The organism is Enterobacter cloacae complex sp. 397G4 (genome assembly GCF_050031515.1).
Taxonomy (GTDB): domain Bacteria; phylum Pseudomonadota; class Gammaproteobacteria; order Enterobacterales; family Enterobacteriaceae; genus Enterobacter; species Enterobacter hormaechei_C.
This window is the reverse complement of sequence record NZ_JBLGWE010000001.1, coordinates 974620-1031252: the sequence shown is the minus strand read 5'-3', so window position 1 is coordinate 1031252 and position 56633 is coordinate 974620. Positions and strand designations below refer to the sequence as shown.

Annotated in this window: 54 protein-coding genes, 5 tRNA genes and 3 rRNA genes (2 of these 62 only partly in view); 9 read left to right on the top strand and 53 right to left on the bottom strand. The window is 53.9% G+C overall.

Annotated features, from left to right (window positions below):
• The 20 genes from ACQG1Y_RS04910 to proB form a co-directional block, all read right to left on the bottom strand.
• On the bottom strand, positions 1-1807 hold the 5' portion of the coding sequence (locus tag ACQG1Y_RS04910) for a tail protein (tape measure) (protein ID WP_411326508.1). The gene continues 1127 nt to the left of window position 1, outside the view; only the first 1807 of its 2934 coding nucleotides appear in the window; the start codon lies at positions 1805-1807; its stop codon lies beyond the left edge, outside the window.
• 9 nt (positions 1808-1816) lie between these two features.
• Positions 1817-2137, bottom strand: coding sequence for a hypothetical protein (locus ACQG1Y_RS04905; protein ID WP_182410677.1), 321 nt, complete (start codon positions 2135-2137; stop codon positions 1817-1819).
• Positions 2137-2307, bottom strand: coding sequence for a hypothetical protein (locus ACQG1Y_RS04900; RefSeq protein ID WP_001651020.1), 171 nt, complete (start codon positions 2305-2307; stop codon positions 2137-2139). Before ACQG1Y_RS04900 ends, ACQG1Y_RS04905 begins: the two co-directional genes overlap by 1 nt.
• Before the next feature lie 153 nt (positions 2308-2460).
• Complete coding sequence (locus ACQG1Y_RS04895) at positions 2461-2934, bottom strand: hypothetical protein (RefSeq protein WP_058678254.1); 474 nt, start codon at positions 2932-2934, stop codon at positions 2461-2463.
• Between the two features lie 99 nt (positions 2935-3033).
• Complete coding sequence (locus ACQG1Y_RS04890) at positions 3034-3309, bottom strand: ANR family transcriptional regulator (protein WP_182410678.1); 276 nt, start codon at positions 3307-3309, stop codon at positions 3034-3036.
• An 11-nt stretch (positions 3310-3320) separates the two neighbouring features.
• The gene (locus ACQG1Y_RS04885; protein ID WP_182410679.1) at positions 3321-3755 is read right to left on the bottom strand and encodes a single-stranded DNA-binding protein; all 435 of its coding nucleotides are present in this window, start codon (positions 3753-3755) and stop codon (positions 3321-3323) included.
• A gap of 373 nt (positions 3756-4128) precedes the next feature.
• The gene (locus tag ACQG1Y_RS04880) at positions 4129-6885 is read right to left on the bottom strand and encodes a DUF927 domain-containing protein (RefSeq protein WP_426736685.1); all 2757 of its coding nucleotides are present in this window, start codon (positions 6883-6885) and stop codon (positions 4129-4131) included.
• Positions 6878-7225, bottom strand: coding sequence for a hypothetical protein (locus ACQG1Y_RS04875; RefSeq protein ID WP_182410681.1), 348 nt, complete (start codon positions 7223-7225; stop codon positions 6878-6880). The genes ACQG1Y_RS04880 and ACQG1Y_RS04875 overlap by 8 nt, the downstream gene beginning before the upstream one ends.
• A 9-nt stretch (positions 7226-7234) precedes the next feature.
• Complete coding sequence (locus ACQG1Y_RS04870; RefSeq protein WP_182410682.1) at positions 7235-7861, bottom strand: hypothetical protein; 627 nt, start codon at positions 7859-7861, stop codon at positions 7235-7237.
• Positions 7858-8079 carry a hypothetical protein gene (locus ACQG1Y_RS04865; RefSeq protein WP_024142246.1) on the bottom strand — a complete coding sequence of 74 codons (222 nt, stop codon included), beginning with the start codon at positions 8077-8079 and terminating at the stop codon, positions 7858-7860. The genes ACQG1Y_RS04870 and ACQG1Y_RS04865 overlap by 4 nt, the downstream gene beginning before the upstream one ends.
• Positions 8076-8339, bottom strand: coding sequence for a nicotinic acetylcholine receptor subunit beta (locus tag ACQG1Y_RS04860; protein ID WP_182410683.1), 264 nt, complete (start codon positions 8337-8339; stop codon positions 8076-8078). The genes ACQG1Y_RS04865 and ACQG1Y_RS04860 overlap by 4 nt, the downstream gene beginning before the upstream one ends.
• Positions 8336-9055 (bottom strand): host cell division inhibitor Icd-like protein, encoded by a 720-nt coding sequence (locus ACQG1Y_RS04855; RefSeq protein WP_411326507.1) that lies wholly within the window; start codon positions 9053-9055, stop codon positions 8336-8338. The genes ACQG1Y_RS04860 and ACQG1Y_RS04855 overlap by 4 nt, the downstream gene beginning before the upstream one ends.
• Positions 9048-9857 (bottom strand): antA/AntB antirepressor family protein, encoded by an 810-nt coding sequence (locus ACQG1Y_RS04850; RefSeq protein WP_426736684.1) that lies wholly within the window; start codon positions 9855-9857, stop codon positions 9048-9050. The genes ACQG1Y_RS04855 and ACQG1Y_RS04850 overlap by 8 nt, the downstream gene beginning before the upstream one ends.
• Before the next feature lie 12 nt (positions 9858-9869).
• Positions 9870-10316, bottom strand: coding sequence for a hypothetical protein (locus ACQG1Y_RS04845; RefSeq protein ID WP_426736683.1), 447 nt, complete (start codon positions 10314-10316; stop codon positions 9870-9872).
• Positions 10316-10618, bottom strand: coding sequence for a helix-turn-helix transcriptional regulator (locus ACQG1Y_RS04840; RefSeq protein WP_411326504.1), 303 nt, complete (start codon positions 10616-10618; stop codon positions 10316-10318). Before ACQG1Y_RS04840 ends, ACQG1Y_RS04845 begins: the two co-directional genes overlap by 1 nt.
• A 180-nt stretch (positions 10619-10798) precedes the next feature.
• The gene (locus tag ACQG1Y_RS04835; RefSeq protein ID WP_411326503.1) at positions 10799-11881 is read right to left on the bottom strand and encodes a hypothetical protein; all 1083 of its coding nucleotides are present in this window, start codon (positions 11879-11881) and stop codon (positions 10799-10801) included.
• A 16-nt stretch (positions 11882-11897) separates the two neighbouring features.
• Positions 11898-13112: a tyrosine-type recombinase/integrase gene (locus ACQG1Y_RS04830; protein WP_426736682.1), complete on the bottom strand. Its 1215-nt coding sequence runs from the start codon at positions 13110-13112 to the stop codon at positions 11898-11900.
• A 165-nt stretch (positions 13113-13277) separates the two neighbouring features.
• Positions 13278-13353: transfer RNA gene (locus ACQG1Y_RS04825), tRNA-Thr, on the bottom strand.
• A gap of 111 nt (positions 13354-13464) precedes the next feature.
• A complete protein-coding gene (gene proA / locus ACQG1Y_RS04820; protein WP_015571368.1) occupies positions 13465-14718 on the bottom strand; it encodes a glutamate-5-semialdehyde dehydrogenase in 1254 nt (417 codons plus the stop codon).
• 11 nt (positions 14719-14729) lie between these two features.
• The gene (proB, locus tag ACQG1Y_RS04815) at positions 14730-15833 is read right to left on the bottom strand and encodes a glutamate 5-kinase (protein ID WP_015571369.1); all 1104 of its coding nucleotides are present in this window, start codon (positions 15831-15833) and stop codon (positions 14730-14732) included.
• Between the two features lie 305 nt (positions 15834-16138).
• On the opposite strand from proB, the gene phoE reads away from it, so the two are divergent.
• Positions 16139-17191 (top strand): phosphoporin PhoE, encoded by a 1053-nt coding sequence (gene phoE / locus ACQG1Y_RS04810; RefSeq protein WP_048973781.1) that lies wholly within the window; start codon positions 16139-16141, stop codon positions 17189-17191.
• Between the two features lie 132 nt (positions 17192-17323).
• Here the strand turns inward: phoE and crl are convergent, their stop codons facing one another.
• The 3 genes from crl to gpt all read right to left on the bottom strand — a co-directional run bounded on the left by crl (position 17324) and on the right by gpt (position 19589).
• On the bottom strand, positions 17324-17725 hold the full coding sequence (gene crl, locus ACQG1Y_RS04805) for a sigma factor-binding protein Crl (protein ID WP_006809999.1): 402 nt from the start codon (positions 17723-17725) through the stop codon (positions 17324-17326).
• Between the two features lie 56 nt (positions 17726-17781).
• Complete coding sequence (gene frsA / locus ACQG1Y_RS04800; RefSeq protein ID WP_032671400.1) at positions 17782-19026, bottom strand: esterase FrsA; 1245 nt, start codon at positions 19024-19026, stop codon at positions 17782-17784.
• Positions 19027-19130: 104 nt separating this feature from the next.
• Positions 19131-19589: a xanthine phosphoribosyltransferase gene (gene gpt, locus ACQG1Y_RS04795; RefSeq protein ID WP_003863205.1), complete on the bottom strand. Its 459-nt coding sequence runs from the start codon at positions 19587-19589 to the stop codon at positions 19131-19133.
• Positions 19590-19847: 258 nt separating this feature from the next.
• Between gpt and pepD the strand changes: the two genes are divergently transcribed.
• The gene (gene pepD, locus ACQG1Y_RS04790) at positions 19848-21305 is read left to right on the top strand and encodes a cytosol nonspecific dipeptidase (RefSeq protein WP_368740805.1); all 1458 of its coding nucleotides are present in this window, start codon (positions 19848-19850) and stop codon (positions 21303-21305) included.
• Positions 21306-21360: 55 nt separating this feature from the next.
• Here pepD and dinB read toward each other — a convergent pair whose 3' ends face one another.
• The 8 genes from dinB to ACQG1Y_RS04750 all read right to left on the bottom strand — a co-directional run bounded on the left by dinB (position 21361) and on the right by ACQG1Y_RS04750 (position 28566).
• Positions 21361-22419: a DNA polymerase IV gene (gene dinB, locus ACQG1Y_RS04785; protein ID WP_045340407.1), complete on the bottom strand. Its 1059-nt coding sequence runs from the start codon at positions 22417-22419 to the stop codon at positions 21361-21363.
• 107 nt (positions 22420-22526) lie between these two features.
• Positions 22527-22727 (bottom strand): (Na+)-NQR maturation NqrM, encoded by a 201-nt coding sequence (nqrM, locus tag ACQG1Y_RS04780; RefSeq protein WP_003863212.1) that lies wholly within the window; start codon positions 22725-22727, stop codon positions 22527-22529.
• A gap of 2 nt (positions 22728-22729) precedes the next feature.
• A complete protein-coding gene (nqrF, locus tag ACQG1Y_RS04775; protein WP_368740806.1) occupies positions 22730-23953 on the bottom strand; it encodes an NADH:ubiquinone reductase (Na(+)-transporting) subunit F in 1224 nt (407 codons plus the stop codon).
• A 10-nt stretch (positions 23954-23963) separates the two neighbouring features.
• Entirely contained in the window at positions 23964-24560 is a 597-nt protein-coding gene (nqrE, locus tag ACQG1Y_RS04770) for an NADH:ubiquinone reductase (Na(+)-transporting) subunit E (protein WP_003863217.1), read from the bottom strand.
• A gap of 6 nt (positions 24561-24566) precedes the next feature.
• Positions 24567-25205, bottom strand: a complete 639-nt coding sequence (locus ACQG1Y_RS04765; RefSeq protein ID WP_003863219.1) for an NADH:ubiquinone reductase (Na(+)-transporting) subunit D — start codon at positions 25203-25205, stop codon at positions 24567-24569.
• The gene (locus ACQG1Y_RS04760) at positions 25198-25992 is read right to left on the bottom strand and encodes a Na(+)-translocating NADH-quinone reductase subunit C (RefSeq protein WP_023295964.1); all 795 of its coding nucleotides are present in this window, start codon (positions 25990-25992) and stop codon (positions 25198-25200) included. Before ACQG1Y_RS04760 ends, ACQG1Y_RS04765 begins: the two co-directional genes overlap by 8 nt.
• Positions 25985-27220 (bottom strand): NADH:ubiquinone reductase (Na(+)-transporting) subunit B, encoded by a 1236-nt coding sequence (locus ACQG1Y_RS04755; protein WP_015571375.1) that lies wholly within the window; start codon positions 27218-27220, stop codon positions 25985-25987. The genes ACQG1Y_RS04760 and ACQG1Y_RS04755 overlap by 8 nt, the downstream gene beginning before the upstream one ends.
• A 2-nt stretch (positions 27221-27222) precedes the next feature.
• Positions 27223-28566, bottom strand: a complete 1344-nt coding sequence (locus ACQG1Y_RS04750; protein WP_368740807.1) for a Na(+)-translocating NADH-quinone reductase subunit A — start codon at positions 28564-28566, stop codon at positions 27223-27225.
• A 300-nt stretch (positions 28567-28866) separates the two neighbouring features.
• Here ACQG1Y_RS04750 and dpaA point away from each other — a divergent pair, with 300 nt between their 5' ends.
• Positions 28867-29607: a peptidoglycan meso-diaminopimelic acid protein amidase gene (gene dpaA, locus ACQG1Y_RS04745; RefSeq protein ID WP_006810008.1), complete on the top strand. Its 741-nt coding sequence runs from the start codon at positions 28867-28869 to the stop codon at positions 29605-29607.
• Here the strand turns inward: dpaA and ACQG1Y_RS04740 are convergent.
• Together ACQG1Y_RS04740 and lpcA are read right to left on the bottom strand one after the other, a co-directional pair.
• Entirely contained in the window at positions 29578-30345 is a 768-nt protein-coding gene (locus ACQG1Y_RS04740) for a class II glutamine amidotransferase (protein ID WP_017383120.1), read from the bottom strand. The genes dpaA and ACQG1Y_RS04740 overlap by 30 nt on opposite strands.
• A 48-nt stretch (positions 30346-30393) precedes the next feature.
• On the bottom strand, positions 30394-30972 hold the full coding sequence (lpcA, locus tag ACQG1Y_RS04735) for a D-sedoheptulose 7-phosphate isomerase (RefSeq protein WP_003863232.1): 579 nt from the start codon (positions 30970-30972) through the stop codon (positions 30394-30396).
• 239 nt (positions 30973-31211) lie between these two features.
• Here lpcA and fadE point away from each other — a divergent pair, with 239 nt between their 5' ends.
• Both fadE and ACQG1Y_RS04725 read left to right on the top strand, forming a co-directional pair.
• The gene (fadE, locus tag ACQG1Y_RS04730; RefSeq protein ID WP_368740808.1) at positions 31212-33656 is read left to right on the top strand and encodes an acyl-CoA dehydrogenase FadE; all 2445 of its coding nucleotides are present in this window, start codon (positions 31212-31214) and stop codon (positions 33654-33656) included.
• Between the two features lie 106 nt (positions 33657-33762).
• Complete coding sequence (locus tag ACQG1Y_RS04725; RefSeq protein WP_017383119.1) at positions 33763-34533, top strand: amidohydrolase; 771 nt, start codon at positions 33763-33765, stop codon at positions 34531-34533.
• Positions 34534-34618: 85 nt separating this feature from the next.
• Here the strand turns inward: ACQG1Y_RS04725 and ACQG1Y_RS04720 are convergent, their stop codons facing one another.
• The 9 genes from ACQG1Y_RS04720 to dnaQ form a co-directional block, all read right to left on the bottom strand.
• On the bottom strand, positions 34619-36220 hold the full coding sequence (locus ACQG1Y_RS04720) for a gamma-glutamyltransferase family protein (RefSeq protein ID WP_033487738.1): 1602 nt from the start codon (positions 36218-36220) through the stop codon (positions 34619-34621).
• Between the two features lie 9 nt (positions 36221-36229).
• Positions 36230-37105 carry an ABC transporter permease gene (locus ACQG1Y_RS04715; RefSeq protein WP_426736681.1) on the bottom strand — a complete coding sequence of 292 codons (876 nt, stop codon included), beginning with the start codon at positions 37103-37105 and terminating at the stop codon, positions 36230-36232.
• A gap of 2 nt (positions 37106-37107) precedes the next feature.
• Positions 37108-38049, bottom strand: coding sequence for an ABC transporter permease (locus ACQG1Y_RS04710; RefSeq protein WP_015571382.1), 942 nt, complete (start codon positions 38047-38049; stop codon positions 37108-37110).
• Positions 38050-38067: 18 nt separating this feature from the next.
• Positions 38068-39582, bottom strand: coding sequence for an ABC transporter substrate-binding protein (locus tag ACQG1Y_RS04705; RefSeq protein WP_368740809.1), 1515 nt, complete (start codon positions 39580-39582; stop codon positions 38068-38070).
• Between the two features lie 2 nt (positions 39583-39584).
• Complete coding sequence (locus tag ACQG1Y_RS04700; RefSeq protein ID WP_015571384.1) at positions 39585-40667, bottom strand: ABC transporter ATP-binding protein; 1083 nt, start codon at positions 40665-40667, stop codon at positions 39585-39587.
• Positions 40664-41677, bottom strand: a complete 1014-nt coding sequence (locus ACQG1Y_RS04695; RefSeq protein WP_015571385.1) for an ABC transporter ATP-binding protein — start codon at positions 41675-41677, stop codon at positions 40664-40666. Before ACQG1Y_RS04695 ends, ACQG1Y_RS04700 begins: the two co-directional genes overlap by 4 nt.
• Entirely contained in the window at positions 41674-42393 is a 720-nt protein-coding gene (locus ACQG1Y_RS04690) for a FadR/GntR family transcriptional regulator (RefSeq protein ID WP_301731306.1), read from the bottom strand. Before ACQG1Y_RS04690 ends, ACQG1Y_RS04695 begins: the two co-directional genes overlap by 4 nt.
• A gap of 387 nt (positions 42394-42780) precedes the next feature.
• Positions 42781-42857, bottom strand: a tRNA-Asp gene (locus ACQG1Y_RS04685).
• A 132-nt stretch (positions 42858-42989) separates the two neighbouring features.
• Complete coding sequence (gene dnaQ, locus ACQG1Y_RS04680) at positions 42990-43721, bottom strand: DNA polymerase III subunit epsilon (protein WP_003863237.1); 732 nt, start codon at positions 43719-43721, stop codon at positions 42990-42992.
• Between dnaQ and rnhA the strand changes: the two genes are divergently transcribed.
• On the top strand, positions 43675-44253 hold the full coding sequence (rnhA, locus tag ACQG1Y_RS04675) for a ribonuclease HI (protein WP_160840538.1): 579 nt from the start codon (positions 43675-43677) through the stop codon (positions 44251-44253). The two genes, dnaQ and rnhA, sit on opposite strands and share 47 nt — an antisense overlap.
• On the opposite strand, the gene ACQG1Y_RS04670 is transcribed toward rnhA, so the two are convergent.
• A complete protein-coding gene (locus ACQG1Y_RS04670; protein ID WP_017383714.1) occupies positions 44254-44970 on the bottom strand; it encodes a class I SAM-dependent methyltransferase in 717 nt (238 codons plus the stop codon). It abuts the gene before it with no gap.
• A 32-nt stretch (positions 44971-45002) separates the two neighbouring features.
• Here ACQG1Y_RS04670 and gloB point away from each other — a divergent pair, with 32 nt between their 5' ends.
• Both gloB and mltD read left to right on the top strand, forming a co-directional pair.
• Positions 45003-45761: a hydroxyacylglutathione hydrolase gene (gloB, locus tag ACQG1Y_RS04665; RefSeq protein ID WP_032671408.1), complete on the top strand. Its 759-nt coding sequence runs from the start codon at positions 45003-45005 to the stop codon at positions 45759-45761.
• A 68-nt stretch (positions 45762-45829) separates the two neighbouring features.
• Positions 45830-47194 (top strand): murein transglycosylase D, encoded by a 1365-nt coding sequence (gene mltD, locus ACQG1Y_RS04660; protein WP_032671409.1) that lies wholly within the window; start codon positions 45830-45832, stop codon positions 47192-47194.
• Positions 47195-47246: 52 nt separating this feature from the next.
• Here mltD and ACQG1Y_RS04655 read toward each other — a convergent pair whose 3' ends face one another.
• From ACQG1Y_RS04655 to ACQG1Y_RS04645, 3 genes are all read right to left on the bottom strand, one after another.
• Positions 47247-48020, bottom strand: a complete 774-nt coding sequence (locus tag ACQG1Y_RS04655) for a class I SAM-dependent methyltransferase (RefSeq protein ID WP_015571390.1) — start codon at positions 48018-48020, stop codon at positions 47247-47249.
• 77 nt (positions 48021-48097) lie between these two features.
• Entirely contained in the window at positions 48098-48898 is an 801-nt protein-coding gene (locus ACQG1Y_RS04650) for an endonuclease/exonuclease/phosphatase family protein (protein WP_026080641.1), read from the bottom strand.
• A 137-nt stretch (positions 48899-49035) separates the two neighbouring features.
• On the bottom strand, positions 49036-50211 hold the full coding sequence (locus ACQG1Y_RS04645) for an MFS transporter (protein ID WP_047735164.1): 1176 nt from the start codon (positions 50209-50211) through the stop codon (positions 49036-49038).
• A gap of 103 nt (positions 50212-50314) precedes the next feature.
• On the opposite strand from ACQG1Y_RS04645, the gene yafC reads away from it, so the two are divergent.
• Positions 50315-51220 carry a DNA-binding transcriptional regulator YafC gene (gene yafC / locus ACQG1Y_RS04640; RefSeq protein ID WP_015571393.1) on the top strand — a complete coding sequence of 302 codons (906 nt, stop codon included), beginning with the start codon at positions 50315-50317 and terminating at the stop codon, positions 51218-51220.
• 30 nt (positions 51221-51250) lie between these two features.
• On the opposite strand, the gene dkgB is transcribed toward yafC, so the two are convergent.
• The 7 genes from dkgB to ACQG1Y_RS04605 form a co-directional block, all read right to left on the bottom strand.
• Entirely contained in the window at positions 51251-52054 is an 804-nt protein-coding gene (gene dkgB / locus ACQG1Y_RS04635; RefSeq protein ID WP_063413137.1) for a 2,5-didehydrogluconate reductase DkgB, read from the bottom strand.
• Between the two features lie 160 nt (positions 52055-52214).
• Positions 52215-52291, bottom strand: a tRNA-Asp gene (locus ACQG1Y_RS04630).
• A 55-nt stretch (positions 52292-52346) separates the two neighbouring features.
• Positions 52347-52462, bottom strand: a 5S ribosomal RNA gene (gene rrf / locus ACQG1Y_RS04625).
• A gap of 192 nt (positions 52463-52654) precedes the next feature.
• Positions 52655-55559: ribosomal RNA gene (locus tag ACQG1Y_RS04620) — 23S ribosomal RNA — on the bottom strand.
• A 170-nt stretch (positions 55560-55729) separates the two neighbouring features.
• Positions 55730-55805 (bottom strand) — tRNA-Ala (locus ACQG1Y_RS04615).
• Positions 55806-55910: 105 nt separating this feature from the next.
• Positions 55911-55987: transfer RNA gene (locus ACQG1Y_RS04610), tRNA-Ile, on the bottom strand.
• Positions 55988-56057: 70 nt separating this feature from the next.
• Positions 56058-56633 (bottom strand): 16S ribosomal RNA (locus tag ACQG1Y_RS04605) (it continues 966 nt past the right edge of the window).
• The 16S, 23S and 5S rRNA genes sit together here with 3 tRNA genes alongside, the layout of an rRNA operon.

The window sequence follows — 56633 nt, the reverse complement described above, 5'->3', positions numbered from 1 at the left end:
CGGCATCCTTTTCTACCTGGGCAATTTGCTGAGGGGTGGGGTTAGCTAACTTCTGGCGAGCGGCAAGAATTGCCTGTTCTCTGGACAGAGCGCTGGTTGAATCTGCCGATATATCTGCTTTCTGTCGATATTCATTGAGCACTCTTGCATTGCGCTCCGCCTGAGACTCTGCCTTTTTAGCAGCAGATAGAGACGCACTCTGCTCTTTTCGTTCATTTTTTGCCGACTCGGCATTAGCTTTCTGCTGCTGATAGGTTTGCAGCCTCACATTGTAATAATCACGGAATGCTTGGGTGCCGCCTTTAAGCCCCTGTGTTTCGGCGTCACGCCAAGCCTGAGCTTTGAGCTTTTCGTCACCGGTCTGCTTGGTAATGAACAGCTCCTGCCTTGCCAGCTGTAGCGCTCTATCCTGGCTGGATGTCAGAGAGTCTGTCATATCTTTTAGCAACTTCAGCCTATGAGTGGCATCAGCGCTACTGGTAACTATTTTAAGAAGCTTATCCGCATATTCCTGCGCCGTATCAGCCCCTTTAGAAGCACCGCTACCAAACACCTGTAATGTTCTGATTAATGAGTTTAGTTTTTCATCTGATGGATTCTTGCTGATGTCTGATAACTGCTTTGCGAACTCGTATGCCTGCTGATCACTGATATCGAATTTACTGGAAAGGGCCCCTACTGTCGCAATCATAGAATTCATCGCAGTTTGCCCCGTCTGGCCGCTAGCGGCGGCCTGCTTCAGAGCATCGCTGAAATTATTTGTTGTGATGTTGAGAGTTGAGAGGTAGCCATCAAATAGCTTAACGCTGGCATATCCATTACCAAGTGACGAGACTAAAGAATCGCCAAATGTAATAAAGTCGCTTGATGCGCTCTGTACCTCTTTCGATACTTTAGATAAGGCTGACTGAAGCTCTAGCTCGGCTTGTTTCCTCATTAATGTGGCTATAGAGGCGTTAATCTTAGCCAGCTCTGCATACTTATCTGAATATGCAGCTACGCCATTTTGAGAAACTGTTATCACCTTATCCATTGTTTCGACGGCTTCGGATAAAGCATCAGTGGCGCTCTTGCCACCTTTAAGGGATGAAATTAGTACGCCACCAATCACTGAGCTCAATGCTATTACAGCACCTATTACCGCGCCGCCCGGACCAAATGCGCCAGCCAGTTGAGAACCCTGCTGGCTAAACGCTAACAATGCCGACTGTCCGCCCTGCACCTGTACGATGAAGTCATTTACCTGATAACCCGCCTGCTGCATGGTGGATTTCCAGTTTTTAGTTCCCTTTGCTCCCGCTTCCGTGCCGTTTTTCATGTCGTACAGCCGCCCAGTCAGATCGGCTATGGTCTTTTTCTCTTCCTCAGTGGCATTACTCCCGGCCCGTAGTTGTGCAGCCAGAATGGCGGCGCTTCTGGCGCTGCCCTCTTGCTGTTCTTCAAGGATTGCGAGCTGGTTGCCCAGCGATTCGATAATTGACTCTGCCCGGCTAAATTCTGAGCTGGCGCTGCTGACTCCGGATCTGGATTCGAGAATAGCCCGAGTTAGAGAGTTAATATTGGTGTTAAGCTTCCCTACCGCGCCCTCTACTGCGGCGACATTTCGGGACATAGCACCCGCAGCGCCACTGGTATCGTCAATAGCGGAGCTTGTCTGCTTGAGTGTTCCACCAAGGTTGTCAGCAGCTTTGTCCGCTCCGTCGAAGTTTGACTGTAATTGTGAAAGGAATTTATCGACCTGCTTGTTGGCTTTTAGCAGCTGGTCTGTTTCTGCTTTGATGATATAGACAACTGATCCGACTTCCATTGCCCCTCCTTAGTGAACTACACGTTTGTTGCTATTCATCAGGCCATTCCTGAGCATACTTTCTATAACCAATGCGCCATGCGCCGTAATCCGGTATTCGCGCCCGTTAATATCAATTAGCAGCACCAGTAATTTATATGCCGAAGCTTCCTTATCAGCGTCTTCACGAACGGCAGAGATAACATTGTCCACCAGCCCTGATGACAACTTGTGGGGAATTACCCTCCCTGAGACGCCGTTATATTCAACGGTATTTCCGCCGGTTACTCGCTCCAGTTCACGAACATAGGTTTCTGCGATGGTATCTGCCAGCCTGGTTAACTGCTCCATTACGCCTCCTTCGGCATATTCAGGGCGCGATCCATTAGCTGACGCGCGATGACGTGAATTGTTGGGGCGAGACCCAGCGGGGATTTTTTTCGCTCCTGCTCCTGCAGGGCTCGAAGCTGTTCAATCTGGTCACGACTGAGCAATACTGGTTTTACTGATGGTGTAGCCATTTAGCACCTCCTGATATTTATACAGTAATTATACTTGCATAATCAGCAACGGCTAATAACTTCATTGCGAATATTGAAATGATTATTTAATGCTCACGATCGATTTTATTGATGCGTAGACAATAAAAAACCCCGACTGAGCGGGGTTCTTCGTTAATGACAATTTTTTGCCCTCAAATCATATTGATCTCTTTGTAGCTTCATAAGATCAATATTTGCCGGATCTTTATAACGGCTTAGCAGCGGATATTTTGATTGTTTTAGAGTGACAATTTCCTTATCACTGACAGTATAAATAAATCGCGCACCTATACGGCTTACGTCTGTATGTCCAGATACAACGCCACAGATGGCAGCACGGTTATCATGGCGATAAATCTTAACGTCGGAAAATGTAAGGCCCTTGCTGACATTGAAATCATTATCGCAGACAGCTACCGCCGCACTGTTCGAGGTCACTCCGCCGGAGGCCATAACTTTCCAGTTATCACATTCACCCGGCTTATAGTTGCTCGCCAGCTCTTTACTTACAGCTTCTTGCGCACTCTCTATTAATTGTTCGTCAGTCTTCTCACCGCATCCGGTAAGCGTCAGAGCGATGGCGCATATAGCCCAGACACCCTTCATGTCTTTATCCCCTAAAAGTAAATGTGAATAAAGCCTACCAGCGTTTTGCTAAACGGGAAACAGCCCGTACTTACTGGCTTCCCGTTCCATTACCATTGCCTAAACAGCCTTGCCCTTCAGCCTGAATGCTTCGCCGTTCGGTCTGGCAATTCCCATGCGGTGTTGTGTCTCAGTGACTGCTTTATGCAGATCGCCATAATCATCGGTTTTCACTGGCGGGCGCTTCACGTTCGTCAGACACATATCACGCCGCTGCTTTACCCATTCCCGATCATCGTCTTCAGCACAAAGCATCATGACTTCCTGCCAGCGTGTCGCTGCCCTGCGATACAGCCCCTTTGCTTCCAGAGTCTCGGCTTTGCTGTCGTTTACCATGTATATCTCCCTCAGAATGGCGCTTCATTGTCGAATGGTGGGCGCTGGTCGTATTCATCACGGGATGGCTGCTGCGCACGTCTCAGCGCGTCCGTTGCCTGTCCCTGCTGTCCTGCCTTCCCGCCGGGGCGTACCGTTCTGGCGCTGATCACACTGTCGGCTACTACCTGATACCCCTGCTGTGTACCGCCGTCCTGCCCTGTCCACTGGTTGAGTTGCATATTGCCTGCCACGCTCACAAGGTCGCCTTTCTGGTGCTTTGCCAGCGCATCGGCCTGTTTCCCAAAAGCAATAACGCCCAGCCAGAAGGTTGACTCTCCCGCCTCTGCCGCATTACAGGGGAGCGACACCGCCAGCCGCGCCATAGTCATGTTGTTACCGTTCGTTGTGGTGCGGGTCTGGGGATCTGCCACCAGCCGCCCGTATGCTGAAATTTGTGCTGCCATTTTTACCTCACTGGATTATTAGTTTTACTAATGACGATTTCTTAATGTGGGACACCTGCCAATTTTTTTCATAGTAAGCAGAAATAGTGTTGTCTCTGTTGTCTTTGTTGTCTCACGGCTCTACAGGCCGCGCCACTTCTGGGTTTTGCCGAGACAACATTGATGGTTTTGTGTTGTCTCACGCAGGGGCAATGTTGTCTCACTGCCAGCCAGGCAAAAAATCACACTTTCGCAATGTTGTCTCAAAACAGCTAAATGTTGTCTCGCTGTTGTCTCAGAAAATGAAATAAAAACCTTATAAATCAATATTAATTACAAATTGAGACAACAAAGACAACTGAGACAACACCAAAACTACGTATGTGAAAAGAGATCACTCCTCTGGCTGGCTGCTTTCCTCTGCCATGAAGTTGAGCACATAGACGCGGATTTGCCTTCCATCCTCTCGCACACGCCCCTGATAACCTCTCCCGCTGGTCGGCGGAGTGAGCATCCCGACGCGTTTAAGTACCTCGGCAAACTGTTTGGCATTGAATCCCCGTGCGATCTCCTGCTCGAAGGTCGCCGGGAAGGTGTAGAAAATTATCGGGTCGCTGTCGTGGTTCCCCTTTTTTCTGTACCCGGCTAAATCACGAATGGGTAAATCGCGGGGGTCATAACCCAACGGTGCGTAGCGGCTCAGGCCATGCGCATTCAAAAATGCCTCTGTCTGCTCAATAATCTGCTGGTGCTCTTTGTTGCCCGTGCCGAATTCACGCAACCATGCATTGTAGCTGTGTTGAATAGCATCACGGCACGTCTGAGCATCCCACCCGGTGACTACTTCACCCAGCAGTAAGGCAGCCTCCAGAATGGCAAAGCGGGCAGCCACGCGGTGAACCTGCTCACCGTAGTCGGCGGGTATCAGGCTGCGCCAACGCGCCTCGCACTCACGAACAGTATCAATTGCCTGCTGCTGGTGGTCTGCCAGCCATTTAATCCACTCTCTTCCTGCTGCGCCGTGGTGGTGCTGGTAAGCGTCTTTCAGCGCATCGGCGTGCTGTTTACCGTTCTGGTGGTCATGGAAGCGTACCGCCTTACTCAGCGGGATATTAAGCAGGCGCACCAGTTGCCCGGCTTTGGTCTTGCGTCCGGCGGTGGCGATGAAGGTTTCTAAGTCCATTTCCCCGGTACTGATCGCCACGGTGCGCCAGCGCTTTAAGTCCCGGTTTCCGCCTTCCTTCGCTCCCTGCAATTTCCCCACGCCGTTAAACAGTGCATAGGCAGACTGCGACACGCTTACAGGGTCTGCGCCTTGTCCTACTTCATCCAGTGGCATCAGACCGTCATTGTGGGCTGCGGCTTCGTTCGCCAGCCCCAGCGCAGTGCCGTACCACGTCAGGCGTAGTAAGTCCGGGTTGCCGTATAAGCTACTCGCCACGTTTGCCGTGGTGGTTTTACCCGCGCTCGACTGTTCATAGAAGTGAATGCCGAACCCATCAGCGCCCACCAGCCCGATTAGCGGGGCAGCCAGTGCCGCGCCGACCCCGGTCATCATGGCGTAATTACCGTAGGCCAGACGTGCAACGCTGCTTTTCCAGCTTTCCGCACTCCCTGCGGTGGCATGCCCGGCGGCGGCTGAACTTCGCCCGCTGAACAGTACAGGGCTTTCAGGTGTGCCGATTATTTCCCCATCTGGCATGATGTACGCCCCGCACTGCCAGCCCGTAGCATGAGCAACGCGCCACAGTTCACGCGAGCCGCTGCGCTGTAGCCAGTCGGCAAGGATCGCCCGTAAGCTGCTTTTGGTTGTGACATTAACCCCGCCCGCTTTCAGGGTACGCCAGCCTTCGCGCTCCCCGATATCAGCCAGGGGGATAGCCGCTGTTGTCGGTATGCCTGCGCCAAAGGCCAGCCAGCGCAGTATCAGGTACTGATCCCTATCATCCCGCCCGGTTCCGATAACGTCCATTGGTGAGGACAGCCAGCTTTCATTGTTGATAATCTCGCCGCTTTCCTTGTCCACTTTTGGCGATACCCAGAAAACGCCATCTTTTCGGCTTTCTATACGTGGTTTCAGCGGGTCGCTATCCGTTGCCGTAATTTTGCCGCCCTCAATCGCTTTCAGTTGCACGCTCACGCCTTCCCCCTGCGGCTGGTACATAGAATCGGTAAATGCCGCTGTAGCGGCTTCCAGCCCGTTTTGCTGGTGGTAGTCGTTCCAGTCGGCTTTATAGTCAGTCGGTGGAAGTGATACCCAGCCAGCCACGGATAAAGCGGCTTTCTCTGCCGCTGTCTTCCCGGTGTTCGGCTGGTCGTCGTGATGGTCGTTATCTGCGGCGATGATGATCTGCGCGTCCGGGTGCTTCCGGCGCATCACCTCCGCCACGGGCAGCAGGTTGCCCGCGTCGATTGCTGCCACTGTCAGCGCGTCAGGACGAATTAAGTGACACGTTAGGGCGGTAGCCAGCCCCTCAGCAATTAACACGCTCTGAGGCGCTTCTGGCTCATGTACGGCGTGATATGCCCCGCGCTTTGCCGAACCTGTCAGAAGTCGCTTTTCCCCCTGTGGGTTAATAGTCTGCGCGGCGGTGACTGCGCCGGACTCGTCCACCAGCGCCAGTAATAGCGAACCATCGGGCAGAATGGGGTAATTAAACCCGGTCAGCCCTTTTGATTTCAGGTATTCAGATTCACCATGCGTGACGCTCTGGCGCATTTCACCATACAGACGGGCAAACGTAGCCCGGCGGTGCTCTGCGTCCTCTGCCGCCCGCTGCTGGCGTTCCTGCTCACGCTGCTGGCGGTCAGCTTCCATCTGCTCCCTTCTCTGGCTGGCTGCTTTCTGGTCTGTTTCTGCTGCCCGGTAATCAATACCCAGCACATCAGCGGCGAGCTGCGCCGCCTCCGTGGTGTCGCAGTTGTTCACTTTCTTAATCAGGTCTAAGCCGTCGCCCGCGCCACACTGGTTGCAGATAAAACTACCGCGCCCGTTATCATCGAACCGGAAGCGATCCGCGCCGCCACACGCCGGGCATGGGGCGTGTTTCCGTGGTGAATCGGGAACGTCGATATTCAGGCCGGCCAGCACATGAGGCCAGTTGTTCGCGGCGGCGCTGGTGACTTCGCGGATAAGGTCGATATTACGCATTCTTACCCCCTGCGACGGTCGCGCCCATATCGGCGGTCATGTTGCTCCACGCCTCTAATCCCGCATCAGTCAGCCCGCCAGCATTAACGCATCGTGACAGGTACGCTATCCCGATACTTTCCCACTGAGCCGCCGGATAATGCTCTTTGATTGCTTCCAGCGCGTAGCCATCCACAAGGTCGCGCACTCCCTTTACGCCGCCCAGAATGTTCACGCGTACTGACTCTCCGCCAGCATCAATCATGAAATAGTCGCCGCCGCTGGTGGCGGTGATGTGGTTATACAATGCCGCCGCGTACTGGTTAGCCAGCGCATTCAGTCGGAAGTTTTTGGTAATCATCTCGCCCCCTCAGTGCGCCGCTGGCATTTCAGGCCAGCCGTTTTCATCCAGATCAGCAATGAAGTGATCGTGTAGCTCTGCCAGCGTTTCACGTCCGAACGGGGTCAGCTCACCGCGCTCCGCATCCAGCATGGCGCGGTAGAACACAATGGCGTTCTCTGTTCCCTGCTCAATGCCGTAGCGCTCAATCATGGCTCCCTCGATGTTGTTCGCCATCGCCAGCCGTTCAGCAAACGGGTATACCACCATGCCCGCATTACCATTGGAGTAAATCGCCACCTGCGATGATGTACCGTCAGGTTCAGTAACCATGGTGGTGCCGTTATTACGCTTCATCTCAGAAACGAATGTCGCAGCAATCAGCCAGCGCCACATCGTGACTTCGTGCTGCGCTGTAAAGGCGAACCAGCCACGCTCCCCGCCGTCAGCCACTGCCAGATGCAGGGTAAATCCTTCATCAGGGATGTCGTCATACCTGCCGCTATCGAGATGAGTTACCGCGTCTGAATAGGGAACAAGGCAAACATGCTCATACATCCCGGCATCATTGCGGGTCATGATATTGACGCCGAGCGGTGTGGCTTCGGCGTGGAATAAGCCGGGATTTCCCGGTTTAATGGTCAGTACGTTGCTCATGCTTTGCCCTCCCGATATTCACGCATTACATGGTCAGCCAGCTTGCTTTCAGCCTCGCTCATTGCTTCGGGTACACCGTGTAACAGCGTCAGAATGGAACCAATCAGGCGCGGTAAATCGGGATCTGTTTTATTGGTGGTGCTCTCCAGCCAAATGGATAAAACAGCCTGTGCCTGTTCAATCTGGCAGGCAGCATCAATCAGTTGTAACTGGCTCATGCGCTGGCCTCCGCATCAATTCTGGCTATATCGACAATCGTCAGGACTTTACTCAACCAGCAATACACGATAGCGGCCTGTTCATCGTCGAGTTGAGTGGCTAAATCGGTCATAACGTGAGCCAGCCCATTGCGGGCGCGGGTCATACGTTCTGCTGTTCGGTCTGCCAGCGTAAAATCATCCGGGTAAGCCTGCTCGCGGGATAACATCGCTTCGGCTTCAAGCTCGGACGGATGGCGGTATAAAGCGTTAATGTTCATGCTGCCACCTCCAGACGGATACGGCCTGCAAAGAAACAGATGTGATCCCGCACCAGAGTGCGACGGGCTTCGCGCTCAGTTTCAGCAGCAATGTGATAGATTTTGGCGGTAATTGTCGGCATGTCGCGGCGAACGGCTGCGATTAACCAAATGAATTGCGGATTTTGGGTAGGGGTAGTAGCCAGCATAGCGGCAGCCTCCATTCGATTTGGGATAACCCCACCACCGAAGACGCCAATCTTGCTGGTGGTGAGCTGTGCAGGGTTGGCGTAACCGGCTCGAATGGTCACCGGCGCTTCCGAAGAAGCCCCCACGCAGCCCACCATAATTTTGTGAGCGGCACGGATTATACCCGCAACGCTGAAAAAGAGGTGTACTGAGTTAACGACATAAAAAAAGACGCTAGGCGCGTCGTATGTCGCCATTCGAATTACCAGGACGCCAATCCCGGCACCAGATTTTGCTGGTGCGCTATAACCATAAACCGGGTTGGTGATAGTCGGCAAGCCCTTTTTTATGGACTCGCAAAACTCACCTTCGCGCGTGCGCGTACTGGTCTCGAAACTCTCCTCGTCACCACGACGAGAAAATGAGGAGCTGGCATTAGCTGGCACTGTTATGCCAGCTTTACCCTCATGCGCGTGCGTGATCCCGCGCAAGGCATACATCAGGCCAGCCAGAGGAAAGGCTTTATTCTGGGCGGCGGCGTTACGCATGATTAGCCCCCAGATGTTTCGCTAACCAGCGCTGAGAAAGGCGGATTAGCTCGGCTTTACGCTGGTCATATCCCATACCCATATCAATCAGCGTAATGTTGGTACTCTCCAGGTAGGTGAGGTGTTCCAGTTGCTCGGCGTTCATGCTGTCGCGTGGTTCGCCAGTAATGCTATTCGCCTGCGCCCACTGCTTCGCCGTCATGCCACCCAAAACAATGCGGGCGATCATGTTGCTCTCGTTGCTGTAGTGGCGAGCCTGCGTCTGTTTACCCTGTTCTGCGCGGGCGCTTTCCAGTGCTACGCACATCGGTTTAAACAGGTTGGCGGCACCGATACGGGCTTTGAGCTGGCGGCGATACTGAGCGGCAATCTCTGGCACGCTGAGCTGTAGGGCTTCTTCACACTGAATAAAGTAACGGCGAACGGCGCGACCTTGTTCGTTTCGCTCAACCATTGCCACTTCTTTAGCCATATCCAGCGAAAGCAGATAATCGTGCTCGATTTGTTGGCGAGATTTTGCGCTCGCCCGTTTTGGTGAGCTCAAATTTTCAACACGCACATAGTCAGAGCCTTCTACAAAACCGTACTGGCTAATCCGGCCTTTAATCCAGTTGGTAAAGTCACGGCCCACACCCAGTACTTTGTGTAATGCTTTTGCGCTCGCAATATTGGTTTCACGCCCGCCAATCTGGCCGGGAATAACCGGGACAATGGCAGCGAAATCATTGCCAGTAATTACGCTGTGGTTGGCATTGGGTTGAGGGGCGGCCTCCGAAGTGAATCGGCTTTTTTCAATATTCATTTTCAGGCTCCGTTATTCGGCGGTGAGTGCGTCCGGATACAGTTTCAGAATGTCGTCTACGTCCAGTTGATTAAGCGACGGGTGCCCATTAACGACAGCGCTTGAATTTACGAGGTCGATAACCTTCTGCACGTCAGCGCGCTTATTAAAGCGGTAGCGGTAATGACTTCCAATGCCATCCGGGTTAGCTTCGTCGATACGCTCGAAATGAATATCGAGGCGTCGTTCAAGGTCAGAAATATAATTGCGACCAGAGGAAAGGCGGCAGTGGCGCAGGATTTCATTTTCTGTGATGCCAGCAGCCCCGGAGCGAAGGATAAGCAGACGGGCTTTATGCTTCTTTGGCACTGGATTTGCGCATTTGGGTTGGCTATCATGACTACCAGCAATATTGAATTGCGCATCCCCTTTAGATGGCTCGGAATGACGCTCGGTAGCACGGGCGTTTTTTGTTTGCATCAGGTCACCCCCACTGCACGACTTTGATTTTTGTTACGCCTTGCCTCCACTCTCTCTAATGCTTCACGCTGTCTTTTTTTAAACTCCTCAGCTGAATTAAAAATCTGAGCGTCTTTCCAAGCATAGTAATCCCTTGCCAGCCAGCGACTTAAACGACCAAGCTTAATGGGCCTAGGGAACCGTCCCTCAGACATCAGCCGGTAGAACCACTTATCACCCATGCCAGAGTCGGAGGTAATAAACTTCATATCTATCAGTTGATCGTCATTAACCCGACCTTGATTAACGTTTATCGTTTCCATCTTTCGTTCACCTTCTTTGTTATTCGTAAGGTGGACTATATGGGATCGGTTATTTTTCAGTAATGACAATACTTGTGGGATGTTGGTAGATTGTCGCCATGTCAAAAGCGATTCTGTAATACCACGCATTTGACATGACGATCTTTGTGATTTGCAAGCTAGGTTAAAGACATGACAAAGTCAGGTTGGGTTATACCTATTTTTTGTCACCCCTAGGTGTTTTGCATACTCATGAAATCTGCTGGAAACTTCCCGATTTAAGGTGTAATCCCTCATGGCATTTCTCTTGGCTTTATTTTTCTCCAGCCTTTCCTTAAAGAACTCTTCGCGCTCAGCCTTGGTTTTTTTTTCAATCTCACGGCGCTTTTTAACAGAACTCCACAGCCGTGCGAGCGTCCTATGCTCGACAATATTTTCGATAAATTCAGCCCCCATAAAAACGTTTGTAGCACTTAATACATTCTTCACCTCACATGACTGAAGAAGCATCATTAACCAAGATGCCAACACCCTTTCATGGAGAGTATCATCTTGCCTTTTTGTGATAATAAGTGACTCTGTCTTTTTTATGAGATATTCAATTTCATAAAGATTGAAGACTCCATCCCCCATGTAGTCATCTCGCTCTCGACGACGTGGCTTATGTAAACTATCAAAGATGGGGTCTTGCGCCATTTTGCAGACTTCAGTCAACTTGTTTTTATACTCATTCAAAAAGCGCAGATCATCCAGAATGACTGCGTTGCCTTTTTTTGTTTGATACCGTAAGACTAGAATAAGCAGCCGTGAGTAAAATGACTGCCCAATCATGGGATAATAGGCATATGTCATTTTCTGAGCATGCTTAAACCAGTAAAGATAACTCTCTACAGGGGGGCCGAAGACATCATGTATATGTTCTTTGTCGCAATGTCTAAACTCACGCAGCTTACACCTTATGATGCTATCGAGGGCGGCATCGTATACACAATCTAATGGAGATCGATTGAACTTAACAAGCTCCATAAATTTCTTAACATTCCTGTCATCTCTTATCACCTTATTGTACAAGGCTAAATTAACTGGCGCGTTAATTGGCTCATAGTGATTTATCTCGCTTGTCACGAACTTTTGGCACGACTGAGCAACTTCTACCGCCTGATCCAAAGTACAAATCTTAGCGGTGTCGATTTCCTCGATAGCCCAAAAAGTTATGGACTCAATCAATCTAATAATTTTTAAGCAATTTTTAAGGGATTGCCCTTCTTCATAATGAATAGTCATTTAAAGCCCCGTAACCTTATCGTGTTGCGCCAAATGTGCCATAAACCACGTTCTCTCCATGCTGTAGAGAGTCAATATAGTCGGCATACCACTGGAGCATCTCGCGGCGGCCATCCAGATATTGGGCATGGTTGTACGTTCCCCGAACAGTGTTCTTATCAATATGCGCCAACTGGGTTTCAATCCAGGCAGTGTTGTAGCCTTGTTCGTGGAGAATGGTGCTCATGGTGTGGCGGAAGCCGTGGCCCGTTACTTTCCCGGCATATCCAATCCGCTTAAACACCTGGTTAATGCTGGCCTCACTCATCGTCTTCCTTGGATCGTTACGCCCTGGGAACATTAGCGGGTATCTACCAGTGATTTCACGAATGCACGCAATGATAGATAGCGCCTGCTTGGATAAAGGGACCATGTGAGGACGGCGCATCTTCATGCGTTCAGCGGGGATTTCCCATACTGCGGCCTGTTCATCGACTTCTAGCCAGGAAGCCCCGCGCAACTCTCCCGGCCTGAGGCCGGTGATAATGAGCAACCGCGCAGCCAGTACAACCAACTCACTGCCTGAGTAGCGTGATAACGACTCAAAAAATGCGGGAAGCTCTGGCACATTCAGGAAAGGGTAGTGGTTGGATTCATGCCCCTGCATGGCGCTAGTAAGATCTGGTGCGGGGTTATATTCAGCCCGGCCAGTAACGATGGCATAACGGAAAACCTCTCCGCAACGCTGCCGCACTTTTTTGGCTTTCTCTGTAGCCCCTCTACCCTCCATTCGACGAAGCACATTCAGCAGTTCAAGCGGCTTAATCTCCGCAATCGGCCTTTTGCCAATGTAGGGGAACACGTCTTTTTTAAATGCTTCTATAATGTCGGAGGCATATCCGGGAGACCACTTCTTTAACTTACTTGAATGCCATTCTGTAGCGATGTCATGAAATGTATTCTTTACCTGAGCTTCGCGGCTGGCCTTTTCTTCCCGCTTTGCTTCGTTAGGATCGATACCCCCAGCGATACCCCTTTTTGCCTGATCACGTTTAGCGCGAGCATCTGCCAAAGTAACGTCTGGATACACGCCCAAAGCAAGCAGTTTCTCCTTTCCTGAAATCCGATACTTGAGCCTCCAGTAGCGGGCACCATTTGGATTCACAAGGAGGTAGAGACCACCACCATCAGCGAGCTTATAGGGCTTATCCTTTGGCTTGGCTGTATCGACCTGACGGGCATTAAGTTTCATTTGGGGGTATCTCAAGAAGACCGAACAGAGTATACCCCCGAATGTACCCCCAACACGGTGTAGATTTCAATAGACACTGGTAGAAGTAAAAAGAATATAACAGCGCCTAAGCCCAAGCATTTCCTGCATTTTGTAGAGTTAGGATGAAAGAGAAAGAATTGAGAATGGTGCCGATAATAGGAGTCGAACCTACGACCTTCGCATTACGAATGCGCTGCTCTACCAACTGAGCTATATCGGCCCTGAAAGGCCGGTTACGAGCGTAACCACGGGGCAAAAGAGTAGATCTAACCGGGTGATGCGTCAATGCCCTTTTGAATCAAACGGCTATTTTTGCATCACCCGCGATTATTTACCCACGAATCGTATCATCACCGTAGCCGATCCACTTGTAGGTGGTCAGTGCTTCCAGCCCCATCGGACCGCGGGCGTGCAGCTTCTGAGTGCTCACAGCCACCTCCGCGCCCAGACCAAACTGGCCGCCATCGGTGAAGCGCGTCGAGGCATTCACGTAAACCGCAGACGAATCCACTTCATTCACAAACCGATCGGCATTGCGCAGGGTGCGCGTCAGGATCGCGTCAGAATGCTGGGTTCCGTGTTCACGAATGTGCGCAATAGCGTCATCGAGATCCGCAACTACCTTCACGTTCAGATCCAGCGACAAATACTCATCGTCGTACTGCTCCGCGTTAACCGGAACGACCTTCGCCGGACCGTCTTTCAGCAGGGCGAGAGCGCTCTCGTCCGCATGCAGCGTGACGCCACTTTCCGCCATCTGCTTGCTCAGCGCTGGCAGGAAGGTACTGGCGATGCCCTGATGCACCAGCAGCGTTTCCACCGTATTACAGGTGCTTGGACGCTGTGTTTTAGCGTTGACGATAATCTTCAGCGCAGGTTCTACCTCCGCGGTGTCATCCACTACGATATGGCATACGCCAATACCACCGGTGATCACCGGAATGGTAGATTGCTCACGGCACAGCTTGTGCAAGCCCGCGCCGCCGCGTGGGATCAGCATGTCGATGTATTTGTCCATGCGCAGCATCTCGTTGACCAGCGCACGGTCGGGGCTTTCAATCGCCTGCACGGCACCCGCCGGTAAACCACACTCCTCCAGCGCCTGCTGAATGACGTTTACCGTCGCGGCGTTGGTGCGCCAGGTCTCCTTCCCGCCACGCAGGATCGCGGCATTACCGGTCTTCAGGCACAGGGAGGCGACATCCACCGTCACGTTTGGACGCGCTTCGTAAATCACCCCAATGACGCCAAGCGGCACGCGGCGACGCTCAAGGCGTAATCCGCTGTCGAGCACCCCACCGTCAATCACCTGCCCTACCGGGTCGGGGAGGTTGCACACCTGACGGACGTCGTCGGCGATACCTTTCAGACGCGCCGGGGTCAGCGCCAGACGATCGAGCATCGCTTCGCTTAAGCCGTTGCGACGCGCTTCCAGCAGATCCTGCTCGTTGGCGAGCAAAATTTCCTGCGACTGAGATTCCAGATAATCAGCGATTTTTTCCAGCACGCGGTTTTTCTCGCGGCTGGAAAGGAGCGCCAGTTTATAAGAGGCTGCTTTCGCGGCTGCGCCCATTTGTTCAAGCATGTTCTGGCTCCTTAACGAATAATCATGTCGTCACGATGCACGGCAACCGGGCCATATTCATAGCCCAGGATGGCGTCGATCTGCTGGGAATGGTGACCAGCAATCCGACGCAGCGCGTCGCTGTTATAACGACTTACGCCATGAGCGATGTCGCGACCTTCAAGGTTACGGATTCGGATCACTTCACCACGCGAGAAGTTGCCTGTCACGCTTTTAATTCCTTTTGGAAGTAACGAGCTTCCTCTTTCCAGAATAGCGGCGGTCGCGCCTTCATCCACGGTCAGTTCGCCAGCCGGGGGCGCGCCAAAGATCCAGCGCTTTCGGTTTTCCAGCGGGGATGCCTGAGCGTGGAATCGTGTGCCCACAGAGATGCCTTCCATCACATCACCGATCACGCCCGGACGGCTGCCCGCGGCGATGATGGTGTCGATACCGGCCCGACACGCCACGTCCGCGGCCTGGAGCTTGGTGCCCATGCCGCCTGTCCCCAGACCAGAAACGCTGTCACCCGCAATGGCGCGCAGCGCATCGTCAATGCCGTGAACGTCTTTAATTAGTTCTGCCTGTGGATTAGAACGCGGGTCAGCGGTAAACAGCCCCTGCTGATCGGTCAGAAGCAGTAGCTTATCGGCCCCTGCCAGGATCGCCGCCAGCGCAGAGAGGTTATCGTTGTCGCCCACTTTGATTTCAGCGGTGGCAACAGCGTCGTTTTCGTTAATGACCGGAACGATATGGTTATCCAGCAGTGCACGCAGCGTATCGCGGGCGTTCAGGAAACGTTCTCTGTCTTCCATATCCGCACGCGTCAGCAGCATCTGCCCGACGTGAATGCCGTAGATGGAGAACAGTTGTTCCCAGAGCTGTATGAGTCGGCTTTGTCCCACGGCGGCCAGCAGCTGTTTGGAGGCGATCGTCGCGGGGAGTTCGGGGTAGCCCAGGTGTTCACGCCCGGCGGCAATCGCCCCGGAAGTCACAATCACAATACGATGCCCTGCGGCATGCAACTGAGCGCACTGACGTACAAGCTCAACGATATGGGCACGATTCAGGCGGCGCGATCCGCCTGTTAACACACTGGTACCGAGTTTTACCACCAGCGTCTGGCTGTCACTCATGATTCTCTGCCGTTCAACAATAAGGGAAAATGATGTCAGTCAGACGTTTTAACAGGTGTCAGCTCCGTTGCCAACTGCCTTAGCGCATGACCCGTCACTTTGTTGCGCGGGATCAGGAAGCGTAGCGGCAGATTTTGACAATTTTATTACCGAAAAATTAAAACATACTTTTTTAGACATATTCTTACTTTGTCATAAAACTTTCACCCACGAACGATAAAACCCTTCCTGTTTTTCACGGGGTAATAAGTCGAATCTTATTGCTCAGCGAATATTAGCGCGTTTTTATAAAATCAGGATTGAAAATGAAAAAGAGCACTCTGGCATTAGTGGTAATGGGCGTAGTTGCTTCCGCATCTGTTCAGGCAGCAGAAGTTTATAATAAAAACGGGAATAAACTGGACGTGTACGGCAAAGTAAAAGCAATGCACTACATCAGTGATGATGACGCTAAGGATGGTGACCAGACTTACGTTCGTTTCGGCTTTAAGGGTGAAACGCAGATTAACGATCAGCTGACCGGCTACGGACGTTGGGAAGCTGAGTTCGCAGGTAACAAAGCTGAGAGCGACTCTTCTCAAAAAACACGTCTGGCATTTGCCGGGCTGAAACTGAAAGACTTCGGCTCACTGGATTACGGCCGTAACCTGGGCGCGCTGTATGACGTCGCCGCATACACCGATATGTTCCCGGAGTTCGGCGGTGACGGCCTGGCGCAGACCGATAACTTCATGACGAAACGCGCCTCCGGTCTGGCCACATACCGTAATACCGATTTCTTTGGCCTGGTTGACGGCCTGAACATGACCCTGCAATACCAGGGCAAAAATCAAAACCGCGACGTGAAGAAGCAAAACGGTGACGGCTTCGGTACCTCCCTGAGCTATGACTTCGGCGGCAGCGATTTTTCTGTGATTGGTGCCTATGCCAGCTCCGATCGCACTAACGATCAAAACCTTCAGGCACGCGGCGAAGGTAAAAAAGCAGAAGGCTGGGCAACCGGTTTGAAATATGATGCCAACGATATTTATCTGGCCACTATCTATTCCGAAACCCGCAATATGGCCCCTATTTCCGGTGGCTTTGCAAATAAAGCGCAAAACTTCGAAGTGGTCGCACAATATCAATTTGACTTTGGTCTGCGTCCATCTCTGGGCTACGTGCAGTCTAAAGGCAAAGATATCGAAGGTATCGGCGATGAAGATATCGTGAAATACATCGACGTAGGTGCGACATATTATTTCAACAAAAATATGTCTGCGTTTGTTGATTATAAGATCAACCAGATCGATGACGATAATAAACTGGGCGTAAGCAGCGATGATATCGTTGCGCTGGGCATGACCTACCAGTTCTGATGTTGTGGTAATAAAAAAACCGGCGCTAAGCCGGTTTTTTTGTGCCCGGTGACGCTGTGCTTACCGGGCGTACGGGATAGTACATTTTTCATGCCGGGTAAGGCGTAGCCGCCACCCGGCGCTGTGACATCATCAGGCTCTCAGTTTCACCGCTTCGCTGGAAAAATCGTCCGCAGGCTCCAGCTTCAGATCCAGCGTTGCCAGCAGGTCGCGAGCTTTGCCGTGAAATTCTTTTAGCGTATGCTCCAGACGATCGATCACTTCCTGATCTTTGATGCTCGTCGCCTGCCAGTGCCCGTCTTTATTAAACAGGCCAAACTGATAGCTATAGGTAAAACGGTTTTCCTGTGCTTCCATTTCCATCCACCAGCCCCAGAACTCACGTTTTTCGGGTGCAGGCTTCACGTTGACGCAAACAGCCAGGCAGTCGAAAAAAAAGCGATTCTCTTCACACTGCTCTTCTCGAATATACGGGCCAAGAGCCATGAACTTCTTAATCAGTCTACTTTTCGGGTGTCCACTCGGTAACGTCATTGCGATCTCCTTTTGTGAAGCACTGTTTTACCAAACCAACGAAATTTAGCAAACTATTAACACAATCTCTGCGTGATCCAGCGTGTGATCTCTTTCAGCGCTTTGTCAAAATTCTGGTACACCGGGCTGAAGGGTACCTCCAGCAATTTACCATCAGAAGATGACGACGTGATTAAGCGTGACTCCTCTTCCGGGCTAAACGGATCGTTCTTCCAGAAACCGGACATCATCGGGGTTGGGCAGCGGCGGCCGAGTAAGCCCTGCGTTTTTAATGAATAACGATTAAGTTCAATGCGCAACGCTTCGTCTGAAGCATCATGCATGCCAAGTCGGCTCGCCAGCACGTCCAGATACATCTCAGGAATGCTACCCTGACGCGCAGGATCGCTTAACAGAGCATGCACCACCGGGCCAAGACAGGCGACGGCCTTCAGGCGTGAAGATTCAAGGTAGGCAAGCCGTACCGCGACGTTAGCGCCAAAGCGGAAGCCAAACGCGCCAACCCGGGTGTGGTCAACCCAAGGGATATTCTCCAGCGCTTTTAAAGCATGCTGGTGCAGCAGGCTGGAGTCTTGCGTAAGTTTCCATTTGGATGAAAAACCAATGGAAGGCATATCAAGCGTCAGCATGGCGATTCCGTTTGGGGCAAAGTAGCGCTCATACAGGCTGTAATAGTCAATTTGTAACGAGTCCAGTCCACCGCACATTAGAACCGTCGGGAACGGCCCTTCCCCCTCCGGCATATGCAGAAATCCGGTCACCGGGCTGCCACCGGGAATGGCGAACTCAATTTCACGCATCCGGCCAGGCAACCGCTGCGCGGCCTCTTCATAAGCCCGGTTTGCCAGCGCCTGGGCCTGCTCTGCCAGTTCGTCGCCTTTAAGATGCGGATATGCAGCGATGCTGTACAGATTTGCCGCATGCAGCCAGTGCTTTCCGCTGAAAGTGGCGTCTTCTTCCTGGCTCGCTTTTTGCTGCCAGAGCATGGCCTGCTTTGACCATTCGTAGATCCAGTTTCCACCACGGTAGCCCACCACCGTATCGTAGAGATCGCCGTCGGTACGCTCGGACTCACTCATCACGATACGCGCCTGCACGTCGAGGATTTCACGCGGATCGATGCCGCGCCAGATCCACATCAGGCGGTTAATCATTCGATACCAGTGGGGCACGTTCTTTCCGTCTAACGCTGACTGAACGGCAGGCATTGTCCCCGGATTAAACCGACGCACCAGCGTCGACGTTTCAGGGTGCTTGAAACGGGGTTTGAAGAGAGTTTCGGTAAGATTCGCCTGCGTCATTGCGTTGCCTCCATGGATACGTCATATGAAGACCATTGTAACGCGTGGCAGGCTAAAAAGAACAACGCCCGGCATAACCGGGCGTGTAAAGTTACGTACTGAAATTAACGGCCAGAGATAGGCGGTACGAAGACCACGCCCATATCCCATGGCTGTTCAATCCAGGTATCCTGCGGGATATCAATGACGTAATCATCAACCAGTGGGCGACCCGCTGGTTTCGCAAAGATCGTGACGAAGTGCGCTTTTGGATACATTTCGCGGATAGCCACCGCGGTACCGCCGGTGTCCACCAGATCGTCGATAACGATAAAGCCTTCACCGTCGCCTTCCGCGCGTTTCAGCACTTTCAGTTCGCGCTGGTTGTCGTGATCGTAGCTGGAGATACATACGGTATCGACATGACGAATACCCAGCTCACGTGCCAGCAGCGCCCCCGGTACCAGACCGCCACGGCTGACGGCAATAATGCCTTTCCACTGTTCGGAAGGCATCAGACGCGCAGCCAGTTTGCGTGCGTGAATCTGCAACATGTCCCAGGTGACGACGTATTTTTCGCTCATGTGAAGTGTCCCAGCCTGTTTATATACGGCTTAAAAAAATGAGGGTGAACCAGGTTGCGCGAGATTATAGAGATCTGACGCACTAAAAACCAGTGTTACGCGCCATGAGCCTGAGTTTTTACATGCTTAATGCTACCAGCCACGGGAGAAAGTGGTATTCTCAGTTGCATCTCGCAAGCCTGACTTGTGGTAACGATTAACCTGCTAACCCTGTGACCTGCAACATTGTTTTGCAGCGCAACGACAAGGAGACCTATCGTGTCTGAACTGTCTCAATTATCTCCACAGCCACTGTGGGATATTTTTGCCAAAATCTGCTCCATTCCGCACCCTTCCTATCACGAAGAACAGCTTGCCGAACATATTATGGGTTGGGCGAAGGAAAAAGGTCTGCACGCTGAGCGCGACCAGGTTGGCAATATTCTTATCCGCAAACCTGCCACCGCAGGTATGGAAAACCGTAAGCCAGTGGTATTGCAGGCGCACCTGGATATGGTTCCGCAGAAAAACAACGACACCGTTCACGACTTCACAAAAGACCCGATTCAGCCGTACATCGACGGCGAGTGGGTGAAGGCGCGCGGCACGACCCTGGGCGCAGATAACGGTATTGGTATGGCTTCCGCGCTGGCCGTGCTGGCTGACGACAGCGTTGAACACGGTCCGCTGGAAGTGCTGCTGACCATGACTGAAGAAGCGGGCATGGATGGCGCGTTCGGTCTCCAGGCAAACTGGCTGCAAGCGGACATTCTGATCAACACCGACTCCGAAGAAGAGGGTGAGATCTACATGGGCTGCGCGGGCGGGATCGATTTTATCTCTACCCTGCCGCTGTCCCGCGAAGCGATCCCTGCCGGATTCGAGACCTTTAAGCTGACGCTGAAAGGGCTGAAAGGCGGTCACTCCGGCGGTGATATTCACCTGGGCCTGGGCAACGCCAACAAACTGCTGGCGCGTTTTCTGGCGGGCCATGCCGCTGAACTGGATCTGCGTCTGGTGGACTTCAACGGCGGTACTCTGCGTAACGCGATCCCTCGCGAAGCCTTCGCTACCGTGGCGGTGCCTGCGTCGAAAGCGGACGAGCTGAAAAACCTCTCCAGCGTGTATCTGGAGATCCTGAAAAACGAACTGTCTGCAAAAGAGAAAAACCTGACGGTGGTGCTGGAGTCCGTTACGACGGATAAAGCCGCGCTGACCGCACAGTCTCGTGACACGTTCGTCCAGCTGCTGAACGCAACGCCAAACGGCGTTATTCGCAACTCTGACGTGGCGAAAGGCGTGGTGGAAACCTCCCTGAACGTGGGCGTGGTGACCATGGGTGACGACAGCGCAGAGATCATCTGCCTGATCCGTTCCCTGATCGACAGCGGCAAAGAGTACGTTGTGAGCATGCTGGAATCTCTGGGCACCCTGGCCGGTGCGAAAACGTCTGCAAAAGGCAGCTACCCGGGCTGGCAGCCGGATGCAAGTTCTCCGGTCATGGCACTGGTGCGTGAAACTTATCAGCGACTGTTCAACAGCACCCCGAACATTCAGGTTATTCACGCGGGTCTGGAGTGTGGTCTGTTCAAGAAACCGTATCCGGATATGGACATGGTCTCCATCGGGCCAACCATCACCGGGCCACACTCCCCGGATGAGCAGGTTCACATTAAAAGCGTCGGTCACTACTGGACGCTGCTGACTGAGCTGCTGAAAGCAATTCCTGTTAAGTAATTAGCCGTTTGATGCCCGGTGGCGCTACGCTTGCCGGGCCTACGATTAGCGTAATCTACAGTCCCAACACCAGTTGACGCTCCAGCTGCGGATCCAGCAAGGTGACGTGCAGCCCCACCAGCCTCACCCCTCGTCCGCCCCGCCGTTCTTCCCACGCCTTTTTCGCCGTCGCGATAAGATCCTCTTTGTTGAGGCGTGGCCAGACGTGCTCCTGCGTCGTCTGCTGAAAATCGTTAAATTTCAGTTTGATGCCCTGTCGGGCAATAAGCAGATCCGGTTTGACCTTCAGTAAGCGTCGTTCAAGCTCAGGATAAAGCTGTTCCGTAATAATGGTTTCACACTCGGTCCAGTCATGGATATCTTCGCTCAGCGTGCGTTCAACGCCGACCGATTTACGCAGCCGTTCGTTGTTCACATCCCGGTCATCAATGCCCTGACTGCGTTCCCACAGTACGCGGCCAAACTTGCCAAAACGCTTAAGCAGCAGCGCCAGATCGCTGTGCTGAACGTCTTCGCAGGTGCGTAGCCCCATACTTTCCAGCTTCGCGGCGGAGACTTTGCCCACGCCGGGGATTTTGCTGAGCGGCAGCGTCTTTAAAAACGCCGGAACCTCTTCCGGAGTGATGACGTACTGGCCGTTGGGCTTATTTAAATCGGAGGCGATTTTGGCGAGAAATTTTACCGGCGCGACGCCTGCCGATGCCGTCAGGTTCAGCTCATTAAAAATAGTCTGGCGGATCTCCTGCGCCATGAGGGTGGCGGAGCCGTGGCAGTGCACGCTGTGGGTGACATCCAGATAGGCTTCATCCAGCGATAACGGTTCAATCAGTGAGGTGTAGCGGGAGAAGATCTCCCGAATGTGGCTCGATGCTTCTTTATAGGCATCAAAACGTCCGGGCAAAAGAGTGAGATGCGGGCACAGTTTCAGCGCCATCGCTGTCGGCATGGCGCTGCGTACACCGTATTTGCGAGCAGGATAGTTGGCGGTGCTGATGACACCGCGCTGAACCCGGCTGCCGCCAATGGCGATGGGAATATCCCGCAGCGCCGGGTTGTCACGCATCTCCACTGCGGCAAAAAAGCAGTCCATATCGACATGGATTATTTTGCGCATAGTAAGCCCTCACTTATTACTGGATAAGTATACAGTAAACAAATGAGGGTTGAGAAGTGCGCGCAGGAATTGTCGGGTGGCGGCGTTGCCTTACCCGACCTGGAAGACTAAATAATGCGTTGCTGCTCGCGAGCCATCCGCTTTTTCCGCGCATCGCACGGTTCCGGACAATCGCACACTTTTTCCATTCCGATGGAAGAGATGCCTCCGCAACTGCCCTGAATGCTTTTACGCTTGATGATCCAGCCTAAGGACATGCCGAAGATCACCAGCACAAACACCGCAAAGGTCGCCAGAAAAGTCAGCATAATCAGCCTCCGAAATCATCAAGCATGATGTTCTCATCTTCCACGCCAAGATCTTTTAGCATCTTAATCACGGCGGCGTTCATCATTGGTGGACCACACATATAGAACTCGCAGTCTTCCGGTGCCGGGTGCTGTTTGAGGTAATTTTCATACAGCACGTTGTGGATGAAGCCCGTATAGCCTGTCCAGTTATCTTCCGGCTGCGGATCGGATAGCGCCACATGGAAGGTAAAGTTAGGGTTATCACGCGCCAGTTGTTCAAACTCATCGTCATAGAACATTTCGCGCAGTGAACGCGCCCCGTACCAGAAGCTGATCTTACGCTTGCTGCCAAGTCGTTTGAGCTGGTCAAAAATATGCGAACGCATCGGCGCCATACCCGCACCGCCGCCGATAAAGACCATCTCCGCGTCAGTATCTTTGGCAAAGAATTCGCCGAACGGGCCGGAAATCGTCACTTTGTCGCCAGGCTTGAGGGACCAGATATACGACGACATGACGCCAGGAGGGGCATCAGGCACATTCGGTGGCGGCGTGGCGATACGCACGTTGAGCATAATAATGCCCTTCTCTTCCGGATAGTTAGCCATTGAATAGGCGCGAAGCGCGGGCTCTTTTACCTCGGAAACAAAGCGGAAGAGGTTAAATTTATCCCAGTCTGCCCGGTACTCCTCAGGCACATCGAAGTCAGCATACGCGACGGTGTGTGCCGAACAATCAATCTGGATATACCCACCCGCACGGAACGGGACGCTCTCCCCTTCAGGGACACGCAGCTTGAGCTCTTTGATGAACGTGGCTTTGTTATCGTTAGAGATAACTTCGCACTCCCATTTTTTCACGCCGAAGATCTCCTCCGGCAGCTCAATCTTCATGTTCTGGCGCACAGCGACCTGGCACGCCAGACGGCATCCCTCTTTCGCTTCACGCTTCGTGATATGCGACAGTTCCGTTGGCAGAATATCACCGCCGCCCTCTTTGACCGTCACACGGCACTGGCCACAGGAGCCACCGCCGCCACAGGCAGACGAGACAAAAATCCCGTTGCCGGAGAGCGTGTTAAGCAGCTTATCCCCTGCCGGGGTACGGATCTGATTCTGCGGATCGTCATTGATATCAATGATCACATCCCCGGAATTGACCAGCTTCGCACGCGCCGCCAGGATCAGCCCTGACAGCACCAGTACTATCAGCGTGAACATCACCACGCCAAGAATAATTTCCATCTGTTAGCCCTTATAGCTGCACACCGGAGAAGGACATAAAGCCCAACGCCATCAGGCCGGTGGTGATAAAGGTGATCCCTAAGCCACGAAGCCCCGCAGGTACGTTGGCATATTTCATTTTTTCACGGATCCCCGCCATGGTGACAATCGCCAGCATCCAGCCGATACCGGAACCGAAGCCATACACAACCGATTCACTGAAGTTGTAATCGCGCTGAACCATAAACGAGACGCCACCGAAGATGGCGCAGTTCACGGCGATCAGCGGCAGGAAGATCCCCAGCGCGTTGTACAGCGACGGGAAGTATTTATCGAGGATCATCTCCAGGATCTGAACAAGCGCCGCAATCACTCCGATAAAGGTGATGAAGTTCAGGAAGCTAAGATCAACCCCCTCCACCAGCGCGCCATCGCGCAGCACGAAGTTGAATACCAGGTTGTTAATCGGAACGGAAAGCCCCAGCACAACGGTAACTGCCACGCCTAGGCCAAATGCCGTCGATACCTTTTTAGAAACGGCAAGGAACGTACACATGCCCAGGAAGAAAGCGAGCGCCATGTTTTCAACAAACACCGCGCGCACAAATAAACTCAGGTAATGAGCCATTGTCGGTTACTCCTTTTCCTGCTGTTCAGGCTTCAACGTACGAATCAGCCAGATCAGCAAACCGATAATGAAAAATGCGCTTGGGGCCAGCAGGAACAGGCCGTTCGGCAGATACCAGCCGCCGTTCTGTACCGTATCCAGCACCGGAATGCCAAACAGCTTGCCGCTGCCAATAAGTTCGCGCAGGAAACCAACCGTCAACAGGATCACGCCGTAACCCAGGCCGTTGCCAATACCGTCCATAAAGCTCGCCAGCGGTGGCATTTTCATCGCATAGGCTTCAGCACGCCCCATCACGATGCAGTTGGTGATTATCAGGCCAACAAACACCGAAAGCTGCTTCGAGGTTTCATAGGCGAAGGCGCGCAGGAGCTGATCGACCACGATCACCAGCGAGGCGATAATCGCCATCTGCACGATGATCCTCACGCTGTTGGGTATGTGGTGGCGGATCATTGAGATAAACATGCTGGAAAACGCTGTCACCAGCGTTACCGCCAGCGTCATGACCACCGCCGTTTCCAGCTTGGTGGTCACCGCCAGCGCCGAGCACACCCCCAGCACCTGTAGCGTTATCGGGTTATTGGCTAACAGCGGGCCAATCAGCACCTTTTTAACTTCTTTCAGTTCACCCGTATCAGCCATTATTCAGCGCTCCTTCACGTACATTCTTCAGGAAGGGACCAAAGCCCAGTTCACCCATCCAGAAATCAAAGCTGTGCTGCACACCGTTAGAGGTGAGCGTGGCACCGGAAAGGCCATCAACGGCAAATTCATCGCCGGGACGCGCGCCCCCTTTCACCACCTTCAGCGCAGGCTGGCCGTTGTCGTCGAGCACTTTTTTACCAACAAACTGTGCCCGCCAGTTAGGGTTCTCAACTTCGCCCCCCAGCCCTGGTGTTTCGCCCTGATCGTAATAAGTAATGCCTTTGACCGTACGACCATCGGTATCCAGCGCCACAAAGGCGTACATCATTGACCATAAACCGTTGCCATAGATGGGCAACACGATTTCCTGGATGCGCTTTTGCTCATCACGGACGAGGTAAATCTCCGCGACATTGCTGCGGCGCTTAATGCCTGCCGGATCCTGCGAGGCGTCAAGCGTGGTGCTCATCTGCGGATCTTTTAGCGCCAGCGCCTGGTTGTATTTCGCCGGGTCTTTATCCATTAACTCCCCGGTTTTTAAATCCACCAGCCGTGCGGTAATACGTTCGGCAAACACCGCTGCGACGTCATCCTTCGTCATGCCTTCCTGCATCAGCCCGGCCACGGCCAGGATGTTACGCTGTTTATCCAGCGCTCGTTGCTCCTGCTGTAGCGGTTTTAACCCTACGGCAGAACCGGCCACGACAATGGAACAGACCAGACACAGTACCAGCACCACCAGCAGCGTTTTGCTGATGCTGTCGTTATTTTTGATCTCAGCCACGCGCCTTCCTCCGCTTAATGTTGGCGCGCACGACCAGGTAGTCGAACAGCGGCGCAAACAGATTGGCAAACAGAATGGCCAACATCATCCCTTCCGGATAAGCCGGGTTGACCACGCGAATCAGTACACACATCACCCCAATGAGCGCGCCGTAACACCATTTACCTCTGTCAGTAAACGAAGCCGAGACCGGATCGGTGGCCATGAACATCATGCCAAACGCAAAGCCTCCCAGCACAAGGTGCCAGTACCACGGCATGGAGAACATCGGGTTTGTGTCTGAACCAATGAAGTTGAAAAGCGTGGCGGTGAGTACCATCCCGAGCATGACGCCTGCGACAATGCGCCAGGACGCCACGCGGCCAAAGAGGATGATGGCCCCGCCGATCAAAATCATCAGGGTAGACACTTCACCGATGGAGCCTGGAATATTGCCGATAAACGCATCAAACCAGGTGACAGGCTGTCCGGTTGCATTATTGACCAGCGTTTCGCCGCCGCCAGCCGCCCACTGTGAAAGTGGCGTCGCGCCGGAGAATCCGTCTGCTGCCGTCCACACCAGGTCGCCCGAGATTTGCGCCGGATAAGCAAAGAACAGGAACGCGCGCCCTGCCAGCGCCGGATTGAGGAAGTTGCGTCCGGTCCCGCCGAAGATCTCCTTGGCAATCACCACGCCAAAGCTGATCCCCATCGCCGCCTGCCAGAGCGGCAGCGTTGGCGGAACAATCAGCGCAAACAGAATAGAGGTAACAAAGAAGCCCTCGTTGATCTCATGTTTGCGAATAATAGCGAACAGCACCTCCCAGAAACCGCCCACGATAAAGACAGTCATATAGATAGGGAGGAAGAAGACAGCGCCCAGCGTCATCATGCTGACCCAGCCGGCATCTGCCGCAAAGCTCACCCCCAGCGACTGCGCCAGACGATAGTGCCAGTCAGACTGAATCACCTGCGCCAGCTGCTCTGCATCGTACATATGGTGCAGCGCCGGAATAGTTTGCAACCCAACGTTATACATCCCCCAGAACATGGCCGGGAAGACCGCAAACCAGACCAGAATCATCATTCGCTTGAGGTCGATGGCGTCGCGAACGTGCGCCGCGCCTTTCGTCACCAGACCCGGCGTGTAGAAAATGGTCGTTGTCGCTTCATACAACGGGTAGTACTTTTTGAGCTTCCCTTCGGTAAAGTGCGGCTCAATTTTTTCAAAGAGGTGTTTTAAGCCCATGGTTATCCTTCCTGCTCAATGCGGGTTAACACCTCGCGCAATACGGGTCCATATTCGTATTTACCTGGACACACATAGGTACACAGCGCCAGATCTTCTTCGTCCAGCTCCAGACAGCCCAGCGCCTGGGCACCGTCGGTATCGCCGGCCAGGAGATCGCGCAGCAGCACGGTGGGCAGAATATCCAGCGGCATCACGCGTTCGTAGTTGCCAATCGGAACCATGGCGCGCTCACCGCCGTTGGTGCTGGTGGAGAAGTTAAACAGCTTACGACGCAGGAAGTGGCCGAGCGTGGTGCGGGTTACAGAGTATTTTTCTGCACCAGGCAGTACCCAGCCGAACAGCTCTTTCTCGCGTCCTTCAAGCACCACGCTCACCTGAAGATGGAAACGGCCCAGCCAGGCCATCGGGCCTGTCGCGTGCCTGCCGCTCAGCACCGAACCGGAAATAATGCGGTTTTCACCCTCTTTCGTTTCGCCAGCCAATAGCGCCGTCAGGTCTGCCCCAAGCAGCGTGCGAACCAGACGAGGTTGGGTTGCCTGAGGGCCGCCGATGGCAATAATGCGTTCTGCGCACAGCTCACCCGTGGTGAACAGCTTACCGATAGCGATCACGTCCTGATAATTAAGATGCCAGACCTGTTTCGTCAGGCTTACCGGCTCCAGGAAATGAATATGCGTTCCCACCAGCCCGGCAGGATGCGGGCCGGAAAATTCATTAAAGGCTACCTGCCCTTGCGGATGACCGCCCAGCTTACCGCCGCTGGCCTGGCAGACATGCACTTTGCCCGGCGTCAGGCGCGTTAACACGGTGAGGCCGGCATCGAAAGCTTTGCGTTCCGCCAGGATAAGAGGCTGCGGATCTGCGCTGAGCGGGTTGGTGTCGATGGCCGTGACGAAGATAGCGGCCGGCACAGTGCCAGGCACGGGCGTTTTGCTATAGGGGCGCGTGCGAAGCGCCGTCCACAGTCCCGACTCCAGCAGTTGCGTCTGCACCGCGTCGTGGCTGAGGGTGGCAAGATCGGCGGCGTCAAAACGCGCAAATTCGCGTTTCTCATCGCCTTCAATTTGAATAACAACCGATTGCAGGACGCGACGCTCACCACGATGGATGGCGACAACGGTGCCGCTGGCTGGGGCTGTAAACATAACGCCAGGATTTTTTTTATCCTCGAAGAGCGCCTGGCCTTTTATTACGCGATCGCCTTCCTTTACCAGCATCGCGGGACGCATGCCCACGTAATCATCACCTACAATAGCGACATGATGAATACTGGCGCCGGTGGTGACGTGCTGTTCAGGCACGCCAGAGATTGGCAGATCGAGTCCTTTTCTGATTCTAAACATGTGGTTAGCAGGTATCCATGAACAACAATCCAGAGAGGCCGGAGTGTACCATTTTCGGCCCTGCCAGGGGCAGCAAATCCGCCGTCTGGCGCGCCGAAATGCGAGCTATTGCGCAAAGTTCCTGGAGTCAGGACATTATGAATGGGTTATAAAGTAAAACTAATTTGTAAACGCAAAGGTTGGCTCTTGCGAAAATCTCCATCGGTGCTAATGTGAGCGCTCCTGTCCAGATTAGTCTGATTTCGGGTGTCTTTTGCCGTTCTGGCAAGTTGGTCATTGTTTTATCAAGGAACCAGTAGTATGCGTAAAATCGCATTGTTCATTGCGATGCTTCTGATACCGTGCATGTCGTTTGCCGGGCTGCTTGGCAGTAATAGTTCAACGACGCCGGTCAGCAAAGAGTATAAACAGCAGTTGATGGGATCCCCGGTTTATATTCAAATCTTCAAGGAAGAGCGCACACTCGATCTGTTTGTCAAAATGGGCGAGACGTATCAGCTGCTCGATAGCTACAAAATCTGTAACTATTCTGGCGGGCTGGGGCCGAAACAGCGCCAGGGTGACTTCAAAAGTCCGGAAGGGTTTTACAACGTTCAGCGTAACCAGCTAAAACCGGACAGCCGCTTCTATAAAGCGATTAACATCGGTTTCCCCAATGCCTTCGACCGTGCACACGGTTACGAAGGGAAATACCTGATGATTCACGGTGCCTGCGTGTCTGTCGGTTGTTATGCGATGACGGATTCCGGCATTGATGAAATCTTCCAGTTTGTCACGGGCGCACTGGTCTTCGGCCAGCCGAACGTTCAGGTCAGCATCTATCCGTTCCGTATGACGGATGCGAACATGGCGCGCCATAAGTACTCTGTTTACACAGATTTCTGGAAACAGCTAAAACCGGGCTATGACTACTTCGAGCAGACCCATAAGCCGCCGGTGGTGTCCATCGTCAATGGCCGTTACGTGGTGAGTAAACCGCTCAGCCATGAAGTGGTTCAGCCGCAGCTGGCGTCAAATTACGCGGTCCCCGAGACAAAATAGCGCCCACTCGCCTGGCATGATCTTTTGCCAGGTTTCGTTGCCGGTCAGCGGCTGCGTTGCAATGACAGTGACCACATCGTTCGGTGTGGTCTCCTTCTGAAAATCAATTTCCACATCCTGATCGAGCAGCGTGGCGACGCCAAACGGCGCACGTCGGGTGATCCAGAACAGATTCGTCGAGCAGAACGCCATCACGTAGCGCCCGTCAGACAGCAGCATATTAAAGACGCCCTTCTCGCGTAACTCAGACGCCAGTGACGCTATGTACTTAAAAACGGCGGTCATGTTGCCGGGCGTACGGGGGTAGCGCTCGGTCAGCTTGTGCAGCAGCCAGCAAAATGCTTTTTCGCTGTCCGTTTCACCGACAGGACGGAAATTGCCGGTTTCCAGCGACTTATAGCCCGAAAGCTGCCCGTTGTGCGCATAGGTCCAGTTACGGCCCCACAGTTCACGGGTAAACGGATGGGTATTTTCCAGCGCCACTTCGCCGCGATTTGCCTGGCGGATATGGGCGATCACCGAACAGGATTTAATAGGATAGTCCTGCACCAGTCTGGCAATGGGTGAGTTAAAGCTGGGTTGTGGATCTTTAAACGTGCGACATCCTTTGCCTTCGTAGAAGGTAATACCCCAGCCGTCTTTATGCGGCCCGGTTCCTCCACCGCGCTGAACCAGCCCGGTAAAACTAAAGCAGATATCGGTTGGCACATTGGCGCTCATCCCGAGCAGTTCGCACATAGATCACCTCCACAACAGCGGGGGGCACCGGCGCCCCCCAGCGAAGTCTTACTTAACCATCTCTTTTTCGATCAGTTGGATCAGGATGTGGATCACTTTGATGTGAATTTCCTGAACGCGATCCGCATAACCGAAGTGTGGTACACGGATTTCAATGTCCGCTGTACCGTCCATCTTACCGCCATCTTTCCCGGTAAGGGTGATCACTTTCATGCCCTTCTCACGCGCGGCGGCGATCGCTTTGATCACGTTAGCAGAGTTACCGGATGTGGAGATACCCAGCAGCACGTCGCCTTCACGGCCTACGGCTTCAACGTAGCGGGAAAAGATATGGTCGTAACCGAAGTCGTTGCCTACACAGGAGATGTGGCTCACGTCGGAAATCGCAATCGCCGGGTAGCCCGGACGGTTTTCACGATAGCGTCCGGTCAGCTCTTCGGCGAAGTGCATGGCGTCACAGTGGGAACCGCCGTTACCGCAGGAGAGCACTTTACCGCCGGCTTTGAAGCTGTCGGCAAGCAGGACCGCCGCGCGCTGAATAGCGTGAATATTGGCATCATCTTTCAGAAAATTCGCCAGCGTTTCCGCCGCTTCGTTCAGTTCGTTACGAATAAGATCCTGGTACATGAGGATAATCCTTCAGTATTGATGAAATAACACAGTGGAGTGTACCGGATAGCAGTAAAAGCGAGAAGCTAAAGCCATGCGAATCGTCCGGCGTTTTGATTTTTTGTGCCGGCTAAAACGCGAACAATGTGAACCAGGTTGTAATTATTTTGTAAACACATTGCTAAAGGAAATGACATCAACTACAACCATATCATCACAAGTGGTCAGACCTCCTACAAGCAAGGGAGCTTTTCTTTATGATGATTTTGAGCATTTTCGCAACCGTTGTGCTGCTCGGTGTGTTGTTCTATCACCGTGTCAGTTTATTCCTGAGTAGCCTGATTCTTCTGGCCTGGACGGCTGCACTTGGCGTCGCTGGTCTGTGGAATATCTGGGTCCTTGTTCCCCTGGCCATCATTTTGCTGCCGTTCAACCTGACGCCGATGCGTAAGTCGATGATCTCTGCGCCGGTGTTCAGGGGATTCCGTAAAGTGATGCCGCCGATGTCGCGTACAGAGAAAGAAGCGATTGACGCCGGTACAACCTGGTGGGAAGGCGATCTGTTCCAGGGCAACCCCGACTGGAAAAAGCTTCACAACTATCCGCAGCCGCGTCTGACCGCCGAAGAACAAGCCTTTATTGATGGTCCGGTAGAAGAAGCGTGCCGCATGGCAAACGACTTTGCCATCACTCACGAAATGGCCGACCTGCCGCCTGAGCTGTGGGCATACCTGAAAGAGCATCGCTTCTTCGCGATGATCATTAAGAAAGAGTACGGCGGTCTGGAATTCTCCGCTTACGCTCAGGCTCGCGTACTGCAAAAACTGGCGGGTGTCTCCGGGATCCTGGCGATCACCGTTGGCGTGCCAAACTCCTTAGGCCCGGGCGAGCTGTTACAGCATTACGGTACAGAAGAGCAGAAAGATCACTACCTGCCGCGTCTGGCGCGTGGTCAGGAAATTCCGTGCTTCGCGCTGACCAGCCCGGAGGCAGGCTCCGATGCCGGCGCAATTCCTGATACCGGCGTGGTTTGCATGGGCGAATGGCAGGGCCAGCAGGTGCTGGGCATGCGCCTGACCTGGAACAAACGTTATATCACCCTCGCACCTATCGCCACGGTGCTGGGCCTGGCGTTCAAACTCTCTGACCCGGAAAAACTGCTGGGCGGTGAAGAAGAGCTGGGTATTACCTGTGCGCTGATCCCAACCTCAACCCCGGGCGTTGAAATTGGTCGCCGTCACTTCCCGCTGAACGTACCGTTCCAGAACGGTCCTACCCGCGGTCAGGATATCTTTGTTCCGATTGACTACATCATCGGTGGCCCGAAAATGGCCGGGCAGGGCTGGCGTATGCTGGTGGAATGTCTGTCTGTGGGCCGCGGCATTACCCTGCCGTCGAACTCAACCGGCGGTCTGAAATCGGTGGCGATGGGGATTGGGGCTTACGCGCATATCCGCCGTCAGTTCAAAATCTCCATCGGCAAGATGGAAGGTATAGAAGAGCCGCTGGCGCGTATTGCGGGCAATGCCTACGTGATGGACGCCGCAGCCTCGCTGATTACCTACGGCATTATGCTGGGCGAAAAACCCGCCGTGCTGTCAGCGATTGTGAAGTATCACTGTACCCACCGCGCACAGCAGTCAATTATTGATGCAATGGATATCGCAGGCGGTAAAGGTATCATGCTCGGCGAAGGCAACTTCCTGGCGCGCGGCTATCAGGGTGCGCCGATTGCCATCACCGTAGAAGGGGCAAACATCCTGACCCGCAGCATGATGATCTTCGGCCAGGGTGCGATTCGTTGCCATCCTTACGTGCTGGAAGAGATGGCTGCCGCGCAGAATAATGATGTGGATGCCTTCGACAAGCTGCTGTTCAAACATATCGGTCACGTCGGCAGCAACAAGGTGCGCAGCTTCTGGCTGGGCCTGACGCGCGGGCTGACCAGCGCGACGCCAACCGGCGATGCGACCAAACGTCACTACCAGCATCTGAACCGTCTGAGCGCCAACCTGGCCCTGCTGTCTGACGTCTCAATGGCCGTCCTGGGCGGTAGCCTGAAGCGTCGCGAACGCATCTCCGCCCGTCTGGGTGATGTGCTGAGCCAGATCTTCCTGGCCTCTGCGGTGCTGAAACGCTACGACGATGAAGGCCGTCAGGAAGCGGATCTGCCGCTGGTGCACTGGGGCGTTCAGGATGCGATGTATCAGGCCGAACAGGCGATTGACGATCTACTGGCGAACTTCCCGAACCGCTTCGTAGCGGGTGCCCTGCGCGCGGTGATCTTCCCGACCGGTCGTCATCACCTGGCGCCGTCCGACAAGCTGGATCACAAAGTGGCAAAAATCCTCCAGGTACCAAGCGCAACCCGCTCTCGTATTGGTCGGGGTCAATATCTGGCACCTACCCCGCATAACCCGGTAGGTTTGCTGGAAGAGGCGCTGCTTGACGTGATGGCCGCCGACCCGATTCACCAGAAGATCTGCAAACAGCTGGGCAAAAACCTGCCGTTTACACGACTGGATGAGCTGGCAAAACAGGCGCTGGCGGGTGGCATCATCGACAACAGCGAAGCTGCGATTCTGGTGAAAGCCGAAGAGAGCCGTCTGCGCAGTATTAATGTGGATGATTTCGAACCTGAAGAGCTGGCGACACAGCCGGTAAAGCTGCCAGAGAAGCACCGCAAACCTGAAGCGGCATAAGGCCTTTTGCTCCCACAAACCCCGCCCCGCGCGGGGTTTTTATTGCCACATTTTCTGGTAATGACGTGCTACAGTGTCAAAAAGTGTTTATTAAGGAGCCTGTATCGTGCCTGGTTTAAAGATTTCTGTTTTGCAGCAACCTTTAGTGTGGATGGACGGCCCCGCCAACCTTCGCCATTTTGATCGCCAGCTGGAAGAGATTACCGGACGCGATGTGATTGTCCTGCCGGAGATGTTTACCACAGGTTTCGCGATGGAGGCAGCAAAACAGTCCATGCCGCAGGACGAGGTGGTGGCCTGGATGCACGCCAGGGCGCAGGAAACAAATGCGCTGATTGCCGGTAGCGTCGCACTCCAGACCGGGCGCGGACCGGTCAACCGCTTCCTGCTGGTCGAGCCGGAAGGAAAAGTCCATTTCTACGATAAGCGCCACCTGTTCCGCATGGCGGATGAACATCAACATTATGAAGCCGGAAGCGAACGCGTGGTATTTGAATGGCGCGGCTGGCGTATTCTGCCGCTGGTCTGCTATGACCTGCGCTTCCCGGTGTGGTCGCGCAACCGCAACGATTATGACCTGGCGTTGTACGTCGCCAACTGGCCCGCCCCACGCTCCCTGCACTGGCAGGCTTTACTGACCGCGCGCGCGATTGAAAATCAGGCTTATGTCGTTGGCTGTAACCGCGTGGGAACGGACGGCAACGGGCATCACTATCGCGGTGACAGCCGGGTGATAAGTCCGCAGGGTGAGATTATTGCCACCGCCGAGCCGCATCAGGCAACACGAATTGACGCTGAGATCTCGTTAACGGCGTTAAAGGAGTATCGGGAGAAGTTTCCGGCCTGGCAGGATGCAGATCCGTTTAGCATTGGTTGAAAAAAAGCCGGGTGACGGCTGCGCCTTACCCGGCCTACAAAAAGCACAGCGTAGGCACGGTAAGCGCAGCGCCACCGGGCGTTAATTAACTCACCAGCGCCTGCCCGTCTTTGCGGCTTTCCGTCGCGGCCACGTAGTGCCCTTCCGGCATACGGTAAATCACCTGCGCACCGCCGAAGTTATAATCCTGAAGCGGATCTTCCACCACGATCTGATGCCCGCGCTCGCGCAGCGCCGCGATAGTATTGCGATCGAACGTTGATTCGACGATCACCTCCCTGCCCTGCACCACGCGCCAGCGCGGTGCATCGATTGCCGCCTGCGGGTTTTGCCCGTGCAGCATAATGCGCAGCGCCATCTGCATGTGCCCCTGCGCCTGCATCGGGCCGCCCATCACGCCGAAGGACATCAGCGGCTTGCCGTTGCCGTCCATCGCAAATCCCGGAATGATGGTGTGGAACGGGCGCTTGCTGCCCGCCAGCGCGTTCGGGTGCGCAGGATCCAGCACAAAGCCGCAGCCCCGGTTTTGCAGGCTGATCCCGGTATCCGGCACCACGATCCCTGAACCGAATCCCATATAGTTGGACTGAATAAACGAGACCATCATCCCACTCGCATCCGCGGTGCTGACGTAAACAGTCCCGCTCTGCGTCGGCGATCCGTACACAAAATCAGAGGCGCTATCGTGGTTGATAAGCGCGGCGCGCGACTTCAGGTAATGGTCACTCAGCAGCTCTTTTGCCGCGAACGCCATATGTTCTTCATCCGCAACGTAGCGGTCGAGATCCGCCAGCGCCAGCTTCATCGCCTCGATGGAGAGATGAAGAGACTGCACGGAATCCGGGTGATGCTTCTCAATGCCGCACTGCTCAAGAATGCCGAGCGCAATCAGCGTGGCGATCCCCTGACCGTTAGGCGGCAGCTCCTGCACCGAACCGCCCGCGAAGTCGCGCGACAGCAGGTCTACCCAGTCCACGCGGTGGTTTGCCAGATCCTCTGCCGTCAGATGCGCACCGTGTTCTTTGGCAAAGGCGGCAATTTTCTGCGCCAGCTCGCCGCGGTAAAACGCGTCACCGTTAGTTTTGGCAATCAGCTCCAGCGAGCTGGCCTGCGCCGGGTTACGGAAGATTTCCCCCACGCGCGGGGCGCGGCCTTCCGGCGCGAAGCAGGCGCTGAAGCCCGGCTGATCTTTCAGCTTGCTATAGCCTCGCTGCCAGAGATGACCAATCAGCGGCGAGACGGGAAAGCCGTTGCGCGCGTAGTCAATGGCAGGCTGCGCCAGCGTGGTCAGCGGCAGCGTGCCGAAGCGCTCCGCCAGCGCGACCCAGCCGGATACCGCTCCCGGCACGGTCACCGCGTCCCAGCCAATTTCCGGCACTGCGCTTTTTCCGGCAAACAGATCCGCATGCCAGCTGGCCGGCGAGCGGCCTGATGCGTTGAGGCCGTGAAGCTTTTCACCGTCCCAGACGATGGCAAAGGCGTCGCTGCCGATCCCGTTGCCGGTCGGCTCAACCACCGTCAGCGCCATCGCGGTGGCAATGGCTGCATCGACGGCATTGCCGCCCAGTTGCAGCATCTTCATCCCCGCCTGCGCCGCCAGCGGCTGCGACGTGGCAACCGCGTTATGGCCCAGCATCGGCGGGCGGCGTGAATCGTAACCGGACGTAAAATCAAGCGCTTTGGTCATCATGACTCCTTAGTCGTGGCGCGGATCGAGCGCATCGCGCAGCCCGTCGCCGAGTAGATTAAAGCCCTGCACGGCAAGGAAAATCGCCACGCCGGGGAAAATGGACATCCACGGAGCCTGCTCCAGAAACCCTTTCGCGGTGTTGAGCATGGAGCCCCAGGACGGATTTGGCGGCTGCTGTCCCAGCCCCAAAAACGACAGGCTGGCTTCGGCGATAATCGCCGAGGCGATCGCCAGCGTGGCCTGCACGAGGATCGGCGACATCACGTTTGGCAGGACGTATTTAATGATGATCCAGCGATCCGGCAGGCCAATCGCCCGCGCGCCGTCGATATACTCTTCGTTGCAAATGGCGATCACCTGGCCGCGCGTCAGCCGGGCGAAGATCGGCATTGCCGAGAGACCAATGGCGATCATCGCATTCGTCAGGCTTGGGCCCAAAAATGCCCCCAGCGCGATCGCCATGATCAGGAACGGACAGGCCAGCAAGGCCTCAATAAAGCGCGAGATCACGCCGTCCCACATCTTCTGGAAGTAGCCCGCCACCAGCCCCAGCGGCACGCCGATGACCACGGCAATAATGACCGACATACAGCCCGCCATCAGCGAGGTGCGCGCCCCCCAAATAATGCGGGATAAGATGTCACGCCCCAGCTCGTCGGTGCCGAACCAGTACATCGCCGACGGCGCTTTGCGCACCGCCAGGAAGTTGGCTTTGACCGGGTCGAAGGGGGCGATCCACGGCGCCAGCAGCGCCACCAGGACAAAAAAGCCCACCACAAGCGCGCCAATCACCGCGCTTTTATTGCCGAGAAATTTCTTCAGCACCCGGTTCTGCGCGCGCGGCAGCGTGGGGGCAACGGTTTGCGTCGTCAGTTCCGCCATGGTTAACCTCGCATTTTCGGGTTGATAAGGACGTAGAGCACGTCGGCCAGCAGATTGAGCATCAGGAAGCCGATCGCCACGATCAGCACCACGCCCTGCACCACCGCATAGTCACGATTGAACACCGAGTCGACGATCATTTTGCCAAAGCCCGGAATGGTGAAGACCTGCTCGGTCAGCACCGCGCCGCCCAGTAGCTCGCCGAACAGCAGCGTGGTGAGGGTGATTACAGGCACCAGCGCGTTGCGAAAGGCGTGCTTCAGGATCACTGCTTTCGGCAGCAGCCCCTTAGCGCGCGCGGTGCGGATGTAATCCGCCTTCAGTACCGCAATCATCGACGCACGGGTATGGCGCATCAGCGTCGCCGCCAGTCCGGTTCCGAGCACGGACGCGGGCAGCAGCAGCGTGCGCAGGTTCTGGATCGGATCTTCACTGAATGGCACATAACCGGACGCAGGTAACCATTGCAAGTTCACCGAAAAGACCAGAATCAGCAGGATCCCCAGCCAGAAGTGCGGAATTGATATCCCCGAGATCGCCACAAAGTTCGCCCCGTGATCGACCCAGCTGTTTTTATTCACCGCCGCAAGGATCCCCATGCTGATGCCAAACACCAGCGCGATGATCATCGCCAGCAGAGAGAGCTCCAGCGTGACCGGCAGCTTGCTGGCAATCAGCTGCGTGACCGGTTCATGCGTGCGCAAGGAGACGCCCAGATCGCCCTGCAGCGCGCGCGTTAGCCAATGGAAATACTGCACGGGGATCGGCGCATCCAGATTAAGCTCAGCACGCAGTTGGGCAATGACCGCCGGATCGCGCTCCTCCCCGGCCATGGCGATCAGCGGGTCGCCGGGCAGCAGCTTTTGCAGCCCGAACACCATCATGCTCACCAGCAATAGCGTCGGGACGGCCAGCAGCAGACGTTTGCAAATCAGTTCCAGCATGGGTTCTCCTCAGGACGTTTATTTTGCCAGCGTCAAACCGGCCAGATGCACGATGCCGTCCGGGTACGGCTTAAAGCCCTGCACGCTTTTGTTCAGGCCAAAAATGCGCGGCTCGAAGTAGAGGTAGGCAATCGGCATGTCGGTCTGGAGTTGCTTCACCACCTTGTCGTACAGCGGCTGGCGTGCGGCCTGGTCGGTGCTCTGACGCGCCTGAGTCAGCCATTCATCGATCTGCGCGTTACTGTAGCGGCCGTCGTTCAGGGTGCCTTTACTGTTGATAAAGCCGTAAATGCTGCCATCCGGATCCGGGCGCCCCGACCAGCCGGAGAAGCTCAACTGGTAGTCACCGCTCTGCTGGCGATCCAGCAGCGTGGCGAACTCGGTCATTTGCAGGTTCAGGTTAAAGCCCGCCTCTGCCACCATCGCCTGCAATACCTGTCCCACCTGCTGCGAGGTTGGGTTGTTTGGCACCAGCAGATTGACGCTCAGCGGCGTGGTCACACCGGCGGCTTTCAGCAGCGCTTTGGCTTTATCGACGTCGCGCGGCGGGACCGGCAGGTTAACGTGGTACGGGCTGACCGGTGAAAACGCCTGATTTGCCGGGGTGTAGAGCCCTTCAAAGACCACCTGGTTTAACGCATCGCGATCGATTGCCTGAGAAAACGCCTCGCGCACGCGGGCATCTTTGAACGGATCGTTGGCCGGCACCTTGCCGTTGTTAATATTGAAGGTGATCCCCTGATAGCCCAGACCGGTGACCTTCGCCAGCGCCAGCTTGCTGTCGGCTTCGACGGTTTTGACGTCGCTGGCGGCAATGCCCTCGGTCAGGTCAAGATCGCCCGCGCGCAGGTTCGCGAGACGCACGGAGGCATCCGGGATCGGCAGATAGATGATTTTGTCGAAGTGATAGGCGTCTTTGTTCCAGTAGTTGTCGAAGCGGGTCAGAACGATGCGGTCCTGCGACACGCGGCTGTCGAATTTGTATGGACCGGAGCAGACGGGATGGGCGGCAAAGTCAGGCTTTTTCGCCGCATCGGGTGCCATCATCGCGCCCGCGCGGTCGGTGAGCTGCATTAGCAGCGCGGCATCCGGTGTTTTCAGGTGCAGCGCAATCTGCATCGGGCCGGTGACCTCGACCGATTCAACGGATGAGATCTCGCTTTTACGCAAGGAGCCTTTGAGGGTCAGGGCGCGGTCGAGGTTGTATTTTGCCGCAGCGGCATCAAATTTTTCACCGTCGTGGAAGGTCACACCTTCGCGTAGATCCATAGTCAGCGTTTTGCCATCTTCGCTCCAGGCCCAGGATTTTGCCAGACCCGGCACCACTTTCAGGTGCTCGTCGACGTCCACCAGCCTGTCGCACAGGGAGGCAAACACGAAACGGCCATAGTAGGTGCGCGCCAGATGCGGGTCGAGCATATCCGGGTCGGCCCCCAGGCCGATCCGCAGCACGCTTTCAGAATGGGCGGGCAGCGCCGCGCCAAGCAACATAACACTTCCCAGTACGGTCAAAAGAGAATTACGCATTGTCATTATCATGAGTTCCTTGAAGGAAGGGAGGAGTGAGTGGCCGCGTGTTCAAACAGCGCGCGGCGGCGCAGAAAAGCGGCGGATGGCGGTGCGATCTGGATAACGCTGCGATCGCGATTGATCTCCTGCCAGCGATGGCAAGCAACCTGACGTCCGCCGTCGAGCACCTGATTAATCGGCTCGATCTGGCGGCATTCATCTGTAACGTAGGGGCAACGGGTGTGGAAACGGCAGCCGGACGGCGGGTTAGCCGGGTTCGGTAAATCACCCTGCAACAGCGGCGTATCCCGCGCTACGCCTGGCTGCATTTGCGGCGCTGAGGCAATCAACGCCTGGGTATAAGGATGCAACGGTGCGTCGAAGATGTCGTCGACGGTGGCCAGCTCGACGATTTGCCCAAGATACATTACCGCCACGCGGTCGCTCATATGACGGATAACCGCCAGCCCGTGGGCGACGATCACCATCGTTAGCCCCAACTGGTGCTTCAGGCTTTCCAGTAAATTAACCACTTGTGCCTGAACGGAAACGTCCAGCGCAGAAACCGGCTCATCACCAAGCAGCAGCTTTGGGCCTGATGCCAGCGCGCGCGCAATGCCGATACGCTGGCGCTGCCCGCCGGAAAATTCGTGTGGATAACGCCCGGCCCAGGCTGAGGGCAAGCCGACCGTCCTGAGTAGCTCGGAGACGCGGTACTGGCGATCCGTTTTTTTCATGTTCTGATGCAGCCACAGCGGCTCACCGACAATTTGCTCCACCGTCATGCGCGGGTTCAGCGAAGCGAAGGGATCCTGAAAGATGATCTGTAGCTCACGCCGGAGCTGGTTCAGACGGGCGCCCGAGGCGTGGGTGATCTCCTCACCCTGATAAAATACCCGCCCTTCGCTGGCGCCTAGCAGGCGCAGCAGCAGACGACCAAGGGTGGATTTCCCGGAACCCGACTCGCCGACAATTGCCAGCGTTTCGCCAGGCATCACCGACATCGAAACTCGGTCGACAGCGGTGACAAAGCGGGCCGGCGTAAACAGTTTTTTCGGGCCGGGGAAAAGCTTGCTCAGATCGCGGGCTTCAAGAATGGGCATGGTCATGCGGTCTCTCCCAGGGCAATGTGGTGTTCGAGCGGCACGCGGAAGCAGGCAACCTGATGGCCCGTACCGAGCGTAGTGAGCGGTGGTTTTTCAGCATGACAGCGCGTCTGCGCGAAGGGACATCGGGTGGCAAAGCGGCAGCCTTGAGGCATGGATTCCGGCAGCGGGACCGATCCGGGAATAGTTGATAGCTGGCCTTTACGCGCACCCATAGAAGGAAGGGAACCCATAAGGCCAATGGTATAGGGGTGCTGCGGATCGGCAAACAGGGCTTCAACACTCCCCTGCTCCACTACCTGTCCGGCATACATCACCGCCACCTGCTGCGCGACTTCAGCCACCACGCCTAAATCGTGGGTGATCATCAGCACCGCCGTGCCCGTTTCTTCTTTTAAAGTATTGAGCAGGGAGAGAATTTGCGCCTGAATGGTCACGTCCAGAGCGGTAGTGGGTTCGTCAGCAATGAGTAGTTTGGGATGGTTTATCAGCGCCATCGCTATCATCACGCGCTGGCGCATACCGCCGGAAAGCTGATGCGGGTAAGCCTTAAGGCGCATCTCTGCGGCCGGGATCTGCACCTTCTCCAGGATCTGTAGCGCAACCGTCATCGCCTCAGCCCGGGAGATCGTTTGATGGCGCATCACCGCTTCACTGAGCTGATCGCCAAGCGTGAAGGCCGGGTTGAGCGAGGTCATGGGCTCCTGGAATATCATCGCCAGTTCGCTGCCGCGCAGATCGGCATACTCCCGCGGCGAGAGCTTGCGCAGATCCTGGCGGCGGAAATTCATCTCCCCGCTGACGATCCTGGCGCTGGCAGGTAATAACCCCATCAGCGCCAGGGAAGTGATGCTTTTACCGCAGCCGGACTCGCCTACCAGCGCCAGCGTTTCTCCCGCCCTGACCGTCAGCGAGATATCGTCGAGCACGCTCACCGGCGAGCCCGCGAATTTAACGTTGAGGTTTTGCAGCCGCAGTACGGGCGTGGAGTCCTTAAAGGGTATCGTCGTCATAGCGTGGAATCGTCCTCAAGGTGGATAGCCTGAATCAGGGCGGTTTGCAGGCTGAGCAGGTGTTCGCGCATGGCGGCAGCTGCTTCATTAGGCTGGCGATGAATAATCGCTGACATGATTTTGTGATGGTGGTCGTTGTAGCTATCGACACGTTCAGGGGTGCGGGCAAGTTCGCGTAAATGCTGCCAGCCAGGCTCCCGGCGGACGGCATCTATCGCATCAAAAAGCCCAAGCATCAGGCGGTTACCTGCTGCCTCCGCAATGGCGCGGTGGAAGGCGCTATCCCACAGTTCGTTGAGATCGCGGTCATCCGGGCTGACCTTATTAATGCGTTCCAGCATACGCTGCATGAGCGCGAGGTTTTCCCTGGTGGCACGCAGTGCCGCAAGTCGGGCTAAGCCGGGTTCGAGCTGTAGTCGAGCTTCCATGACTTCCAGCAGGTTGGTTTGCTGAACCAATCCCTGAAGCGCCAACGGCTCAACCGGGGCAGATGGACCAATGAAGGTACCCTTGCCCTGCTTGCGCCAGATACGCCCTTCCTCTTCCAGCACGTCCAGCGCGCGACGCACTTCACGTCGGCCTACGCCGAGAGTGTCCGACAGCTCACGTTCAGTGGGCAGCGGAATGCCTGGTGTTGACTCGTGCTGGTTGATAAGCCCGCGCAGCTGCTCAAGCGCGGTACTGGAATTAGCTAAAAACCGTGAAGGCTTTTTCATATTGGTTCGCTCGCTTTCATCATTGCTTTATTTTTATTAATAATAAGTTATTGATATGACGCAGAACTTAACGTGCTAGTAATTAAGCAATTAACGAACCAATAGCGTATTGGTTCGTTAATTTTCTGAAAAATGATCGGTAACCGAATGATTTCCTACCAATTATTTTACATAATTATTACATAGGAAGATGGGCGCGAAGGTAAAAATGGGCAAAAAACGCACAAAAACAGTGCAAATAATGCACTAAAATCGTGCATTTGTTAATAAAATGCACCGTACTTATTAACTTTTTGTTAATGGAAATAAAAAGAGGAATAAACAATATTCGAGGGACTATAAAACGACGAAAGCCTGAATCATTTCTGACTCAGGCTTTCTGAATAGTGGCGGAACGGACGGGACTCGAACCCGCGACCCCCTGCGTGACAGGCAGGTATTCTAACCGACTGAACTACCGCTCCACTGTTCCCGTTTGGGGAACGAGGCGAATATTACGGTTTGCCTCTGAACTCGTCAACGCTTTTTCTCAGGTTTTGAATCGTTTGCTGCAAAATTCACCCAAACGGTGATTTAACAAACGTTTCAGCACATTTTCACGTGCGCCACAGACAGCTTCCGCCCTTCTTCTGCACTAAATCGAGACGAGATTCATGGTTCATCAGTTCTTCATCACTGGCTAAAACAACCCGCAGGCGATTCGCCTGACGCACAATACGCTGAATTCCCCCTTCATCCCGCGTCTGCTGGGATTCATTTTCCATACTGAATTTCATCGACGTTTGCCCGCCGGTCATGGTCAGGTAGACATCGGCCAGGATCTGGGCATCGAGCAACGCGCCGTGCAGCGTTCGCTTGGTGTTGTCTATCTCATAGCGAGAGCACAGGGCATCAAGGCTGTTACGCTTGCCGGGGAACATCTTCCTTGCCAGCGCCAGGCTATCCGTGACTTTACAGAACGTATTCGTCTTCGGAATATCACGGTTGAGCTTGCTGAACTCATAGTCCATAAAGCCGATATCGAACGACGCGTTATGAATGACAAGTTCCGCACCTCTGATGTAGTCGAGAAATTCATCTGCGACGTCGGCAAAGGTGGGCTTATCCAGCAAAAACTCATCGGCAATTCCGTGAACGCCGAACGCTTCCGGGTCCACCAGCCGATCGGGTTTAAGGTAAACGTGGAAGTTGTTGCCCGTAAGGCGACGGTTCACCACTTCAACGGCACCAATCTCAATGATTTTGTGCCCTTCGTAGTGGGCGCCAATCTGGTTCATACCGGTGGTTTCGGTATCAAGAACAATCTGGCGAGTAATTGCAGTGCTCATAGCGGTCATTTATGTCAGACTTATCGTTTTACTGAACGTTTCAAATACAGGAAGTCTACCAGAGATGCGTAAACAGGTAGAAATTTTCACCGATGGATCTTGTCTCGGTAACCCAGGGCCCGGCGGCTATGGCGCCATTATGCGCTATCGCCAGCATGAAAAAACATTTAGTGAAGGCTATTTCCTGACCACCAACAACCGCATGGAGTTGATGGCGGCCATCGTGGCGCTGGAAGCGTTAAAAGAACATTGTGACGTGGTGTTGAGTACCGACAGCCAGTATGTCCGCCAGGGCATTACCCAATGGATCCACAACTGGAAAAAGCGGGGCTGGAAAACGGCAGAGAAAAAACCCGTCAAGAATGTCGATCTCTGGAAGCGTCTTGATGCCGCCCTCGGTCAGCACGAAATCAAATGGGAGTGGGTAAAGGGGCACGCCGGTCATCCTGAAAACGAACGCTGTGACGAGCTGGCTCGCGCGGCGGCATCCAACCCGACCCATGAGGATGCAGGTTATCAACCTGAATCCTGATCACGGTTTTTTGTACTGCCGCGTGGCCCCCACGGTCTGGCGGATCCGCGTTTTTGATTTGCTTTGCTTCATCGGGTTGAGCGTAAGGGGGATCGTCCTCTTACGCGCGACAATAAATTGCATGCACCCCAGCGCGGGTAAATGGGTGCTTAATAAGACCCCGCCTTTACGCGTCCAGGGGATGACCTGAAAACCCCCGTAGCTTAGCACTTCGAAATTTAACAGTGAAAGCCAGTCCAGCTGGCGCATCATGGTAAACATCCTGCTGTTATAAGGCGGCGTGCGACGCAGAACGGGCGTCAGTTTACGTAGCCCCATCAGACTCAGCGGATTAAAACCGCTCAGGATCAGCCAGCCGTCATCAATCAAAACGCGGTCGGCTTCCCGCAGCAGACGATGGGGATCGCTGCACCAGGGCAGCGTGTGGGCGAGCAGACAGGCATCAATGGATTTTTCCGCAAACGGCAAATGCAGCGGATCCGCTTTCACCTGAACCGGGGAGCCATTAAGCGATACGCTAACCTGATGCGAGATAGCGCAGCTTTCGGTATTGATTTCTGCGCTCAGATTGCCAATCTTAAGCAGGTGAAAACCATACATTTTCGCGAGCCAGGGTTTAAGCTGAAGTTCTAAGGCCTCGCGATAATATTCACCCCAGGGCAACTCTGCCCAACGTTCCGGTGGTGCGACAGTCTGAGGTATCCTTGCCGGTTTCATCAAAACACCCGCCACGCTATAAGAGGTAATGCATGAATCTTATCAGTATTTCCGCCTTTCAGGACAATTACATCTGGGTTTTAGTCGACGACGATCGCAGATGCATCATTGTTGATCCAGGCGAATCCGCACCGATCCTGCACGCGATTAAAGAAAACGGCTGGCAGCCGGAGGCGATCCTCCTTACCCATCACCATCACGATCATGTCGGCGGTGTTCCCGATCTCCTTGCACGCTATCCCCATCTACTCGTCTACGGACCAGCAGAGACACAGGATAAGGGTACGACGCAAGTTGTTGAAGAAGGCGAAAGTATCCTCATCCTCGGGTGGGAGTTTTCCGTATTTGCTACGCCAGGTCACACTTCCGGTCATCTCTGTTTCTACAGCAAACCTTATCTGTTTTGTGGCGACACGCTGTTTTCTGGCGGCTGTGGAAGGCTGTTTGAAGGCACGCCAGAACAGATGTATCAATCTTTACAAAAAATTAATGCGCTGCCAGCCGACACCGTAATTTGTTGCGCACATGAGTATACATTAGGGAATATGAAGTTTGCTGCAAGCGTGCTGCCTGAGGATCGGGCGATTCAGGATTATTACCAGAAAGTGAAGGAGTTACGTGCAAAAAACCAAAAAACACTCCCCGTAATTCTGAAAAATGAGCGACAAATAAATTTATTTTTAAGAACTGATGATGTTGATTTAATTAATAAAATTAATCAAGAAACAAATTTGTTACAACCTGAAGCGCGATTTGCATGGTTAAGGTCAAAGAAAGACAACTTCAGATAATTGCGGGTTGCCTTTTCAAAATTTCGCCGTTATCATCGCTCGTCTTTTAAGCAACTATTGACACACACATGAAGGCAAAAGCGATATTACTCGCCTCTGTCCTGCTTGTAGGTTGCCAGTCACAAAACGGCAGCAACGTACAACAGCACGCACAGAGCCTTTCTGCGGCTGGTCAAGGGGAAGCAGGGAAGTTTACGAGTCAGGCGCGATGGTTGGACGATGGGACATCCTTCGCGCAGGAACAAGACTTGTGGGCCTCTATTGGCGACGAGCTAAAGATGGGAATTCCGGAAAACAGCCGGATTCGCGAACAGAAACAGAAGTATTTGAGAAATAAGAGCTATCTCCACGATGTAACATTACGGGCAGAGCCGTATATGTACTGGATAGCCGGGCAAGTTAAGAAACGTAACATGCCTATGGAACTGGTACTACTACCCATAGTGGAGAGCGCTTTTGACCCGCACGCGACGTCTGGCGCCAATGCAGCAGGCATCTGGCAGATCATTCCGAGCACAGGGCGAAATTATGGTTTAAAGCAGACCCGCAACTACGATGCGCGTCGTGATGTTGTCGCTTCAACGACAGCCGCTCTCGACATGATGCAACGTCTGAACAAGATGTTTGACGGCGACTGGTTATTGACCGTCGCGGCGTATAACAGTGGTGAAGGTCGTGTACTGAAGGCAATGAAAGCGAATAAAGCGCGTGGAAAATCCACAGACTTCTGGTCGCTCTCACTGCCACAGGAAACAAAGATTTACGTACCGAAAATGCTGGCACTGGGCGATATTCTCAAGAACAGCAAACGTTACGGTGTACAACTGCCAACACCAGACGAAAGTCGTGCACTGGCGCGTGTCCGCCTCAGCAGCCCGGTTGATATTCAACAGGTTGCCGATATGACGGGTATGTCGGTAAGTAAGCTTAAAACCTTTAATGCAGGTGTTAAAGGCTCCACGCTGGGCGCTAGTGGCCCTGGCTATGTGATGGTTCCGCAGAAACATGCGGAACAGTTACGAGAGTCTTTGGCTTCGGGTGAAATTGCAGCCGTTCAGTCCACGCTGATCGCTGATACGTCGCCTGTAAGTAGCCGCAGCTATAAGGTGCGTTCAGGTGATACGCTTTCAGGTATTGCATCACGTCTTGGCGTGAATGCGAAAGATCTCCAGCAGTGGAATAATCTGCGCGGATCTGGTCTGAAAGTGGGTCAAACGCTGACCGTAGGTGCAGGTAGCAGCGCACAGCGTCTCGCTAAGAACAGCGATAGCATTACCTATCGCGTACGTAAAGGCGACTCGCTGTCCAGTATTGCTAAGCGTCACGGCGTAAACATCAAAGATGTGATGCGCTGGAACAACGATACTGACAACCTGCAACCTGGCGACCAGCTGACGTTGTTTGTGAAAAACAGCGCTACGCCAGATTCCTGATAGTACGATCGCTTGTTAAAAAGGCACCGATTCCCCTCGGTGCCTTTTTTATTTATCCCGCTTTTTGCGCTTCAGCCATAATGGTGTCGCTGGTAAACGAACCATCATCATGCAGTTCAAAGTACGCCTTCACGTCAGCAGAGGCGCTCTCCTGATACAATCGGATCGCCTGAGTCAATGCCTCGGGTGTGCGCATCCGTGCAATCCATGATGTGAACTCCAGCGGCAAACGGTCGGTTATCAATGAGCGTGAAATCAAGCCGGCTTCGGTGATAAACGTAAGCCACTCTCCACTGGAGTAGTTTTGCACGTGCGAGGTATCACGCAGCGCTTCAACCGTCTGGAGCCAGATATTTCGTACTGGATGTCCGGGAGACATCACGTCCATGATGATGAAGATTCCGCCCGGTTTGAGCACGCGTTTCACTTCCCGTAATGCCTGCCCCACATCATGCCAGTGGTGTGCAGAGTAACGGCTAATCACAACCTCAAACGACGCATCCTCAAAGGGTAAAGATTCAGCGTAGCCCTGGCGCGTCGTGACGTTATTCAGCCCTTTCGCTTTCGCCGCTTCAGCAACCACATCCAGCATCTGGCTCGATAAGTCATATGCCGTCACCTGAGCAACCTGCTGTGCGGCGGTAAAACTGGCGTGCCCAGCCCCGCAGCCTAAGTCCAGCACGTGCGCGTCAGGAAACGCGGCGAGCCGTTCGCCGAGACGTACCAGATCGCGGCCAGAGGCGTGCACGGCGCTGCTCAGGTAGGCACTTGCCTGAGAACCAAACTGTTTTTCGACGTTGTCATGATGGGAGTGTGTTGTTGTCATGTTGCTGTCCTTTTATGGGTTAAAAAATAAAGGGCAGCACCCGCACAGGCCTGCCCCACGGCAGACCTGACGCACCATTATTTATCAGGTTTGCCGGGACTGAATTCAACTAGTAGAGGATTATGATCGGAGGCGCGCGTCACCAGAACGGAGGCGTCGTGCACGCTTAAACCCCGATAGAAGACAAAATCGAGAGGACGACCAAACGCTTTCTTGCGCTGGTCATCGTTAAAACGAACTTCACGCAGCGACATTTCACGCGCGAAGCGGTACAACGCGTTCATACGCGGACGGCTCCAGGCATTGAAGTCCCCGGCCATAATGATCGGCCCACTGTGATGAGCAATCTGATCGCCAATGGGTAGTAACTGCTTACTGTACACATCAACACCCAGGCTGAAGTTCACCGCATGAATGTTTACCACCATCAGCAGACGGGTGTCGGGCAACGGATAGACCGTGACCAGCGCCGATTTTGCCAGACGCAGGATTGGCTCACGTTCACGCAGCGGGCAGCAATAGACCGGATGTGCGGCTGAAAGGGTCATCACCCCAGAAGGATGCTGTGGCAGAACAAAGGCAGGCACCTGATCGGCTGCAAGATAGTTTGTCGTTGCAAACCTGACCAGCTCAGGCGTGGTTTGCGCCTCCTGTAACAGAACCAGATGCGCATCTTTACCAAAATTTTTAAGTACGGATAACCACTCCGCACGCTGTTGTTTAAAGATGTTCCACACCAGTACGCGAATTTTTTCGTCACTGCTTAATGGCGTGCCCGCTGGTAATGCCTGACCCAGGCTCGCAAACGACCCCGGAGGCAAGATCCTCTCCGCGGGCATTCCGGCAACATAACGCATGGCATAGGTATTTTTTCGCACTTTTGGAAACGACCTCTGTAACATGAACCAGCCCGGAAAACGGACTGGTTCTAATGTTATAGGGATTTTAGGTCACACTTTCAACGCAATTACTGAGAAACCGCTTTCCAGTTTTGTAAGCAAGCACTTACTGATACTTATCCAAGCGCGATACGAGCGGATTTATCAAGCCGTCCACTCAGACCAATAAGCAGGAAAGCGACAAGCACAATTACCGCACCAATCCATGGCGTTTGGGTTAATCCAACGTGTTCAACCGTCTGCCCGCCGATAACCGATCCGAGTGCGATACCGATATTGAATGCGGCGATATTCAGGCCGGATGCGACATCCACCGCATTGGGCGTAAAGCGTTCGGCTTTCTGTACAACATAGACCTGCAATCCCGGTACGTTACCAAACGCGAATATTCCCATAACCAACACAGTTACCAGCGCTGCGTATTGTATCGACGCGGTGAACTGGAAAATCATCAGCAGGACAACCAGCGCGGCGAAGATAAATTTTAGCGCCGGTACCGCACCATGCTTATCTGCAAGCTTGCCGCCCCAGATATTGCCGATTGCGACGGAGATACCGTAGCCCAGTAAAATCCAGCTCACTGCGCCCGGAGAAAAACCAGCCAGTTCCTGCATCATCGGTGCAAGGAAAGTGAACGCAGTGAACACACCTCCATAACCCAGAGCCGTAACGGCATAGATCAGCAGCAGGCGCGGGTGTGTCAGAACCTTAACCTGATCGCTCAGGCTGGCGCTCGCGCGCCCCGGAATACTGGAGGGCACCAGTAGCAGGCTGGCTACCAGAGCAATTACGCCCAACAGCGATACCGCGAGGAAGGTTTCTCGCCAGCCAAAATGTTGCCCAATAAACGTTCCTAACGGCACGCCGGTGACCAGCGCGACGGTTAAGCCGCCAAACATAATCGCAATGGCTGATGCCGCTTTCTCTTTTGGCACCAGGCTGGTTGCAATCGTGGAGCCGATGGAGAAGAAGACACCGTGCGCGAGGCCAGTCAGCAAACGGGCAATGACCAGAGTGGTGTAGTCCGGAGCCTGCCACGCCAGAATATTGCCGGCGGTGAAGAGCACCATCAGGGCAACTAACAGTTGTTTACGTGGAAAGCGTCCAGTCAGTGCGGTCAGCACAGGCGCCCCAACAGCGACGCCTAACGCGTAAATAGATACCAGCAGCCCGGCAGAAGGCAGCGAAATGGCGAGTTGTTCAGCAATAGTGGGAACAAGTCCTACAATAACAAATTCGGTCGTGCCAATTGCGAAGGCACTGATCGTCAGGGCAAGAAGCGCCAGTGGCATAAATACTCCGTCTCTTCAGGATTAAGATGACAGGCAGTATGCGCCAGTGTTTAAATAACAAAAATGGTTAGAATCTCAATAGAATTTTGCGGATGATGCAATAATGAAAGCCACATCGGAAGAACTGACTATCTTTGTTGCCGTTGTTGAAAGCGGCAGCTTCAGCCGTGCGGCCGAACAGCTCGGGCAGGCGAACTCCGCCATCAGCCGCTCGGTGAAAAAGCTGGAGATGAAGCTCGGGGTAAGTCTGCTCAACAGAACAACGCGGCAGCTCAGCCTGACGGAAGAAGGTGAACGTTATTTTCGCCGCGTACAATCCGTTTTGCAGGAGATGGCGGCAGCTGAGACGGAAATAATGGAGTCGCGTAGCACTCCGCGTGGATTGCTACGCATTGATGCGGCGACGCCGGTCGTGCTTCATTTTCTGATGCCGTTAATCAAGCCATTCCGGGAACGTTATCCGGAGATGACTCTGTCCCTGGTCTCTTCAGAGACGTTTATTAACCTGATTGAGCGTAAAGTTGATGTGGCGATCCGCGCGGGAACCCTGACGGATTCAAGTTTACGCGCTCGCCCACTGTTCACCAGCTACCGCAAAATTATCGCGTCACCGCAATATATTGCAGAGCATGGCAAACCGGAGACCGTTGAGGAGCTGAAGCAGCACCTGTGCCTGGGCTTTACGGAACCTGTCTCGCTGAACACCTGGCCCGTGGCCTGTCATGACGGACAACTTCATGAGATCACTTGCGGACTTTCGTCTAATAGCGGAGAAACGCTGAAACAGCTTTGTCTTGAAGGAAATGGGATCGCCTGTTTATCAGACTATATGATTGATAAGGAAATAGCTGCGGGTCAGCTTGTAGAACTGATGGCTGACAAACGCTTACCTGTAGAGATGCCTTTTAGCGCAGTGTATTACAGTGACAGAGCGGTAAGTACGCGCATACGCGCTTTTATCGACTTCCTTAGCGAACATATAAAAACAGCTCCCGGAGGAGCTGTGTGAGGGTTTAAGGGTACAGAGGAAGGGCTTTTATTAATCCCAGTCTGGTGCTAACCCTTCCGGGCTGACCAGACGATCGTTGCATTCCAGTGCAGCGATCGCGTTTTTATCTTCATCATCAAGCTGGAGATCCCGCGCTAACAGGTTACTTGCCAGGTTTTCACGTTTGGTTGAAGACGGGATCACGGCATAGCCCTCACCCATCGCCCATGCCAGGATCACCTGTGCGGCTGTCGCATTGTGTTTTTCAGCGATGCGTGCAATCACTTCATCTTTCAGCGCCTTACCATATGCCAGCGTCATGTACGAGGTGATGTGAATACCATGCTGTTTCGCCCATTCCACGACTTTGTGGTTTTGCAGGTAAGGAGAGAGTTCAATCTGGTTGGTGGCAATATTTTCTTTACCCACTGCGGCAATGGCCCTTTCCATCAACGGGATGGTGAAGTTAGAGATGCCAATTTTACGCGTTAAGCCCTGCTCTTTCGCTTCCAGCAGCGCCTGCATGAACTCCTCCACAGAGACGGCATCGTCAGGTGATGGCCAGTGGATCAGCGTCAGATCAACATAGTCAGTACACAGCTTTTTCAGACTTTCCTTCAGGCTTGGGATCAGCTTGTCTTGGCTGAGATTCTCAATCCAGATTTTAGTGGTGATGAAAAGTTCGTCGCGCGGTACGCCACTCTCTTCGATGGCCTGGCCTACGGCAGCTTCGTTATCATAAATCTGCGCCGTATCAATAGCACGATAGCCCAACTCAAGTGCGGTTTTAACAGATGCGATAACAACGTCGTCTTTCAGGCGGAAAGTGCCCAGACCCAGTGCAGGGATAGTCATATGATTCCTCAATCGTTATGTTCATAAACTGAGGAGAATTATCGCTGTAGTTGTTATGCCGAAAAAGATCGTGAACCGCAGAGGATTTTTGCTAATTTCGCAACAATCAAACGACAGATAAGAAAAAAGCCCTGAGCGTTAGCTCAGAGCTTTTAATAAGTGGCGGAACGGACGGGACTCGAACCCGCGACCCCCTGCGTGACAGGCAGGTATTCTAACCGACTGAACTACCGCTCCACCGAATACTTCTGTAACCACCGGATTAATGCACCGGCTTACTACTTAATTTGATGCCTGGCAGTTCCCTACTCTCACATGGGGAGACCCCACACTACCATCGGCGCTACGGCGTTTCACTTCTGAGTTCGGCATGGGGTCAGGTGGGACCACCGCGCTACAGCCGCCAGGCAAATTCCTGTGCTCTGTCCTGTGTCTTTCGCACTGATACTGCGTTGGCTGCTCTCGTAAAGTCAGTCACATACCTCAGTATGCTCCTTCCTTTCCTTCGTTTGCCGCCTTGTCTCAGCGCAAAATCCTTCGGACTCTGAATCTAAGCTGAAAATCGTGTCTGTCTCTTCGCCAAAACACCTTCGGCGTTGTAAGGTTAAGCCTCACGGTTCATTAGTATCGGTTAGCTCAACGCATCGCTGCGCTTACACACCCGACCTATCAACGTCGTCGTCTTCAACGTTCCTTCAGGAGACTTAAAGTCTCAGGGAGAACTCATCTCGGGGCAAGTTTCGTGCTTAGATGCTTTCAGCACTTATCTCTTCCGCATTTAGCTACCGGGCAGTGCCATTGGCATGACAACCCGAACACCAGTGATGCGTCCACTCCGGTCCTCTCGTACTAGGAGCAGCCCCCCTCAATTCTCCAGCGCCCACGGCAGATAGGGACCGAACTGTCTCACGACGTTCTAAACCCAGCTCGCGTACCACTTTAAATGGCGAACAGCCATACCCTTGGGACCTACTTCAGCCCCAGGATGTGATGAGCCGACATCGAGGTGCCAAACACCGCCGTCGATATGAACTCTTGGGCGGTATCAGCCTGTTATCCCCGGAGTACCTTTTATCCGTTGAGCGATGGCCCTTCCATTCAGAACCACCGGATCACTATGACCTGCTTTCGCACCTGCTCGCGCCGTCACGCTCGCAGTCAAGCTGGCTTATGCCATTGCACTAACCTCCTGATGTCCGACCAGGATTAGCCAACCTTCGTGCTCCTCCGTTACTCTTTGGGAGGAGACCGCCCCAGTCAAACTACCCACCAGACACTGTCCGCAACCCGGATTACGGGTCTACGTTAGAACACCAGCCATTAAAGGGTGGTATTTCAAGGTTGGCTCCACGCAGACTGGCGTCCACGCTTCAAAGCCTCCCACCTATCCTACACATCAAGGACCAGTGTTCAGTGTCAAGCTATAGTAAAGGTTCACGGGGTCTTTCCGTCTTGCCGCGGGTACACTGCATCTTCACAGCGAGTTCAATTTCACTGAGTCTCGGGTGGAGACAGCCTGGCCATCATTACGCCATTCGTGCAGGTCGGAACTTACCCGACAAGGAATTTCGCTACCTTAGGACCGTTATAGTTACGGCCGCCGTTTACCGGGGCTTCGATCAAGAGCTTCGCGTTGCCGCTAACCCCATCAATTAACCTTCCGGCACCGGGCAGGCGTCACACCGTATACGTCCACTTTCGTGTTTGCACAGTGCTGTGTTTTTAATAAACAGTTGCAGCCAGCTGGTATCTTCGACTGATTTCAGCTCCACCCGCAGGGGCTTCACCTACATATCAGCGTGCCTTCTCCCGAAGTTACGGCACCATTTTGCCTAGTTCCTTCACCCGAGTTCTCTCAAGCGCCTTGGTATTCTCTACCTGACCACCTGTGTCGGTTTGGGGTACGATTTCGTGTTACCTGATGCTTAGAGGCTTTTCCTGGAAGCAGGGCATTTATCACTTCAGCACCGTAGTGCCTCGTCATCACACCTCAGCGTTAATAAGGTACCGGATTTACCTGGAACCTCCGCCTACATGCTTAAACCGGGACAACCGTCGCCCGGCTGACATAGCCTTCTCCGTCCCCCCTTCGCAGTAACACCAAGTACAGGAATATTAACCTGTTTCCCATCGACTACGCCTTTCGGCCTCGCCTTAGGGGTCGACTCACCCTGCCCCGATTAACGTTGGACAGGAACCCTTGGTCTTCCGGCGAGCGGGCTTTTCACCCGCTTTATCGTTACTTATGTCAGCATTCGCACTTCTGATACCTCCAGCATGCCTCACAGCACACCTTCAACGGCTTACAGAACGCTCCCCTACCCAACAACACATAGTGTCGCTGCCGCAGCTTCGGTGCATGGTTTAGCCCCGTTACATCTTCCGCGCAGGCCGACTCGACCAGTGAGCTATTACGCTTTCTTTAAATGATGGCTGCTTCTAAGCCAACATCCTGGCTGTCTGTGCCTTCCCACATCGTTTCCCACTTAACCATGACTTTGGGACCTTAGCTGGCGGTCTGGGTTGTTTCCCTCTTCACGACGGACGTTAGCACCCGCCGTGTGTCTCCCGTGATAACATTCTTCGGTATTCGTAGTTTGCATCGGGTTGGTAAGCCGGGATGGCCCCCTAGCCGAAACAGTGCTCTACCCCCGAAGATGAGTTCACGAGGCGCTACCTAAATAGCTTTCGGGGAGAACCAGCTATCTCCCGGTTTGATTGGCCTTTCACCCCCAGCCACAGGTCATCCGCTAATTTTTCAACATTAGTCGGTTCGGTCCTCCAGTTAGTGTTACCCAACCTTCAACCTGCCCATGGCTAGATCACCGGGTTTCGGGTCTATACCCTGCAACTTAACGCCCAGTTAAGACTCGGTTTCCCTTCGGCTCCCCTATACGGTTAACCTTGCTACAGAATATAAGTCGCTGACCCATTATACAAAAGGTACGCAGTCACCCCATAAAGAGGCTCCCACTGCTTGTACGTACACGGTTTCAGGTTCTTTTTCACTCCCCTCGCCGGGGTTCTTTTCGCCTTTCCCTCACGGTACTGGTTCACTATCGGTCAGTCAGGAGTATTTAGCCTTGGAGGATGGTCCCCCCATATTCAGACAGGATACCACGTGTCCCGCCCTACTCTTCGAGTTCACAGCAAGTGTGCTTTCGTGTACGGGACTATCACCCTGTACCGTCGGACTTTCCAGACCGTTCCACTAACACACAAGCTGATTCAGACTCCGGGCTGCTCCCCGTTCGCTCGCCGCTACTGGGGGAATCTCGGTTGATTTCTTTTCCTCGGGGTACTTAGATGTTTCAGTTCCCCCGGTTCGCCTCGTTAACCTATGTATTCAGTTAACGATAGTGCAACGGATTGCACTGGGTTTCCCCATTCGGACATCGCCGGGTCAAGGGTTCATATCACCTCGCCGGCGCTTTTCGCAGATTAGCACGTCCTTCATCGCCTCTGACTGCCAGGGCATCCACCGTGTACGCTTAGTCGCTTAACCTCACAACCCGAAGATGTTTCACTTCTGATTGCGAAAATTTGAGAGACTCGAACACACATGAGCTGTGTGTCGTTTCAATTTTCAGCTTGATCCAGATTTTTAAAGAGCAAAACTTCGCAGTGCACCTTTTCAGGTTCACTCTGAAGTTTTCTTGTGTTCGCAGTAAAAGATGGTGGAGCTATGCGGGATCGAACCGCAGACCTCCTGCGTGCAAGGCAGGCGCTCTCCCAGCTGAGCTATAGCCCCATCGTAGTCACCTCTGTACCGGTAATTTTTGTTGAGGCAAGGCGTGGTGACACGAAGCATACTTATGTATGTGAGTGTCGCCGCAACGCAGCATCAGCAAAAATTTGGTAGGCCTGAGTGGACTTGAACCACCGACCTCACCCTTATCAGGGGTGCGCTCTAACCACCTGAGCTACAAGCCTGTAGAGGTTTTTTACTGCTGTTTTTCATCAGACAATCTGTGTGAGCACTACAAAGGCAGGTTCTTTAAGGTAAGGAGGTGATCCAACCGCAGGTTCCCCTACGGTTACCTTGTTACGACTTCACCCCAGTCATGAATCACAAAGTGGTAAGCGCCCTCCCGAAGGTTAAGCTACCTACTTCTTTTGCAACCCACTCCCATGGTGTGACGGGCGGTGTGTACAAGGCCCGGGAACGTATTCACCGTGGCATTCTGATCCACGATTACTAGCGATTCCGACTTCATGGAGTCGAGTTGCAGACTCCAATCCGGACTACGACGCACTTTATGAGGTCCGCTTGCTCTCGCGAGGTCGCTTCTCTTTGTATGCGCCATTGTAGCACGTGTGTAGCCCTACTCGTAAGGGCCATGATGACTTGACGTCATCCCCACCTTCCTCCAGTTTATCACTGGCAGTCTCCTTTGAGTTCCCGGCCTAACCGCTGGCAACAAAGGATAAGGGTTGCGCTCGTTGCGGGACTTAACCCAACATTTCACAACACGAGCTGACGACAGCCATGCAGCACCTGTCTCAGAGTTCCCGAAGGCACCAATCCATCTCTGGAAAGTTCTCTGGATGTCAAGAGTAGGTAAGGTTCTTCGCGTTG

Excerpts from the sequence above, each read along its gene's own strand:
- ACQG1Y_RS04905 (WP_182410677.1), bottom strand. The coding sequence starts at position 2,137 with ATGGAGCAGTTAACCAGGCTGGCAGATACCATCGCAGAAACCTATGTT.
- ACQG1Y_RS04900 (WP_001651020.1), bottom strand. The coding sequence starts at position 2,307 with ATGGCTACACCATCAGTAAAACCAGTATTGCTCAGTCGTGACCAGATT.
- ACQG1Y_RS04895 (WP_058678254.1), bottom strand. The coding sequence starts at position 2,934 with ATGAAGGGTGTCTGGGCTATATGCGCCATCGCTCTGACGCTTACCGGA.
- ACQG1Y_RS04890 (WP_182410678.1), bottom strand. The coding sequence starts at position 3,309 with ATGGTAAACGACAGCAAAGCCGAGACTCTGGAAGCAAAGGGGCTGTAT.
- ACQG1Y_RS04885 (WP_182410679.1), bottom strand. The coding sequence starts at position 3,755 with ATGGCAGCACAAATTTCAGCATACGGGCGGCTGGTGGCAGATCCCCAG.
- ACQG1Y_RS04880 (WP_426736685.1), bottom strand. The coding sequence starts at position 6,885 with ATGCGTAATATCGACCTTATCCGCGAAGTCACCAGCGCCGCCGCGAAC.
- ACQG1Y_RS04875 (WP_182410681.1), bottom strand. The coding sequence starts at position 7,225 with ATGATTACCAAAAACTTCCGACTGAATGCGCTGGCTAACCAGTACGCG.
- ACQG1Y_RS04870 (WP_182410682.1), bottom strand. The coding sequence starts at position 7,861 with ATGAGCAACGTACTGACCATTAAACCGGGAAATCCCGGCTTATTCCAC.
- ACQG1Y_RS04865 (WP_024142246.1), bottom strand. The coding sequence starts at position 8,079 with ATGAGCCAGTTACAACTGATTGATGCTGCCTGCCAGATTGAACAGGCA.
- ACQG1Y_RS04860 (WP_182410683.1), bottom strand. The coding sequence starts at position 8,339 with ATGAACATTAACGCTTTATACCGCCATCCGTCCGAGCTTGAAGCCGAA.
- ACQG1Y_RS04855 (WP_411326507.1), bottom strand. The coding sequence starts at position 9,055 with ATGCGTAACGCCGCCGCCCAGAATAAAGCCTTTCCTCTGGCTGGCCTG.
- ACQG1Y_RS04850 (WP_426736684.1), bottom strand. The coding sequence starts at position 9,857 with ATGAATATTGAAAAAAGCCGATTCACTTCGGAGGCCGCCCCTCAACCC.
- ACQG1Y_RS04845 (WP_426736683.1), bottom strand. The coding sequence starts at position 10,316 with ATGCAAACAAAAAACGCCCGTGCTACCGAGCGTCATTCCGAGCCATCT.
- ACQG1Y_RS04840 (WP_411326504.1), bottom strand. The coding sequence starts at position 10,618 with ATGGAAACGATAAACGTTAATCAAGGTCGGGTTAATGACGATCAACTG.
- ACQG1Y_RS04835 (WP_411326503.1), bottom strand. The coding sequence starts at position 11,881 with ATGACTATTCATTATGAAGAAGGGCAATCCCTTAAAAATTGCTTAAAA.
- ACQG1Y_RS04830 (WP_426736682.1), bottom strand. The coding sequence starts at position 13,112 with ATGAAACTTAATGCCCGTCAGGTCGATACAGCCAAGCCAAAGGATAAG.
- proA (WP_015571368.1), bottom strand. The coding sequence starts at position 14,718 with ATGCTTGAACAAATGGGCGCAGCCGCGAAAGCAGCCTCTTATAAACTG.
- proB (WP_015571369.1), bottom strand. The coding sequence starts at position 15,833 with ATGAGTGACAGCCAGACGCTGGTGGTAAAACTCGGTACCAGTGTGTTA.
- phoE (WP_048973781.1), top strand. The coding sequence starts at position 16,139 with ATGAAAAAGAGCACTCTGGCATTAGTGGTAATGGGCGTAGTTGCTTCC.
- crl (WP_006809999.1), bottom strand. The coding sequence starts at position 17,725 with ATGACGTTACCGAGTGGACACCCGAAAAGTAGACTGATTAAGAAGTTC.
- frsA (WP_032671400.1), bottom strand. The coding sequence starts at position 19,026 with ATGACGCAGGCGAATCTTACCGAAACTCTCTTCAAACCCCGTTTCAAG.
- gpt (WP_003863205.1), bottom strand. The coding sequence starts at position 19,589 with ATGAGCGAAAAATACGTCGTCACCTGGGACATGTTGCAGATTCACGCA.
- dinB (WP_045340407.1), bottom strand. The coding sequence starts at position 22,419 with ATGCGCAAAATAATCCATGTCGATATGGACTGCTTTTTTGCCGCAGTG.
- nqrM (WP_003863212.1), bottom strand. The coding sequence starts at position 22,727 with ATGCTGACTTTTCTGGCGACCTTTGCGGTGTTTGTGCTGGTGATCTTC.
- nqrF (WP_368740806.1), bottom strand. The coding sequence starts at position 23,953 with ATGGAAATTATTCTTGGCGTGGTGATGTTCACGCTGATAGTACTGGTG.
- nqrE (WP_003863217.1), bottom strand. The coding sequence starts at position 24,560 with ATGGCTCATTACCTGAGTTTATTTGTGCGCGCGGTGTTTGTTGAAAAC.
- ACQG1Y_RS04765 (WP_003863219.1), bottom strand. The coding sequence starts at position 25,205 with ATGGCTGATACGGGTGAACTGAAAGAAGTTAAAAAGGTGCTGATTGGC.
- ACQG1Y_RS04755 (WP_015571375.1), bottom strand. The coding sequence starts at position 27,220 with ATGGGCTTAAAACACCTCTTTGAAAAAATTGAGCCGCACTTTACCGAA.
- ACQG1Y_RS04750 (WP_368740807.1), bottom strand. The coding sequence starts at position 28,566 with ATGTTTAGAATCAGAAAAGGACTCGATCTGCCAATCTCTGGCGTGCCT.
- dpaA (WP_006810008.1), top strand. The coding sequence starts at position 28,867 with ATGCGTAAAATCGCATTGTTCATTGCGATGCTTCTGATACCGTGCATG.
- ACQG1Y_RS04740 (WP_017383120.1), bottom strand. The coding sequence starts at position 30,345 with ATGTGCGAACTGCTCGGGATGAGCGCCAATGTGCCAACCGATATCTGC.
- lpcA (WP_003863232.1), bottom strand. The coding sequence starts at position 30,972 with ATGTACCAGGATCTTATTCGTAACGAACTGAACGAAGCGGCGGAAACG.
- fadE (WP_368740808.1), top strand. The coding sequence starts at position 31,212 with ATGATGATTTTGAGCATTTTCGCAACCGTTGTGCTGCTCGGTGTGTTG.
- ACQG1Y_RS04720 (WP_033487738.1), bottom strand. The coding sequence starts at position 36,220 with ATGACCAAAGCGCTTGATTTTACGTCCGGTTACGATTCACGCCGCCCG.
- ACQG1Y_RS04715 (WP_426736681.1), bottom strand. The coding sequence starts at position 37,105 with ATGGCGGAACTGACGACGCAAACCGTTGCCCCCACGCTGCCGCGCGCG.
- ACQG1Y_RS04710 (WP_015571382.1), bottom strand. The coding sequence starts at position 38,049 with ATGCTGGAACTGATTTGCAAACGTCTGCTGCTGGCCGTCCCGACGCTA.
- ACQG1Y_RS04705 (WP_368740809.1), bottom strand. The coding sequence starts at position 39,582 with ATGACAATGCGTAATTCTCTTTTGACCGTACTGGGAAGTGTTATGTTG.
- ACQG1Y_RS04700 (WP_015571384.1), bottom strand. The coding sequence starts at position 40,667 with ATGACCATGCCCATTCTTGAAGCCCGCGATCTGAGCAAGCTTTTCCCC.
- ACQG1Y_RS04695 (WP_015571385.1), bottom strand. The coding sequence starts at position 41,677 with ATGACGACGATACCCTTTAAGGACTCCACGCCCGTACTGCGGCTGCAA.
- ACQG1Y_RS04690 (WP_301731306.1), bottom strand. The coding sequence starts at position 42,393 with ATGAAAAAGCCTTCACGGTTTTTAGCTAATTCCAGTACCGCGCTTGAG.
- dnaQ (WP_003863237.1), bottom strand. The coding sequence starts at position 43,721 with ATGAGCACTGCAATTACTCGCCAGATTGTTCTTGATACCGAAACCACC.
- ACQG1Y_RS04670 (WP_017383714.1), bottom strand. The coding sequence starts at position 44,970 with ATGAAACCGGCAAGGATACCTCAGACTGTCGCACCACCGGAACGTTGG.
- gloB (WP_032671408.1), top strand. The coding sequence starts at position 45,003 with ATGAATCTTATCAGTATTTCCGCCTTTCAGGACAATTACATCTGGGTT.
- mltD (WP_032671409.1), top strand. The coding sequence starts at position 45,830 with ATGAAGGCAAAAGCGATATTACTCGCCTCTGTCCTGCTTGTAGGTTGC.
- ACQG1Y_RS04655 (WP_015571390.1), bottom strand. The coding sequence starts at position 48,020 with ATGACAACAACACACTCCCATCATGACAACGTCGAAAAACAGTTTGGT.
- ACQG1Y_RS04645 (WP_047735164.1), bottom strand. The coding sequence starts at position 50,211 with ATGCCACTGGCGCTTCTTGCCCTGACGATCAGTGCCTTCGCAATTGGC.
- yafC (WP_015571393.1), top strand. The coding sequence starts at position 50,315 with ATGAAAGCCACATCGGAAGAACTGACTATCTTTGTTGCCGTTGTTGAA.
- dkgB (WP_063413137.1), bottom strand. The coding sequence starts at position 52,054 with ATGACTATCCCTGCACTGGGTCTGGGCACTTTCCGCCTGAAAGACGAC.